Below are 57032 nucleotides of genomic sequence, written 5' to 3' on the forward strand. Positions count from 1 at the left end.
CCTGGCAGCCAAGTTGGCGCAGTTCGCCGACACCCTCAACAACGTCGCTGCCAAGGGCGTGCCGCACCTGCTCTGCAGCTATCTCTATGACCTGGCCGGCCTGTTCTCCAGCTTCTATGAGAACTGCCCGATCCTCGCCGCCGAGGACGAGGCCACCCAACAGAGTCGCCTGCGCCTCGCCGCGCTGACCGGCCGCACCCTCAAGCAAGGCCTTGAGCTCCTTGGCCTGCAAACTCTGGAACGCATGTAACGGACTATGGCGAAAAAGAAAGCAGCGCCCAAACGCGGCGCCAGCCGCTACCAGGCCCCCGCGCGAAAACCCGTGCCCGGCTGGGTATGGCTGGCCATGGGCCTGGTCATCGGCGCCTTTGTGGTGTTCCTGACCAAGCTCGAGCCCGGCCGCGACGAAATACGTAGACCGCAGCCCGACCAGGCGGCCGCAAGCAAGGCAACGGGCAAGCCAAGTGCCTCCCCTACTCCGGCGCAAGAACCGGCCAAGCCCAAATATGACTTCTACACCCTGCTGCCAGAGTCAGAAGTCATAGTGCCGCCCGAAGCCGTGCCGAAGGAAACTCCGCCGCCACCTGCACAAAAACCGGTTACACCCGAAGAGGCCGCCAAGATCGATGCCGCACGCGCCCAGGCGGCGCTGAATGGCCAAACGCCCCCGCCTCCTCCGGTGGTGGCCAAGGCTCCGGTCACCAACCAGTTCTTCCTCCAGGCCGGATCATTTCGCAAGCGGGAAGACGCCGACCGGGTGCGCGCGCAGATCATCCTGCTCGGGCAGAATGTCCAGGTCGAATCCGGCAAGGTCCGCGAAGAAACCTGGTACCGCGTGCTGGTCGGCCCGTTCGCCAATCGTGCGCAGCTGTCAGGGGCGCAGAAGCAATTGGCCGCCAGCGGCTTCAGCAATCTTCTTTTGCAGCAGCGCCAAAGCCGCTGAGCAGAGAATCACCTTGCCCGGTTGAAAAGCCGGGCAAGGCCCCCCATCTGAGTTTCCATTCGGGCAATTCGCCCCGCTGCGTGGAGACTCCCCCCTTGACCACCATCGTTTCAGTCCGCCGCAACGGCAAAGTCGTCATGGGCGGCGACGGCCAGGTTTCCCTCGGCAACACCGTGATGAAAGGCAACGCCAAGAAGGTGCGCCGCCTCTACCACGGCCAGGTGCTCGCTGGTTTCGCCGGCGCCACCGCCGACGCCTTCACCCTCTTCGAACGCTTCGAAGGACAGCTGGAAAAACACCAGGGCCACCTTGTCCGTGCCGCCGTCGAGCTGGCCAAGGACTGGCGCACCGATCGCTCCCTGAGCCGCCTCGAAGCCATGCTCGCCGTGGCCAACAAGGATGCCTCGCTGATCATCACTGGCAACGGCGATGTGGTCGAACCCGAGCAATGCCTGATCGCAATGGGCTCCGGCGGCGGTTTCGCCCAGGCCGCAGCCATGGCCCTGCTCAAGCACACCGAACTGTCCGCCCGCGACATCACCGAGACCGCGTTGAACATCGCCGGCTCCATTTGTGTCTTCACCAACCAGAACCTGACTATCGAGGAACTGGACAGCGCCGAGTAAGGCCGCCGTCCGGTACTGGAGCACCCTTTTATGTCCATGACGCCCCGCGAAATCGTCCACGAACTCAATCGCCACATCGTTGGCCAGGACGACGCCAAGCGCGCCGTCGCTATCGCCCTGCGTAACCGCTGGCGGCGCATGCAGCTGCCGGCCGAGCTGCGCGCGGAAGTGACGCCGAAGAACATTCTGATGATCGGCCCGACTGGCGTCGGCAAGACCGAAATCGCCCGTCGCCTGGCCAAGCTGGCCAACGCACCGTTCCTCAAGGTCGAAGCCACCAAGTTCACTGAAGTGGGCTATGTCGGCCGTGACGTCGAGTCGATCATCCGCGACCTCGCCGATGCGGCGATCAAGATGATGCGCGAGCAGGAGATGCACAAGGTGCGCTACCGCGCAGAGGACGCCGCCGAAGATCGTATCCTCGATGCGCTGCTGCCGCCGGCCCGCCAGGGCTTCGGCGAAGAGCCGGTGCGCGAGGACTCCAACACCCGCCAGCTGTTCCGCAAGCGCCTGCGCGAAGGCCAGCTGGACGATAAAGAGATCGACATTGAAGTCGCCGAGTCCCCAGCTGGCGTGGAGATCATGGCCCCGCCCGGCATGGAGGAGATGACCAACCAGTTGCAGAACCTGTTCTCCAACCTGGGCAAAGGCAAGCGCAAGAGCCGCAAGCTGAAGGTCAAGGAAGCCCTGAAGCTGGTCCGCGACGAAGAAGCCGCGCGCCTGGTCAACGAGGAGGAACTCAAGGCAGCCGCCCTGGAAGCGGTGGAGCAGAACGGCATCGTCTTCATCGACGAGATCGACAAGGTCGCCAAGCGCGGCAACGTCGGCGGTGCCGACGTCTCTCGCGAAGGCGTACAGCGCGATCTGCTGCCGCTGATCGAGGGCTGCACCGTCAACACCAAGCTGGGCATGGTCAAGACCGACCACATCCTGTTCATCGCCTCCGGCGCCTTCCACCTGTCCAAGCCCAGCGACCTGGTGCCGGAACTGCAAGGCCGCCTACCGATTCGCGTGGAACTCAAGGCCCTGAGCCCCGAGGACTTCGAGCGCATTCTCACCGAACCTCACGCCTCGCTCACCGAGCAGTACACAGCGCTGCTGAAAGTCGAGGGCCTGAACATCGAGTTCGCCCCGGACGGCATCAAGCGCCTCGCGGAAATCGCCTGGCAGGTCAACGAGAAGACCGAGAACATCGGTGCCCGTCGCCTGCACACCCTGCTTGAACGCCTCTTGGAAGAAGTGTCCTTCAGTGCCGGCGACCTCGCCGCCCAGCATGACGAAACGCCGATCCGCATCGACGCTGCCTACGTCAATGGCCACCTCGGCGAACTGGCGCAGGATGAGGACCTGTCGCGCTACATTCTCTGATGAGCGCGACCCACTTCGGGCGGCATCCGGCCGCCCGGAGCATGGGTCCATGACGGAGTTTCACCCCATGAAGATCCCCAGCGGCATCGAACTGCACAAGGCGTCGAAGACTCTGACCCTCAAGTACGGGCCCGACGAAAGCTACACCCTGACCGCCGAATTCCTGCGCGTGCATTCCCCGTCCGCCGAAGTCCAGGGACACGGGAAACCCGTGCTGCAACACGGCAAGATAAACGTCGGCCTCACCAAGCTGGAGCCAGCTGGCAACTACGCCCTCAAATTGACCTTCGATGACGGACATGACAGTGGCCTGTTCACTTGGGACTATCTCTACGAACTGTCCACTCGCCAGGAGTCGCTCTGGAGCGAATACCTGCAAGCCCTGGCCGCCGCTGGCCGCTCCCGCGACCCAGACGAGTCCATCGTCAAGCTCATGCTCTGAGCTGGTGCACCGCACGCACCACTTCCGATCTCTTCGCCCAAGGTTAGGGCGCTTTTTCTAATGCCGCTCGCCATACTCATCGGGCAGCGGCCTTTCTGCGATCCGCTTGCGCAAACTGAAAAACTCGGGTAACCAAACTCTGGCAGGTTCCATGCATTTGGCTACGCCAGATGATGAGAAATACGCGAAGTTCGCTTCGCCACCCGGTAACCCGAGCGATGTAACCCTACCCAGCGACAGGGCAATCGACTCAGGACAATGGAGCGTCGTAGATGAGCAACAAGAACAATGAAGACCTGCAGCGTCAAGCCTCGGAACACACCCTGAACCTCAACCCGGTGATAGGAATTCGTGGCAAGGATCTGCTGACTTCAGCCCGGATGGTGCTGTTGCAAGCCATCAAACAACCCATTCACAGCGCCAAGCATGTCGCCCACTTCGGTCTCGAACTGAAGAACGTCCTGCTCGGCCAGTCCGAGTTGCAACCCGAATCCGACGACCGCCGCTTCAACGACCCCGCTTGGAGCCAGAACCCACTTTATCGCCGCTACCTGCAGACTTACCTGGCCTGGCGCAAGGAGCTGCACGAGTGGATCGAGGACAGCAACCTCTCGGGCCAGGACACCAGCCGTGGCCACTTCGTCATCAACCTGATGACCGAAGCCATGGCTCCGACCAACACCATGGCCAACCCCGCGGCGGTCAAGCGCTTTTTCGAGACCGGCGGCAAGAGCCTGCTCGATGGCCTCTCGCACCTGGCCAAGGACCTGGTCAACAATGGCGGCATGCCGAGCCAGGTGAACATGGATGCCTTTGAGGTCGGCAAAAACCTCGCCACCACCGAAGGCGCTGTAGTGTTCCGCAACGACGTGCTGGAGCTCATCCAGTACAAGCCCATCACCGAATCGGTCCACGAGCGCCCACTGCTGGTGGTGCCACCACAGATCAACAAGTTCTACGTGTTCGACCTGTCGCCGGAAAAGAGCCTGGCACGCTTCTGCCTGCGCAGCAGCTTCCAGACCTTTATCGTCAGCTGGCGCAACCCGACCAAGGCGCAGCGCGAATGGGGCCTCTCGACGTACATCGGAGCGCTCAAGGAAGCCATCGATGTGATCCTGAAGATCACCGGCAGCAAGGACCTCAACGTGCTGGGCGCCTGCTCCGGCGGCATCACCACCGTTGCCCTGCTCGGCCACTACCAGGCTATCGGCGAGAACAAGATCAACGCCTTCACCCAGATGGTCAGCGTCCTCGACTTCAACCTGAATAACCAGGTCGCCCTGTTCGCTGACGAGATGACCCTGGAGGCCGCCAAGCGCCGCTCCTATCAGGCTGGCGTTCTCGAAGGCAAGGACATGGCCAAGGTCTTCGCCTGGATGCGCCCCAACGACCTGATCTGGAACTACTGGGTCAACAATTACCTGATGGGCAACGAGCCCCCGGCATTCGACATCCTCTACTGGAACAACGACACCACCCGTCTGCCCGCGGCCTTCCACGGCGAACTGGTCGAAATGTTCAAGACCAACGCCCTGACCCGGCCGAATGCCCTGGAAGTGTGCGGCACGCCGATCGATCTCAAGCAGGTCACCTGCGACTTCTTCTGCCTCGCCGGCACCACCGACCACATCACGCCCTGGGAAGCCTGCTACCGCTCGGCGCTTCTGCTGGGCGGCAAGTGCGAGTTCGTACTGTCCAACAGCGGGCACATCCAGAGCATCCTCAACCCGCCCGGCAACCCCAAGGCGCGCTTCTCCACCGGCACCGAGCTGCCGGCCGACCCCAAGGCCTGGCTGGAGAAAGCCACCAAGCACGCCGACTCCTGGTGGCTGTACTGGCAGAGCTGGATGGCCGAACGCTCCGGCAAGACAAAGAAGGCCAACTTCACCCTGGGCAACAAGGCCTACCCGGCAGGGGAGGCATCCCCCGGCACCTATGTACACGAGCGTTGATGGTTTGCGCCCTGCGCAACACTGCCCTAGGCACCGGGATGTGTCCAACGCGCCGCCCCGCGAGTCCGGCGGCGCAACCAGGCACCGCCTGGCGGTTGCAGGGGAGGTCCGAGCGGACCTCCCACTGCGTTTTTGACTAAAGGGCCCTGCGCATGCCGCTACCTTTCGTGTTCCGCACCATCGAGCTTGATGGCCAGACCGTCCGCACCGCTGTCCGCCCCGGGCAGTCGCACATGACGCCCTTGCTGATCTTCAACGGCATCGGGGCCAACCTCGAGTTGGTCTTTCCCTTCGTCCAGGCACTGGACCCGGACCTGGAAGTGATTGCGTTCGATGTACCCGGTGTCGGCGGTTCATCTACGCCCAGCACGCCATACCGATTCGCCGGGCTCGCCAAGCTGGCAGCACGCATGCTGGATTACCTGGACTATGGCCAGGTCAGTGCGATCGGAGTGTCCTGGGGCGGAGCTCTGGCCCAGCAGTTCGCCCACGACTACCCGGAGCGCTGCAAGAAGCTCATCCTCGCTGCCACCTCGGCGGGCGCGATCATGGTGCCGGGCAAGCCCAAGGTGCTCTGGCGCATGGCCAGCCCAAGGCGGTACATCCAGCCGTCCTATGGCGTCCACATCGCACCCGATATCTACGGCGGCGCCTTCCGCCGCGACCCGGGGCTGGCCATGGCGCATGCGAGCAAGGTGCGCTCGTCCGGCAAGATGGGCTACTACTGGCAGCTGTTCGCCGGCCTCGGCTGGACCAGCATCCACTGGCTGCATCGCATCCGTCAGCCCACCCTGGTGCTGGCAGGGGACGACGACCCGATCATCCCGCTGGTGAACATGCGCCTGCTGGCCTGGCGCATTCCCAATGCGGAACTCCATGTGATCGATGACGGCCACCTATTCCTGGTGACCCGCGCCGAAACCGTAGCGCCGATCATCATGAAGTTCCTCGCCGAAGAGCGGCAGCGCGCGGTGATTCATCCCCAGGCCGTCCCGCTGCGCGGACATTGACGAACGCCCTGCGCGGGGGCGCGCCCATAACCTCTCGCCCCAGCCTGGTGCATGCTGTAACCAACTTGAATTCTGCCCACGATAGTCTGCAATGCACATCTGTCGCCGAATGGTACAAGCCTTGCTGTAAACCTCCCGAACCACGGACCGAATACGGAGCGTTGCCCATGCGAGAAAAACAAGTACAGGGCACCTTACCGGTGCCAGCAGCCTTCATGAACGCACAGAACGCCATTGTCGGGCTGCGCGGCAAGGACCTGTTTTCCACCGTCCGCAACCTTGCCTTGCAAGGGCTCCGCCACCCCGTGCACAGCGCCCGGCACATGCTGGCCTTCGGCGGCCAGGTCAGCCGTGTCCTGCTCGGCGACACGCTGCACCAACCCAACCCGCAGGACAGTCGGTTCGCCGATCCCTCCTGGACATTCAACCCGTTCTATCGGCGGGGTTTGCAGGTCTACCTCGCCTGGCAAAAACAGCTCGCCGCATGGATCGAGGAAAGCGACCTCAGTGATGATGACCGTGCCCGTGCACGCTTCGTCCTGGCCCAGCTCAGCGATGCCCTGGCACCCACCAACAGCCTGCTCAACCCCGTGGCGATCAAGGAGCTGTTCAACACCGGCGGCCTCAGCCTGGTCAACGGACTGCGCCACATGGTGGACGACCTGCTGCACAACGACGGCATGCCCAGCCAGGTCAGCAAGCAGGCCTTCGAAGTGGGCCGCAACCTTGCCACCACGCCAGGTGCAGTGATCTTTCGCAATGAGATGCTAGAACTCATCCAGTACAAGCCGATGAGCGAGAAGCAGTACCTGCGCCCTTTGCTGATCGTGCCGCCGCAGATCAACAAGTACTACATCTTCGACCTCAGCCCCGACAAAAGCTTCGTCCAGTACGCTCTCAAGAATGGTCTGCAAGTCTTCGTGGTGAGCTGGCGCAACCCCGATGCGCGCCATCGCGAGTGGGGGTTGTCCACCTACGTTCAGGCGCTGGAGGAGGCACTGGATGTCTGTCGCGCCATCACCGGCAGCAAGGAGGTCAACCTGATGGGTGCCTGTGCTGGCGGTCTGACCATCGCGGCCCTGCAAGGGCATTTGCAGGCCCGCCGGCAGCTGCGCAAGGTCGGCAGCGCGAGCTACCTGGTGAGCCTGCTGGACAGCCAGGTCGACAGTCCCGCCATGCTCTTCGCCGACGAGCAGACGCTGGAAGCCGCCAAGCGCCGCTCGTACCAGCAAGGCGTGCTGGACGGCAAGGACATGGCCAAGGTGTTCGCCTGGATGCGTCCCAACGATCTGGTGTGGAACTACTTCGTCAACAATTACCTGCTGGGTCGCCAACCGCCGGCCTTCGACATCCTTTACTGGAACAATGACAACACTCGCCTGCCAGCCGCCCTGCACGGCGACCTGCTCGACTTCTTCAAGCACAACCCGCTTACCCGCAGCGGTGGCCTGGAGATCTGCGGTACCCCGATCGACCTGCAGAAGGTCAACGTCGACAGCTTTAGTGTCGCCGGGATCAATGACCACATCACCCCCTGGGACGCTGTCTACCGTTCCGCCTTGCTGCTGGGTGGCGACAGTCGTTTCGTGCTGTCCAACAGCGGGCATATCCAGAGCATCCTCAACCCACCTGGCAACCCCAAGGCCAACTACTTCGAAAACGGCAAGCTCAGCTCCGACCCACGGGCCTGGTACTACGATGCCAAGCACATCGAGGGCAGCTGGTGGGCACAGTGGCTCGGCTGGATCCAGGAGCGCTCGGGAGAGCAACGGGAAACCCTGACCGCCCTCGGAAATCAGGACTACCCCGCCATGGAGGCTGCGCCCGGCACGTATGTGCATGTGCGCTGACCTTGAAACCGGCCGGCAGCGCCGCCAAAGGCGTACCGGCCACTACGTTCGTCAGCCCAACAAGAAGACTGGATGAAGACCCGCGACCGCATCCTCGAATGTGCCCTCGACCTGTTCAACCGCAACGGCGAACCCAACGTCACCACCTTGGAAATCGCTACCGAGCTGGGCATCAGCCCGGGCAACCTCTACTACCACTTCCACGGCAAGGAGCCGTTAGTGATGGCACTGTTCGAGCGTTTCCAGGAAGCACTGGCACCGCTCCTCGACCCACCGGCAGACGCGCAGCTGGATGCAGAAGACTACTGGTTGTTCCTTCACCTGATCGTCGAGCGGCTGGCGCAGTACCGCTTCCTGTTCCAGGACCTGTCCAACCTCGCCGGACGCCTGCCCAAGCTGGCCAAAGGCATGCGCAGCTGGCTGAACCACCTCAAGCGCACGCTCGCCACCCTGCTCGCCCGCCTCAAGGCGGAGCAACAACTGGTCAGCGACACCGACGCGCTCGGCCAGCTGGTGGAACAGATCACCCTGACTCTGTTGTTCTCTCTGGATTACCAGCGCGTGCTCGGTAGCGGTGGCGAGATCCGCCTGGTCGTGTACCAGGTGATGATGCTGGTGGCCCCGCACCTGCGGCCTGGATCCCGCCATGCCGCAGAAAGCCTCGCCAGGCGTTATCTGGAGGCCTGAAGTCCCAGGCAACATGCGAAAGGTCGCAACACGCAATGATACGTAGCTGAAAGCAAAACGCCCGGCGAAGCCGGGCGTTTGCGTTACTGCGATGAAACTCAGGACTGGCTGGTAGCCGGTGCTGCCGAGGGTGTCGGAACGGCAGCCGGTGCAGCAGTCGGGGTTGGCGCAGGTGCTGGAGCAGCAGCAGTCGAAGCAGCAGCTGGGACAGGGGCTGGTGCTGGAGCGGCAGGCTTGGCAGCCTTCGGCGCTGCGGGTTTCTTCACTACTGGCTTCTTCGCAGCAGCAGGCTTGGCAACCGCCGCAGGTTTTGCCGCGGCCTTGGCTGCAGGCTTGGCCACCGGTTTTGCAGCGGCAGGCTTGGCAGCGGCAGCAGGCTTCGCGGCCGCCTTGGCCGCAGCGGGCTTGGTCGCCGCCTTAGCCGCGGGTTTGGCGGCTGCCACTTTTGCGGCAGGCTTGGCAGCAGGTTTCGCTGCGGCCTTGGCTGCCGGCTTCACAGCTGCCTTGGCAGCGGGCTTGACCGACTTCGCCGAAACACCGGTGATTTTCTCCAGCTGCTTGGTCAGGCTATCGACCTTGCTCTGCAGATCCTTCACCTCACCGCGGCTGGGCACGCCCAGGCGGGAGATCGCGCTGTTCAAACGCTTGTCGAACGCCTCTTCCAGCTCGCTCCACTTACCGAACGCCTTGTCCTTGACCTCTTCGACCTTGGACTTGGCGGAGCCGACGCGCGAGCCGACCTTCGACTTCACGGCGTCAACCTGCTTGTCCACTTCTGTCTTGGCCAGTTTTTCGGCCTTCTCGCCATCCTTGACCAGCGTATCGAACAGCTTGGTGCCGTCGTTGCTGATTTTCGAGTAGGCCCCCAGGCCCGCCAGCCAGATCTGGCGCGAGTACTTCTCGACCTCGCCGATCCAGGAGTTGGTGTCTTTATCGGTTTTCTTCTTGCCAGCCATCCTGCTCTCCTTATTTGGTTCGCGCGACGTGTTCGAGCAACGCGCTCAGCTCATCAAGCTTAGCAGAGAGTACTTCGACGTCCTTGCGGGAGGGAATGCCAATACGATTGAGCGCGCTGGCCACTCGGTCGTCGAACGCTTTCTCGATCTTGTCGAACTGCACTTCGACCTTGCCCTTGACCTCGGTGACGCTGCTCTTCACGGAGTCGAACTGGCTGTTGGCGGCTTCGACCTGCTCGTCGACCAACTTCTTGCCTTGCTCCTCGACGCCTTCGCCAGCCTTGACCAGCTCCTTGAAATAATCGACGCCTTCCTGACCAGCCTTGGCATAAGCGCCCAGGCCTGCCAACCAGATCTTGCGGGCGTAGAGCTTAACGTCAGCCAGAACGGTGGTCTTGCTTTCTACTTTCTCGACTTTCTTTTTGGCGGCTACTCTGGCCATGGTGCACCTCACGCGGAATGGACGATGACTCGCCCTTTCTCAGGGCTTGAGCGCAAGGTAGCGAGGAAAATTAGAAACCGCATACTAGCCGCGCAATGGGCTTGGTGGTGGGGGGCAAAATCATTCGCGAAGCGGCACCGTAGGTTGGTGCGGGCCGCGCAGGTCTGAGCTTGGCGAAGTGGAACACCGCCCGGCCCAACGATCCGGGGCACAACATGCAGCACCTGCTGGGCTTCGCTCCGCTCTGCCCAAACTACGTGGGTGTTTCAGCAGTCGAAAACGCCGGGCGAGCCCCTCAGACCAGATAATCGTCCAGCGCCTTCTCGATCTCGCGCTTGATGCTGCCGCTCATAGCCGAAAGCAATAGGCCCAGCTTGACCTCCACGCGCACCTTGTCGTTGCTCACTTCGATCTGCCCATCGGCGCCGCTACGCTTGAACTCCAGCGTGTCGCCACGCCACTGGTAGCGAACGTCGTACTCGCGCGCCAGGCGCTCAGCCAGCTTCTCGGCCTTCTCGCGCACCGCCTCGTGACCGAGGTTATGCGAACGTTCGACATGGATACGGGCCATGGACTTCTCCTCACTGCGACCTATGGTCGCGCGACTATAACAGGCCCCGCGGGCCCTGGCCGTGTGGAGCACGTTCCGTCGCCAAGACAAAGCGGGGCGCGGGCATTAGAATGGCCGCCATTCAAATCCGGTGGCAGCGACATGAACGACCCGCGCAAAGGCAGCGATGCCGAACCCACGACCCACTTCGGCTACCAGCAGGTTCCGGAAAGCCAGAAAGCAGCCAAGGTCGCCGAAGTCTTCCACTCGGTGGCAGCCAAATACGACTTGATGAACGACCTGATGTCCGGTGGCGTCCACCGTCTCTGGAAGCGCTTCACCATCGAACTGTCGGGTGTGCGTCCGGGCAACCGTGTGCTGGATATCGCAGGCGGTACGGGCGACCTCACCCGCCAGTTCTCGCGCCTGGTCGGCTTGACCGGAGAGGTGGTACTCGCCGACATCAACGCCTCCATGCTCAAGGTCGGCCGCGACAAGCTGCTCGACAGCGGCGTGGCCGGCAACGTGAGCTTCGTCCAGGCCGATGCCGAGAAACTGCCCTTCCCCGATAACCACTTCGATGTCGTTACCATCGCCTTCGGCCTGCGCAACGTCACCCACAAGGACGAAGCCCTGCGCTCGATGCTGCGCGTGCTCAAGCCGGGTGGCCGCCTGCTGGTTCTGGAGTTTTCCAAACCTTCCAGCGCCCTGCTGTCCAAGGCCTACGACACCTATTCCTTCAGCCTTCTACCGCTGATGGGCAAGCTGATCACCAACGACGCCGAGAGCTATCGCTACCTGGCTGAGTCGATCCGCATGCACCCGGACCAGGAAACGCTGAAGGCGATGATGGGTGAAGCCGGTTTCGAGCGCGTCACCTACCACAACATGACCGGCGGCATCGTCGCCCTGCACCGCGGCATCAAGCCCTGATGCTGACCCAGGCGCTGCTCGCAGGCGTTGAGCTCAGCCTCAACCGGGTGCTGACCCTGGACAGCACCGCGTTGCCGCGCATGGCCGCTCTGGAAGGCTCGGTCATCGAGGTCGACTGCCAGAGCCCCGCGTTGCGGCTGTTCCTGCTACCTGGAAGCGACGGCCTCAAGCTGGCCACCCACTGGGCCGCCCCTGCCGACTGCCGCTTGCGCGCCCCCGCTTCCAGCCTGCTGCGACTGGCCACCACGCGAGAAAAGTCAACCATCCTGCACAGCCCGGAAGTCAGCCTGGACGGCGATAGCGCCGCATTGCTGGAACTGGCCGAGATCCTCCAGGACCTGGAGCTGGACTGGGAGTACGAACTATCGCGCTGGCTCGGCCCGGTAGGCACCCAACTGCTCGCCGGCCACCTGCGCAGCCGCGCTGGCTGGGCCGGACAAAGCCTGGACAGCCTGCGGCAGAACCTCGCCGACTACCTGGCAGAGGAATCCCGCACCCTGGTCGGCCGGCGTGAAGCCGACGCCCGCTTTACCGAACTGGACCGTCTCAAGCTCGCCCTCGACCGTCTCGATGCCCGCGTCGAACGCCTGACCCCGAGAAACAAGCCCTCCGCATGAAGCTGCTCGCCATCCGCCGTCTGCTGCGCATCCAACAGGTCATTATCCGCTACCGGCTCGATGACCTGCTGCTCGACCTGCCGTTGCCCTGGTGGCTGCGTACGCTGAGCTATGCCCTGCCTTGGCGCTGGCTGCCCCGCAAGGAACTGTCGCTGAGCCGCGGCGAACGCCTGCGACGCGCCCTGGAGGACCTGGGGCCGATCTTCATCAAGTTCGGCCAACTGCTGTCCACCCGCCGCGACCTGATGCCGCCGGACATTGCCGACGAACTGGCGCGCCTGCAGGACCAGGTGCCGCCCTTCGCACCTGAAAAGGCCGTCGCCCGTATCGAGGAGCAACTCGGTGCCAAGGTCAGCCAGATATTCGCCCGTTTCGACGTCGAGCCGCTGGCTTCCGCCTCGGTGGCCCAGGTGCATGCTGCCCAGCTGAAGAGCGGCGAAGAAGTGGTGGTGAAGGTCATTCGTCCCAACTTGCGACCGATCATCCGCCAGGACCTGGCCTGGCTGTTCCTGATCGCCCGCCTGGCCGAACGCGTCTCCAGCGATGCGCGGCGCCTGCGCCCGGTGGAAGTGGTCGACGACTACGAAAAGACCATCTACGACGAACTCGACCTGCTCCGCGAAGCGGCCAACGCCAGCCAGCTCCGCCGCAACTTCGAAGGCTCGCCCCTCCTCTATGTGCCCCAGGTCTACTGGGATTGGTGCCGACCCAAAGTCCTGGTGATGGAGCGCATCTACGGCGTCCCAGTGACGGACCTCGCCACCCTCGCCGACCAGCGTACCGACATGAAGCTGCTGGCTGAGCGGGGCGTGGAGATCTTCTTCACCCAGGTGTTCCGCGACAGCTTCTTCCACGCCGACATGCACCCGGGGAACATCTTCGTCAGCACGCGACAGCCCTGGAATCCGCAGTACATTGCCATCGACTGCGGCATCATCGGCAGCCTCACCCCCGAGGACCAGGACTACCTGGCGCGCAACCTCATTGCCTTCTTCAAGCGCGACTACCGCCGCGTCGCCCAGCTGCACATCGACTCCGGCTGGGTACCGGCCGAAACCAAGGTCAATGACTTCGAAGCAGCCATCCGCACCGTCTGCGAGCCCATCTTCGAGAAGCCGCTGAAAGACATTTCCTTCGGCCAATTGCTGCTGCGCCTGTTCCAGACCGCTCGCCGCTTCAACATGGAAGTGCAGCCGCAGCTGGTGCTGCTACAGAAGACTCTATTGAACATCGAAGGCCTCGGTCGACAGCTCTACCCCGACCTGGACCTGTGGACCACCGCGCAACCCTTCCTCGAACGCTGGATGCGTGAGCGCATCAGCCCCCTGCACCTGCTGCGCAACCTGCAGCAGCAGGCCGAGCAGGTGCCGCACTTGTCGCAGATGGCTCGCGAGACACTGGAACGTTTGTCTCTGCCCGCCGCCGCCACGCAGAAAAACGAAGCACCGCGCGAGCCGCAATGGGCTGCGCGCCTGCTCGGCGCCCTACTGATCGCAGGTGCAGCCACCCAAGGGCTCGCAGCCATTGTCGAGGCTTGGCCGAGCTGGCTGATGCTGGCCGGCGGTCTATATCTGGTGCTGCGCCGATAGCCAGCCCCGTGCTGCACTGGCACACTTATTCGATTCAAGCGCCGCGCCCAGGCTGGGGCGGCCCAGGTTGTGGAAGACCAAATGAACGACTGGCTGGAAGAGATTCACTGGAGTGCAGAAGGCCTGGTGCCGGCGATCGCCCAGGACCACAAGACAGGCCGCGTGCTGATGATGGCCTGGATGAACCGCGAGTCCCTCGCCCTCACCGTCGCCGAGCAGCGCGCCATCTACTGGTCCCGCTCGCGTGGCAAACTGTGGCGCAAGGGCGAGGAGTCCGGGCATGTGCAAAAGCTCCATGAGCTGCGCCTGGACTGCGACGCCGACGTGATCATCCTGCAGGTCGAACAACTCGGCGGCATCGCCTGCCATACTGGCCGGGAAAGCTGCTTCTACCGCGTATTCGAGAACGGCGGCTGGAAGACCGTCGACCCCGTACTCAAGGACCCGCATGCCATCTACACCGCAGGACATAGCCATGAGTGACACCTTCAGCCGCCTGGCCGAGGTTCTGGAAGCGCGCAAAAATGCCGCGCCCGACAGTTCCTACGTTGCCAGCCTGTACCACAAGGGCCTGAACAAGATCCTGGAGAAGGTCGGCGAGGAAGCGGTGGAAACCATCCTGGCCGCCAAGGATGCCGCCACCAGTGGCGACAGCAGCGACCTGATCTACGAAACCGCCGACCTCTGGTTCCATAGCCTGATCATGCTCGCCGCCCTCGGCCAGCATCCCCAGGCCGTACTGGACGAACTGGACCGTCGCTTCGGCCTGTCCGGGCACGCCGAGAAGGCAGCCCGTCAGCCCTCCGCCTGACAACAATCAAGAGGAACGCACCATGGGTATCTTCGACTGGAAACACTGGCTGGTCATTCTCATCGTCGTCGTGCTGGTCTTCGGCACCAAGCGCCTGAAGAACCTTGGCTCCGACGTCGGCGAGGCCATCAAGGGCTTTCGCAAAGCCATGAACACCGAGGAGGGCGGCGACAAGGCTCCCGAGCAGCCTGCCGCCCAACAGCCCGGCGCCAACCTGAACCAGCCGCACACCATCGACGGCCAGGCGCAGAAAGTGCAGGACCCGGTCACCCGCAAGGACTGATGACACATGTTCGGTATCAGCTTCGGTGAACTGCTACTGATCGGCCTGATCGCACTGCTGGTGCTCGGCCCCGAGCGGCTGCCCGGCGCTGCGCGCACGGCCGGCCTGTGGATCGGCCGCCTCAAGCGCAGCTTCAACACGATCAAGCAGGAGGTCGAGCGCGAGATCGGCGCCGACGAGATCCGCCGTCAGCTGCATAACGAACACATCATGTCGCTGGAGCGGCAGATCAAGGAAAGCATTGTGCCCCCCGCGGCCGATGCTGCTACGCCTGACAGCGCCCTGGCGCCCCAGGCCAGCGCCACGACTGCCCCGCCCGCCGCCAGCGCTGCCCAGCCTGCGCCGGAGCCGGTTCCGGCAGCCGCCGTGCAAGCCACCGACACGCCCACGACACCCCAGCCGCCCCCCGAACCGCAGCAGCCGTCCCGCATCCCATGAGCGACCAGAAGCCGGAACAAGACCAGGAAATGCCCCTGGTCTCGCACCTCACCGAACTGCGCACGCGCCTGCTGCGCTGCGTGGCGGCCATCTTCCTGATCTTTGCCGGCCTGTTCTACTTCGCCCAGAAGATCTACACCCTGGTCTCGGCGCCCCTGCGCCAGTACCTGCCGGAAGGCGCGACGATGATCGCCACCGACGTGGCGTCGCCCTTCCTCACGCCCTTCAAGCTGACCATGGTCGTGGCCCTGTTCCTCGCCATGCCGGTGATCTTGCACCAGGTCTGGGGCTTCATCGCGCCGGGCCTGTACAAGCATGAGAAACGCATCGCCCTGCCACTGCTGGTGTCGAGCATCGTGCTGTTCTATGGCGGCATGGCCTTCGCCTACTTCCTGGTGTTCCCGCTGATCTTCCACTTCTTTGCCAGCGTGACCCCGGAAGGCGTGTCGATGATGACCGACATCAGCAGCTACCTCGACTTCGTCATGACGCTGTTCTTCGCCTTCGGCGTGGCCTTCGAGATTCCAGTGGCGGTGGTGTTGCTGATCTGGATCGGCGTTGTGAACGTCGAATACCTCAAGCGCATCCGCCCGTACGTGATCATCGGCTGCTTCGTCGTCGGCATGGTGCTGACGCCGCCGGACATCTTCTCCCAGACCCTGCTGGCCGTGCCCATGTGGCTGCTTTACGAGGTCGGCTTGTTCTGCGGCAGTCTGATCCGCAAGCGCGGCGACCACCCCGAAGATGGTGCCGAAGATTCCGGCGACCAGCCCCCCGCGACTCGTCCGTGAACCTGCTACTTCTGGAGGACGCCGACTTCATTTCGGCGGATCGCGCGCGGCTTGAGGGTCGTCGGCTCAAACACCTGCATGAGGTGCACCGGGCCGAAGAAGGCGACAGCCTGCGGGTCGGCCAAGTCGGTGGCCAGATGGGCCAGGGGCGCCTGTTGCGCCTGGAGGCGGACTGCGCCGAACTCGAAGTCAGCTTCGACCAGCCTCCGCCGGGCAAGCTGCCCATCACCCTGCTGCTAGCCCTGCCGCGCCCGAAGATGCTCCGTCGCGTGCTGCAGACCGTCGCCGCCATGGGCGTGCCGCGCCTGGTGCTGCTGAACAGCTACCGGGTGGAAAAGAGTTTCTGGCAGACGCCCTTCCTCGAAGCGGCGAGTATCCGCGAGCAACTGATCCTCGGCCTGGAACAGGCCCGCGATACCATGCTGCCCGAGGTGATCATCGAAAAGCGCTTCAAGCCCTTCGTCGAGGACCGCCTGCCGCAGCTGGCTCAGGACACCCTCGGCCTGGTCGGCCACCCCGGCAACTACCCGGCCTGCCCACGCGCGGTGGAACGCCCCATCACCCTGGCCATTGGCCCGGAAGGCGGCTGGATTCCCTACGAAGTGGAAAAGATGCAGGAAGCAGGCCTGCAACCCGTCCAGCTTGGCGAGCGCATCCTGCGCGTAGAGACGGCCGTCACGGCCTTGCTTGCACGGTTGTTCTGAGACGCGGCGCTGGCGTAGGCTGAAGCCATCCCCTCGCCCTTGAGAAGCCTATGCGCCCGCTGACCATCGACCTCGACGAACTGGCCTTCGCCCTCAATACCGAAGGCCTCGACCATTACCTTGACCTGCTGAGCGGCAAAGTCCTGCTCATCCCCGAGGAGGATGCCGACCCGGAATTGGAAACCCTGCTGCGCGAAGAGCCGGAGCGATTCCTGCTGGTGGAGCCGCTGGGGCAGGGCGAAGAACTGCGGCTGATGCAGGAATTCCTTCTCGAGGTGGTCCATCCCCATGCCTACGCCGCCCTGGAGCAGGCCTTGGCAGGCCGCAAGCCAGCGCGCACCTTCCGCCACGTGCTGATGGAGTATCCCGTGCTGCTGGAGGCCTGGCACGCCTTCGAAGCCAACAGGTTGCGCGAACTGGCGCAGGACTGGCTGGAAGAGAACCAATTGCAGCCCGCGACTCCGCTGCACTGATACTGAAGTGCACGCCTGTAGGGGCGAACCCATTTTCCGAGCAGGCCGAAACCCTGCACTTGGAGGCCGCACTAACCTCGGCGTCCCTCGCCCCAGCCCTCTCCCAGTGGGAGAGGGGGCCAACCGTGCACGCCTGTGGGTGCGAGTACATTCGCGAAGGGCCGCACAGCGGCCCCTCACCCGCCCTCAGAGCACCTGCCGCAGGAAACTCTGCGCGCGCGGGTCTTGGGGCTGGGCGAAGAATTGCGCGGGCGGCGCGTCTTCCAGCAGCTTGCCGTGGTCGAAGAACAGCACGCGGTCGGCCACTTCACGGGCGAAGCCCATTTCGTGGGTGACGCAGACCATGGTCATGCCCTCTACGGCCAGCGCCTTCATGACGTCGAGCACCTCGCCGACCATTTCCGGGTCCAACGCCGAAGTGGGCTCGTCGAACAGCATCACTTTCGGTTCCATGCACAGGGCTCGGGCGATGGCCACGCGCTGCTGCTGGCCGCCAGAGAGGCGCGAGGGGTACTCGTTGGCCTTCTGCGCGATGCCGACCTTGGCCAGCAGCGCGCGGGCCTTGTCCTCACGCTCGGCCTTGCCGCGCTTGCGCACCACCTTCTGGGCCAGGCAGAGGTTTTCCAGCACGGTCATGTGCGGGAACAGGTTGAAGTGCTGGAACACCATGCCCACCTCACGGCGGTAGGCGTTCACGTCGGTCTTCGGGTCGGCCAGGTCGACGCCGTCGATGCTCACCGAGCCGGAGTCCAGTTCCTCCAGGCCGTTCAGGCAGCGCAGGAAGGTGGACTTGCCGGAGCCGGACGGCCCGATCACCACCACCACTTCACCGCGCTTGACGGTGGTGCTGACGTTATCCACAGCGCGTACTTCATGACCACGGGCATCGAAAACTTTCACCAGGTTGCGGACTTCAATCACTTTTACCGAGCCTCCGCTCCAGACGGCTGGCGATTTGCGACAGCGGCAGGTTGATGACGAGGTAGAGCGCGGCGACGCAGAACCAGATCTCGAAGGTCGAGAAGGATGTGGTGATCGCCTCGCGACCGCTTTTGGTCAGTTCGGTAATGGCGATCACCGAGACCAGCGAGGTGTCCTTGACCAGGCTGATGAACTGTCCGGCCAGCGGCGGCAGCACGCGCTTGAACGCCTGCGGCAGGATCACATGGCGCATCGACTGCCCGGCGGTGAGGCCCAGGGAACGTGCGGCCTCGTTCTGCCCACGGGCAATGGACTGCACGCCGGCGCGGACGATCTCACCGACATAGGCACCGGTGAACAGCGCCAGCGCCGCCACCCCGGCGAACTCGCGGGACAGGTTCAGCACCGTGCCGATGAAGAAGTAGAAAATGAAGATCTGCACCAGCAGCGGCGTGCCGCGCACCAATTCGACATAGACGGTGGACAGGTCACGCAGGGTGGGATTATTGGAGAGCCGGCAGAGGCCGGTGAACAGGCCGATGGCCAGGCCGAAGCCCCCCGACACCACCGATATCCACAGGGTGGTCCAGAGGCCCCAGAGCAGCGGGCCGGCTGTCCAATGGCGGGTCACACCCACCACATCGCCCTCGGAAATGTCGTCACCTCGGGTCACCTGCACGCTGTCGCGAGCGACTCTCAGCACCTGCTCCTCGCCGCCCTCGGCGGTGAGCGTCACTTGCGCTGTGTCGCCGTCCTCGGCGACCTCCGTTACCGTGCCGTATTCAGCGGCGCGCTGCGCCACTTCGGCCTGGTAAGCGAAATATTGAGGGACGCGGTTCCAGCGCCACTCGTAGGAAATCAACGAAGTGGAGTACCAGAGGCTGTAGGCCATGACCACCAGGATCACTCCGGTCAGGACATGCCAAGGCCAGTTACGACGATGTTTTCTAGTCACGGTGAATCTCGCTCATGGCGATGCCATAAAAGACAAAGGCAGGTCCGACCTCGTGAGCCGGGACCTGCCAGTTGCAGCTTGCAGCCTGGAAACTGCCGCTACGTTTATTCCATTTCCTTCAACCAGTCGGTCTTCTTGAACCATTTGGCATGGATGCGATCGTAGGTGCCGTCCTGCTTGATCTGGTGCAGGTAGTTGTTGATCCAGTTGAGGCTGTCGTAGTCACCCTTCTTCAGGCCGAAGGCCAGGGGCTCGTAGGTGAAGGGCTCTTCGAGGAACACCAGCTTGCCGGCGCCGGCCTTGTTCACTGCGACCACGTTGTAGGGCGCGTCGTAGATGAAGGCATCGGCCTTGCCGTTGACCACGTCCATCACCGCTTCCTGCTCGTTGTCGAAGCCGTGGTACTGGGCCTTGGCGATCAGTTTCTTGGCGACCATTTCGCCGGTGGTGCCGATCTTCGAGGTGATGCGGTACTGGGTGTCGTTGAGGTCCTTGTAGGACTTGATCTTGCCTTGCAGCTCCTTGCGGATCAGCAGAGTCTGGCCGACCACGATGAAGGGCTCGGAGAAGTTGATGCGCAGGTTGCGCTCCTGGGTCAGGGTCATGCCGGAGCCGATCATGTCGAACTTGTCGGTCAGCAGCGCCGGAATGATGCCGTCGTAGCTGGTGGACACCAGCTCCAGCTTCACGCCCATCGATTTGGCCATGGCCTTCAGCAGGTCGACTTCGAAGCCGATGATCTCACCGCGCTTGTTGGTCATCTCGAAGGGCATGTAGGTGGGGTCCATGCCGACCCGCAGGGTGCCGCGCTTGACCGCATCGTCGACGACGCCGGCGTGGGCCAGGCCGGTCAGGGCACAAGCGGAAAACAGCAGGGAAGCGAGAAACTTTTTCATTCTTTCTCCTAATTTGGCAGCTCGTTGTTCTTGTGGCGGCCCACGGCTGGCGGGGCATGGCGCGCATGCTAACCGCCCCGTGAGTGGATGGCGAGTCGAGAACGTGCAGTTGCTGCGCCAGGTCAAACTTGCAGGAGGAAGGTCACTGGCCCGTCGTTGACCAAGTGCACCTGCATGTTGGCGCCGAAGCGCCCGGAGGCCACCTGTGGGTGTTTGAGCCGTGCCTGTTGCAACAGATAGTCGAACAGCACCTCGCCCTGCTCCGGCGGCGCGGCGCTGGAGAAGCTCGGTCGCAGGCCGCTGCTGGTATCCGCGGCCAGAGTGAACTGGGAAACAAGCAGCAGGCCTCCGCCTACAGCGCCGACGGACAGGTTCATCTTGCCCTCGGCATCACTGAACACCCGGTAGTTGAGCAGCTTGTGCAGCAGCTTGTCGGCGCTGGCCTGGGTGTCCTGCGGTTCGACGCCGACCAGCACCAACAAGCCCTGATCGATGGAGCCGACGATCTCGCCTTCCACCTCGACTCGCGCACCACTGACCCGTTGCAGCAGCGCCTTCATCAGGCGTCCTCCTCCGGCGGCAGCTTCAGGAGGCGGCAAGCGATCTGGTTCGCCGCACGCACCAGGGCATCGGTGATGCCCGCTTCGGAAGCGGCGTGGCCGGCATCGCGGACGATCTGCAGCTCGCTGTTCGGCCACACTTTGTGCAGAGCCCAGGCGTTGTCCAGCGGGCAAATGGAGTCATAGCGGCCGTGCACGATCACGCCCGGCAAGTGAGCGATCTTGTGCATGTCGCGCAATAACTGGTTGGGCTCGAGGAAGGCGTTGTTGACGAAGTAGTGGCACTCGATGCGTGCAATGGACAGGGCGCGCATTGGTTCGCTGAAACGGTCCACCACCTGGGCGCTGGGGCGCAAGGTGGCGGTGCGGCCTTCCCAGGTGGACCAGGCCTTGGCGGCATGCATCTGGGCGATCTGGTCCGGGCCGGTCAAGCGCTTGTGGAATGCGTGCATCAGGTCGCCGTGCTCCTCCTCCGGGATCGGTGCCAGGTAGTCCTCCCAGTAGTCGGGGAACAACCGGCTGCAGCCTTCCTGGTAGAACCAGCGGAAGTCCTCCGGGCGACACAGGAAGATGCCCCGCAGGATCAGCGCCAGCACCCGATCCGGATGAGTCTGCGCGTAGGCCAGCGACAAGGTGGATCCCCAGGAGCCGCCGAACAGCACCCACTTGTCGATCCCCAGGTGCTGGCGAATGCGCTCGAGGTCCGCCACCAGGTCCCAGGTCGTGTTCTTCTCCAGGCTGGCATGGGGTATCGAGCGCCCACAACCACGCTGGTCGAAGGTGACGATGCGGTAACGATTGGGATCGAAGAAGCGACGACTCAGGGCATCGCAGCCGGCGCCCGGACCGCCGTGGATGAACACCACTGGCAATCCATCCGGCGAGCCGCTTTCATCCACATAGAGTACGTGCGGTTCGTCTACTGCCAGTTCGTGGCGGGCGTAGGGTTTGATCTCCGGATACAGCGTCTGCATGGTGGGCTCCCGAAATGTGCATGCACGGCCGCCTCAGGCGTATGCTCGCGCTCCTGTCGGGAATCATAACGGGGAAATTTGAGCATGTCGGCAAGGATGTTCGCATCACGGCAGGGCAGGCAATGATCGCCCCGCTGCAGCACCGTATCCGCGCTGCCGGCCTGCTGGTCGAGCAGGGACGCATCCTGCTGGTCAAGCACGTAGTCGGTGATGACACCTACTGGATTCCGCCAGGTGGCGGCTTCGAGTCGCAAAGCGACGAGTCGACCCGCGACACGGTCCGTCGCGAGTTCCGTGAGGAAACCGGGCTCGAAGTGGACGTCGGCCCGTTGGTCTACGTTCGCGAATTCGCCGAGCCGGCGATGGGCCGCTTCCACATGGAATTGTTCTACCGCATCGATGCCTGGCGCGGTGAACTCAGCCTGACCAACCTCACGGGCTTGGGCGGTGATGAGTTCGAGATACGTGAGCTGGCCTGGGTCAGCCAGGCGGAACTGGCATCCCTGCCCTTCTACCCCGCCGAATTGCTGGAGGATGTCTGGGAGCGGCTGGCGCAGCCTGAGGTCGTCATCCGTCATCTCGGCTTACAACGCTGAGCGTTGAACCCGGACTGTAGTCCGGGCTACAGGGGGCGGGCAGTTCGTAGCCCGGACTTCAGTCCGGGACTCCCCCACTCAACGCCCATATCGCTCCCGACCCCAGTCGAGCATCGCCAATAGCATCTGGCGCAGCACGGCCTGGGTCGGCACGGCGAGATCCTCGCGATAATCGAACGGCACTTGCTCGTCCATGTAAGTGCACTGCGCCAACTCCAACTGGACGGCGTGGATGTCCTGCGCCGGCTGGCCGTAGTGGCGGGTGATGTAGCCGCCCTTGAAGCGGCCGTTGAGCACGTGGCTGTAATCCTGCGCTGCGACACAAACAGTCATCAGTTTCTCGCCAAGACTCAGGTCGCAGCTCCGGCCTTCGTTCGTACCCAGGTTGAAATCTGGCAGGCGTCCGTCGAACAGGCGCGGGATGAAGGAGCGAATCGAGTGGGCGTCGAACAGCAGCGCGTAGCCGAACTCAGCCTTCATTCGCGCCAGCTCGTCGGCAAGCGCCTGGTGATAGGGAGTCCAGATTTCTGCCAGGTAGCGCGCACGCTCGGCAGCGCTCGGCTCCTCCCCTTCACGAAACAGCGCCGAACCGTCGAACAGCGTCGCCGGATACAGGCCCGTGGAGGCCGTGGCATAGAGTGGTGAATCATCCGGCGGGCGATTGAGGTCAATGACGTAACGCGAATACTGCGCCGCCAGGGTGCTGGCCCCAAGGTCGAGAGCGAAGTCGTAGAGGCGCGGAATATGCCAGTCGGTGTCCGCCAAGTCCCAGCCCGCCTCCACCAGGCCCGCCTCGACGGCCGGTGTGAGGACAGTTCCGGGATGCGGCATGCTAATCAGCAGCGGCACGTGCCCACGATTGAAGCTCAGTACGTTATCCACAGTCGCTCTCCTGTCCGAGTCGAGTCATCCGCAACAGCCGTTGGGCCCGGGTTGTTCCATCTCATGCCTCCCGACCAGTCGTTGCTGGAGCCGTGTTCTGAAGTGTGGCCCGACGGCGCCGAACGAAACGTTCGACATACTCGTCGGCTGGCTGTTCGAGAATCTCGTCGGGCCGACCGACCTGGACCAGCCGGCCATCGCAAAGGATGGCGATGCGCTGCCCGATCAGCAGCGCTTCGTCGAGGTCGTGGGTGATGAAGACGATGGTCTTGCGTAGTCCCTGGTGCAGGGCCAGCAGTTGTTCCTGCATGTCCGCGCGGATCAGCGGATCCAGGGCGCTAAAGGCCTCATCCATTAGCAGGATGTCGGTATCGGTCGCCAGCGCGCGGGCCAGGCCGACGCGTTGGCGCATGCCGCCGGAAAGCTGCTGCGGACGGGCTTGGTCATAACCCTCCAGGCCGACCCGGCCGAGCCAGTCCCGGGCACACTCCAGGCGCCGTGTGCGCGGCTCACCCCGCACTTCCAAGCCATAGGCGATGTTGTCCAGCACGCTCCGATGGGGCAGCAGGCCAAAGCTCTGGAATACCATGCTTACCTGGTGCTGGCGATAATGCCGCAAGGTCTCCCGGTCGTAGCCGAGAATGTCCTCACCATCGACGAATATGCTGCCGCTGCTGGGTTCGATCAGGCGATTGAGATGACGGACCAGCGTTGATTTACCGGAGCCTGAAAGTCCCATGACGACGAAGCGCTCACCGGCGCCAATCGACAGCGACAAGTCCTGGACCCCAACCACGCATCCCGTGGCCTCCAGCACCTCCGTCTTGCTGTGCCCCTGGTCCAGCAGCGCCAATGCTGCTTCTGGGCGCTCGCCGAAGACCTTGCTCACACCTTGCAGGACGATCTTGTCGGGGGGCTGGTCTGTCATGGATCGACTACCCGTTCCGGCCGACCATAGGCCTGGGTGATGCGATCGATCGCCACAGCGAGGATGACGATGGCCAGGCCGGCCTCCAGCCCCTTGCCGACATTGAGTGTCTGGATGCCCACGAGCACTTCTTCACCCAGGCCACGGGCGCCGATCATCGAGGCGACCACCACCATCGACAGGGCCATCATGATCGTCTGGTTGAGCCCAGCCATGATGCTCGGCAGGGCCAGCGGCAGCTGCACACCGAACAGTTGCTGCCAGCGGCTGGCACCGAAGGCATTGGCCGCCTCCATCACCTCGCGGTCGACCTGGCGGATCCCCAGGTCGGTGAGCCGGATCAGCGGCGGCACCGCGTAGATCACGGTGGCAAAGATCGCAGGCACCTTGCCAAGACCAAACAGCATCAGCACCGGAATCAGATAGACGAAGCTCGGCAGGGTCTGCATCACATCCAGCAGCGGCAACAGCATGGCCCGCAAGCGATCGCTACGCCCCGCCAGCACGCCCAGGGGAATGCCGATCACCACGGCGATCGCCGTCGCCACCAGCATCAGCGCCAAGGTCTGCATCAGCTTGTCCCACAGCCCCATGACACCCACCAGGAACAGCAGACCAACGATCAGCAATGCTGGCAGGACACGACGTGTGGCGTGCCAGGCCAAGGCGGCGACCACCAGCAGCACCAGCCACCAAGGCGTGGCCCGGAGCAGCCCCTCGAGCTGGACGACGGCCCAGAGCAGGCTATCGGAAAAACGCCGAAAGGCCATGCCATGCTGGGTCACCAGGGCATCCACCCAGGCATTGACCCAATGGGCGATGGAGAAGGTGAGGCGTTCGGGGAACATGCGCAGTGGCTCCGCTGGTTAGGTGCACCTCCTGCCACCCGGCCAGCAGATGGCGTCATGCCACCCCCAGCAGAACGGAGGTGGCAATGTTTCAAAGGATAGGCCCTGGCGACGACACCGGGCCTAGGGGAATAGACCACTCAGCGCAGCGAGGCATCGATGCGCTGGGCAACCGGCTCCGGCACCCAGCGTGACCAGATGTCCCGATGCTCGCGGTAGAAGGTCTTGCTCACGATCCGGGCCTCGCTGCGCTGCTCGGCCATGTCCGCGAGGATGCGGTTGAACAGCGGCAAGGGAATCTCCATCTTGCCGAAGGCTTCGACCAACTGCGGCGCACGCTCACGCAGGTCGCGTGAAACGCCGATGGAAATCTTCGCCGGCAGCGATCGGCTGCCTATCGGCTTCGGGTTGTTCGGGTCAATCAGCGTCTCCCAGGCCTTCTGGTCGAAGGGCGGTTCCTCCAACTGAACCAGGGGATAGCGCCCCATCAGCGGCGTGGGTGACCAGTAGTAGAAGAGGATCGGCTGGCGTTGGCGGATCGCTGAGGTGATGGCCGCGTCCAGGGCCGGGCCCGTACCGGTGCGGAAGTTCACGTAGCTGTCTTCGAGGCCGTAGGCCTTGAGTTTCTGGCTGTTGACGCCTTCGCAGGTCCAGCCGGTGGGACAGTTGTAGAAACGCCCCTTGTCGCCTTCCTCCGGGTCACGTAACAGCGTCTTGAAGCGTGGCAGGTCGCTGACCGAACGCAGCCCCGCCGCTGGCGCACCCTCGCCTTTCACCAGATATTCCGGCACCCACCAACCTTCGGTCGCCCCCTTGACCGGCTCGCCAACGGCAAAAACCTCCCCTGCCGCCTCGGCCTTGCGCCACAACTCGCTACGCCCGGCCCACTGTTCGGCAATCACCTGCACATCGTTCTGCCGCAAGGCATTCTCCATGGCCAGGGTGTTGCCGGGTAGCACGTCGGTCTTGCAGCCATAACCCCGCTCCAGCAGGTAACGCAGAACCTCGGTGGTGAACATGCCGCTTTCCCAGTTGAGCCCCGCCAGGATCACGGGCTTTGGATAGGGACATTCGTCCGCTTGTGCGGCAAGTGGGAGGACAAGGCTGACAAGCAGAGCGGCAAGAACGCTTCGACAGGGCATGCGTGGCTCCGAAGGGCGTGGCGGGCGATAAATGAGTTGTAGACCGCCCACCGCGATCCTGCCTGGCTTGCCGTTGGCCAGGCTCTTGTGGGTGCGAATTCATTCGCAAAGGGACGCGAAGCGCCCCCTGGGCATTCCGGCAGGCCTGCGGTCTGTTTGGTGAATGAATTGGCTCTGTCGGGGTTAGCTGTTGCTAGCCATCAACGGTCGGGCTGAGAGCCCTGTAGGAGCGAGGGGGACGCCGAGTTCTTGCTCGCGAAATGAGCCCGTTCGCCAGCAAGCTGGCTCCTACAAGGGAGCCAGCCAGTGACAACACTTAACTGGGACAGAGCCAATTCATTCGCCCCACAGAAAGCAGGCAGCCCCTGCTAGCGCGGTGTCAGCTCGATCAGGCAACAGGACGCGGAATTTGCACGCAGTCGCAATTCGGCGAGATGGCCGGAGGCCTCGATATGCAGGCAATCATGCCGGCCCAGTTCGCCGCAGTTGGCACCATCCAGCTCAGCTGCAAGCCCACCCTCGGCACAGAACACCAGCGTGGTGCTGGCACTGCTGAACAGCCCAACCTCGCCCTTCACGGTCAGCCACTGCAACCGCGCGTGGTAGCGCTCCGGGGCGTAGATCAGATTGAAGTCGCGAATCGGGCCATCGATCAACTCGCACTGCACTGCGCTGGCCCCGTCGAAGGCAAAGGCATCCAGCGCGGTCAAGTCACGGGACTGCTGCCCGTCAACCGTCAGCCGCATGCCCTTGCCTTCCAGTACGGTGATCACTCGCTGGTAGCCGTCGAATGCCGAGAACCCGCCCGACTCGCCAACATCGGCGATGGACAAGCGCCAACCAAAGCCGTCCAGGCCGGCACCGGTGTCTCGGGTTATTTCCTGAGTCGAGCCAGCACCGTTCTTCCACGGCATGGAGGGGTAGTCGGCGGCGTGCAGCAAGCGAGTAGCGGTCATGAACCAAAACGTCCTTCTAGGCGATAACGGGTACCGGGGTAGAGCAGGCGTGCGCTGGTCACCGTGTTGCGGCCGGACCAGGTGCGCCGACGAATCAATAGGCAGGGCTGGCCGCGCTCGATATGCAGTAGCTTGCACTCCTCGGCATCGGCCAGAATAGCCTCCACCACGTGCTCGCCCTCGGTAATCGGCGCCACCTGCGACAGGTAGACGTACGGGGTCTGCTGGGTGAAGTCCTGTTTCAGATAGTCCGGGGCCACGGCGGCATTAACGAAGCGATCTTCGATCTGCACCGGCACCTCGTTCTCGAAATGCACGATGCGCGAATGGAACACCCGCTGCCCTTCGCGCACGCCTAATGCCAGCGCATGCTCCGGGCCCGCCTTCTCCTCGGTCAGGCTGACCACCTCACAGCTATGGCGGTGACCGCGTTGGGCAATTTCCTCGGCGATGTTGTGTACTTCGAACAGCGCTGCCTGGCCTTTGGGCTCGGCGACGAAGGTTCCAACACCCTGCATGCGCACCAGCAGGCCCTCGGCGGTCAGCTCACGCAGGGCGCGGTTGATGGTCATGCGGCTGAAGCCCAGCTCATTGACCAGTTCGCTCTCCGAGGGCACACGGTAGTGGGGCGGCCAGGTGCCGCTCTGGATTTGCTGGCTGATCATCTGCTTGACGCGGGCATAGAGCGGCGCGGGGGTTTCCCCCATGCGGGCGGCCAGCGAAGTGGGCGCATTCGGCGAACTGGGCACGGATATCTCCTGGTCGGAAGGGGCAAGGCTCGGAAATCAGGCGCTGCTCGGAACATCGAGCCCGCCCCCGGCATGTACCGGATTCGACAACTCCAGACAAGTGTGCGACTAACGTGAGTTTACGCCAGCCACAAACGTCTGTATATGTATATACAAATAACAACCCCGCCAGGGTCACCCTCCATGTCTGCATTCTTCGCTGAACGCGCCCTGCTGCCTCAAGGCTGGGCCCGCAACGTCCGCTTCGCGGTTTCCCCTGCCGGCCTGCTCGAAAAGATCGAGACAGACGCCTCCGCCGAGGCTGCCGAGCGCCTCCAAGGCCCGGTGCTTGCCGGCATGCCCAACCTCCACTCCCATGCCTTCCAGCGCGCCATGGCGGGCCTGGCCGAAGTGGCTGGAAACCCCAATGACAGCTTCTGGACCTGGCGCGACCTGATGTATCGGTTGGTCGGTCGCTTGTCGCCCGAACAGGTCGAGGTCATCGCCCGGCAGCTCTACATAGAGATGCTCAAGGCCGGCTACACCAGCGTCGCCGAGTTCCACTACGTGCACCATGATGTCGACGGTCGCCATTACACCGATCCAGCCGAATTGTCGCTGCGTGTCAGCCAGGCCGCGACCGACGCAGGCATCGGACTGACCTTGCTGCCGGTGCTCTACAGCCATGCAGGCTTCGGCGGCCAGGCACCGAACGACGGACAACGCCGCTTTATCCACAGCACCGACAGCTACCTGGCGCTGCAGGAACGCCTGCGCGGTGAACTGCAGCGACGAGCGAACCAGCGACTCGGCCTGTGCTTCCATTCCCTGCGCGCGGTGACCCCGGAGCAGATCGCCAGCGTACTGGCCGCCGACAAGGGCGATTGCCCGATCCACATCCACATCGCCGAGCAACAGAAGGAAGTCGATGACTGCCTGGCCTGGAGCGGCCTGCGCCCCCTGCAGTGGCTGTACGAGCATGCCCCGGTGGACGAGCGCTGGTGCCTGGTGCATGCAACCCATGCGCAGGCAAGCGAAGTCTCCGCCATGGCCGGCAGCGGCGCAATCGCAGGCCTGTGCCTGACCACGGAAGCCAATCTGGGCGATGGCATCTTCCCGGCGGTGGACTTCCTCGCTCAGGGCGGCCGCCTCGGCATCGGCTCCGACAGCCATGTCTCCGTGAGCGTGGTCGAGGAATTGCGCTGGCTGGAGTACGGCCAGCGCCTGCGCGACCAGCGTCGCAACCGTCTCTACCGGACCGACCAGCCACAGGTCGGCCGCACCCTTTTCGATGCAGCCCTCGCCGGTGGCGCCCAGGCCCTGGGGCAACCGGTTGGTGCACTTGAGGTCGGCAAGCGTGCGGACTGGCTGGTGCTGGACGGCAATGACCCTTATCTCGCCACTGCCGAAGGTGACGCACTGCTCAACCGTTGGCTGTTCGCCGGCGGGGACCGTCAGGTCCGCGATGTGATGGTGGCCGGTCAATGGGTGGTGCGCGATGGCCGCCATCCGGTAGAAGAGCAAACAGCGGGGGCCTTTGCGGAGGTATTGCGAGCGGTATTGGGCTAGAGCTCCGGGGTCTGGGTCAACATCCCCAACGCCCCTCTCCCTGAAGCGGAGAGGGGTGAGACGCGACTGACGTGCTCCAGCCCGCCGGCCGGCTCAGCGCGAAGCTGAGTGGAGCAAAACTCCTCGCACCGACCAACTCCCCTCTTCAGGGAGAGGGGACGGGCGAGAAGGCGCTGTCCGGGGTACGCCAGATCAACAGGTCAGTGTCGTAGCCCTGCCCCTGGGCTACCTCCAACAGCTGCTCACGGGTCCTCTCGGACACCACCGGAGTGCGCGAAAGCAGCCAGAGGTATTCCCGATTCGGATGGCCAACAAGGGCCGTGCGATAGCCGTCATCCAGGTAGAGCACCCAGTAGTTGCCCTTGGCGATGCCCGGGAAGAGTCGTGTGAACCAGTTGTCGAAGCGCACCCACAGCTTGTCAGTGCGCCCCTCGACCTGAGGCACGGCACGGCCATTGACTTGGATCCAGTCCCCCCCGGCGGTACGACAACGGTTGAGAACCCCCACACTGCCATCATCCTGCAGACTGTAATGTGCCTCGGACTGCGCGCACTTGCGCTGGAAGTGCATCGGCAGGCGCGCCAGTTCGTACCAGGTACCCTGATAGCGCTGCAGGTCCACCATCCCCACGGTGCGGGGAGGCACCGGCCCTTCTCCGCTGCTGGCACAGCCCGCCAGCAGCAAGGCTGCGAGCAAGGTGGCCAAGCGTCTCATTTGAGTCCTTTGCCGGAGAAAATCAGCACCTTGTCGCCGGCATACTGCACGCTGATGAAGGTGTTCTGGTCACCCCAGGTACAGCTGCTGAAGCCCACGGCTCCGGCGCACTCTGTGGGGCTGCCGAGCAGCATCTCGACCTCGGCCTTGGTCATCCCGGTCTTGAGCTTGGAGTAATTCTCCTGGTTGAGCTTGTTGCAGGCCGCCAGCACCAGGCAGCAAGTGAGCAGGGCAACGGTTCGCAGCGACATGTAGGGCTCCTGGGCGAGTAGACGCGACAAGCTTGGCACAGCCGTCGCACGGTTGCCCATTTGAGCTCAGAAGCGTGAGCCGGGTTCCTGCAGGAACGCGATTTCTTCTGCGGTTGAAGGACGCCCAAGAATGGCATTGCGGTGGGGGTAGCGGCCAAAGCGAGCGATCACTTGCCGGTGCCGCTCGGCAAAGTCGACGAAGCCTTCGAACAGCCTGCGCTCGGACTCATCGGCCCGCGCGAGCAAGTGGTCGAAGCGATACATGGCGCGCTCCTGGCTGGCCAGGTCTTCGGCGTGCTCCAGCACCAGGAGGATGAATACTTGCTGGATCGGTGCCAGCTGCTGCTCACGACCACGCGCCAGGCCATCGGCCACCAACAGCTGGGCACGGGCATCACCGGCGAAGGCTCGCGGGGTGTCACGGAAGATCATGCGCGGCAGCTGGTCTAACAGCAGCAGCACCGCCAGCCAGCCCTCCGGCTCTTCGAGCCAGCCACCTAGCCCACCTTCCAGTGCCGCTTCGACCAGGCTGCCGAAGCGCTGGCGGGCTTCATTATCCTGGCTGTCCTGCTTACCGAACCACAAGCCCTGGCGGGCCGCTGCCGTCGCATTGGCGCTGGCCGGAGGGCCAAACCACCAGTCGATCAACGGCTGCCAGGGCTGCATGGTTTACTCCTGGTGGTAACCGGTAACGCGCTCGACTTCTTCCTTGGAGCCAAGGAACACCGGCACGCGCTGGTGCAGCGAGCTTGGTTGGATGTCGAGAATGCGCTGACGACCATCGGTGGATGCGCCGCCAGCCTGCTCGATGATGAAGGACATCGGGTTGGCTTCGTACATCAGGCGCAGCTTGCCGGGCTTCTCCGGCTCGCGAGCGTCCCACGGGTACATGAACAGGCCACCACGGGTCAGGATGCGGTGTACATCGGCCACCATGGAGGCGATCCAGCGCATGTTGTAGTTCTTGCCCAACGGGCCTTCCTTGCCAGCCAGCAGCTCGCTCACATAGCGCTGTACCGGGGCTTCCCAGTGGCGCTGGTTGGACATGTTGATGGCGAACTCTGCGGTGTTTTCCGGCACGCGGATGTTGTCGTGGGTGAGCACGAAGCTGCCCAGTTCACGGTCCAGGGTAAAGCCCTTCACGCCGTCGCCCAGGGTCAGCATCAGCATGGTCTGCGGGCCGTAGATCGCATAGCCAGCCGCAACCTGCTTGGTGCCCGGCTGCAGGAACGCCTGCTCATTGAGGCTGTCGTTCTGGCTCAGGTATTGGTCGGGGCAGCGCAGCACCGAGAAGATGGTACCCACCGATACGTTGACGTCGATGTTGGAGGAGCCATCCAGCGGGTCGAACACCAGCAGGTAGGCACCTTTCGGGTACTTGCCGGGAATCTGGTAGGCGTCGTCCATTTCCTCGGAGGCCATACCGGCCAGGTGGCCGCCCCACTCGTTCGCTTCCAGCAGGATTTCGTTGGACATCACGTCCAGCTTCTTCTGCACCTCACCCTGCACGTTCTCGGTGCCCATGCTGCCAAGCACGCCACCCAGGGCGCCCTTTGACACCGCGTGGCTGATTTCCTTGCACGCACGCGCGACAACCTCGATGAGGAAGCGCAGATCGGCAGGGGTGTTGTGGCTTCGGGTCTGCTCGATCAGGTAGCGACTGAGGGTAACGCGGGACATGGAAAACTCCGGAGGGTTAAAAATGCGCGCATTTTAGCGCGACTCGGGTTGCAATGCCTCACACCGAGATGGAAGGCGCGAAGTTCGGTTGAATCATGGGCGATCGCCGTTGGACGCCCGCCTTTATCTGACGCTTGCGGGCGCGCTGGGTTCAGCGCACCGCAGAGACAGGCTTGGCCACCCCGCGTACCTGGTTGCGACCGTTGCGCTTGGCCTCGTAAAGCGCCGCATCAGCGACCTGCATCAATTCTTCCAGCGCCTGCCCCTGGGTCGGCCATACCGCCACACCGGCGGACAGGGTGACCGAAACGGGACCATCGCGCGTCGACAGCGGTGAGGCAGCCAGACTGCCGCAAAGTCCGTCGAGCCGCGCATAGGCTTCATCACCCGTCGCTCCCGGCAGAATCAGCAGAAACTCCTCGCCGCCGATGCGAAACACCGCATCGCTGCCGCGCAGGTTGTGCGACAGGTGACCGGCAACGGCCTTGAGCACATCGTCGCCCACCAGGTGTCCGTAGCGGTCGTTGAGCTGCTTGAAATGGTCGAGGTCGATCAGCGCCAAGGCAATAGGCGTGTGCTCGCGCTGGCTACGAGCCAACTCACGACCGAAGAAGTCGTTGAGGTACCGGCGGTTGTAGAGCCCGGTGAGCGGATCGCACAGGGCTTGCTCCTGCATCTGTTCGTGCAGCCGGGTAATCGTGCGCAGACGCTCCTCGCTGGTGGCCAGGGCCTCCGCGAGTTTCAGTTCGCTGCAATGCCGCTCACTGACATCTCGCAGGTAGAGAATCTGCCCGAGGACGAATGGACCATTGCGGGTGGCGCGCTCGATGTCCCGGCAACGGACCTCGAAGTAACGTGACGAGCTGGCCAGGGCGAGCAACAGTTCCTTGCCGCTCTCCGGCGTCCTCAGCATCAGCGCAAGGTCATCGCCATAGACCGGCCAGTCCGCCAGTGGCCGGCCTTGCCACTCCGAGCACAAGCCCGCCAGTTCGAGGGCGGCCGGGTTGGCGTCGATCACCCGTTGCCGGGGGTCGATTACCAGCACGGGGTCCGGCAGTTCCTCCAGCAACAGATGACGGGCCACCGGCAGCAGGTCGAAGAGCCGGACGCCCAGGATCAGGAAAGCAAAGGCTACCAGCGTGAACGCGAAGCTGAAGGGCGTCGGGTCAAAGCCGAACAGCGTCCAGCCATAGCCGACATAGGCAAAGTTGGCGACCCAGGGCACGCAGGTGACCAGCACGAAGGCCAGGTAATGCCGGCGGTGCAAACCCTGGCTAGCCAGCGCGGCGCGCGTCACCACGGCCAGGCAGAAGAGCATGAAGACATAGACATAGACCGCCACGATGTTGAACAGCAGGCCATGGTCGTAACGAATCGGCGATCCGGGCGCGCCATCCACCGGCACGGTACCGGGCCCATAGAAGAGCTGGTGCCAGGGATTGCTCAAGGCCAGGCACGAAGCCAGCAGCGGGGCGATGGTCAGCGCCAGGTAACCGCGCAGACTCAGCGGCTCGCGGATGCTGTTGACGTACTGCCAAAGGAAGACAGCCCAGAACGTGGGTACGCCGACGATTCCCGGCCAGGCCATGCTGGCCCAGAATACCTTGCAGTCCGGAGCCTGTGCGGCCAGCTCCAGCCCCGCGGCGGTCAGCCACCAGAGGATGCCAAGGTGCAGGACGATGAAGATTTCGCGGCCGGGGAAATAACGCTGGCGGCTGACCCAGAGGGCCATGAGCATCACCCCGAGCCCAACCAGGGCGGTGAAAACAACCGGTCCCCCCATGAACCAGTCACTGGCCAGGCAGGCGTTCATAATCGCCCCCATGAGGTGGACTGAACCGCGCCGGTCCTGCTGCGGATGGCAGGGCCGGTGGTCGGGAGGTGTGATACCGCTCGTTATGGATTAGCACCGGCCATTCTGACCTGGAGGCAAGAGTCACGTACTGCGACCCGAAAATGACTGGCTAAAGATACATCAAAACGCTACTCCCACCGCCATCGGCCTGTGGTCTTTTTCAGGCCTTGCTCGTAGGACGACGCAACAGGCTGTAAGCCATCGCGGCCAGGAGACCCACACCCAGCAGCAACACTGCCCAAAGCCCGATGCGCTTCCAGACGAGTCCGCCAGCAGGCGCGCCGCCCGGCACAGCGTGGTCTCCCAAGGCCGGCTCGCCCACCAGTTCCGCACGCGCCATCGTCGCCAGGCGACGCTCCTCAAACCCCGGTACCAGCGTCGCCAGCGGCAATTCGACGCGGGCCGCTGACGGATTGCCCAAAGCCAGGATGAAGGGCGGCGTACCTCGGGCGAGGAACACTACGTGCGTGGCCTGCATACCGACCTCCAGGCGTGGAATCTGCTGACCGAAGCCACCGGCGCGCGGGTCTACGCTCAGACGCAGCTGCTTGACCGGCATCCAGCCCGGCAGCTCCAGCTCGTCCCGCACCACCTCCTTGCCACCTTCAGGCAGGCGGTAGAGCAGCCCGGAAGCAAGCGGTTGCCAATTCGGCGAACCGTCCCGGCGCGCCTGTAGCCGGACCGGCAACAAGCTGCCTGGCCGGTCGATGGGAATGCGCAGACGCTCGATGGACAGCCCCAAGGGCAGCTCCCAGAGGTATTCGTTGTCCTTGGCGCTGAGCGGCTCCAGCGCCGCCGACCAGGCCATCGCCGCAGGAAGATGCTCGCGGCTGGCGCTGGTCACGCGGACCTCGGACAGCTCCGGAGCCTGCGTCGGGCTGACCCAGAGCAGACGCAGGTAGCGTGCCGGGCGACCAGGAAGGGTCACCTCCTGCTGGTCGATGCGCTCGTCGGCGTAGCTCAACCGGGCCACCTGCCCCTCCCCCCAGGAGGTCCAGTGCTGCAGGTCATCGCTGGCCTCGATCGAGAAGCGCTGAAAGCCCTCCGCACCGCCGTTCCAGTCCAGGCTCAGCTTCTCCAGCGGTAACTGAATGCCGCTGGTGTCCAGCAACCAGCCACGCAGCAAGTCGCCCTTCGGCAGCGCAGCGTCTGGCACTACCTGCACCAGGGTCCCCGTGGTGCTGCGCTCAATCCGCACGCTTGGCACGGTCATCCCGTCGTCGGCCAGGCCACGCAGCGGAAAGGCGCGCAGCCGGTGCTCCTGACGGGAGCGCCGCTCGTAGGCGCTGCTGCGGGTGAGGGCATAGGCCAGAGCCTCGCCCTCAGCGTTGAACACCCGCAGATCGCGAAGATCGGCATGTGCCGCGGTGAAATGCAGCGCCATGGGCAATTCCAGGCGGTACCACGGCCCTTCGCCGGCCACCTTCAGCTCAACGCGACTGGCGAAATCCTCCAGCCGGTCGGCCGCGAGCGTCGGTTGGCCCAACACCCCCAGGCCGGCTAGCAGGACAAGGGCATTACGCAGGCAGGAAAGAGCGATCATGCGTGGACCTGCTCCTGTTCAGAATCAGCGCGCCTGGGTGGCAGGGGCGCGAAATAGCCGACGACCAGCAACAGGACGCCGACGCCAATGAAAGACACGATGCGCTCCAGGCCGCCCCGGTTGCCCAGTTCGACGAAGAACAACTTGGCCACCACCACCGCGATCAGCCCTGCGCCCACCAGCCAGAGCTCACGCCGGACACGCAGGTGACCACCGACCATCAGGCCGAGGGCGATACAGGTCCAGACAATCGACAGCCCGGCCTGCACCAGCATGGAGTCGAGTTGCACCTGCAGGTCATAGGGCACGCCGCCCCAATGATGGGCGCTGCGGAATACTGCCGCCGTCGCCAGAACGAACAACGAAGCGCCCGCGACGACCGGAACCAGCCACCCAGGCAGAGCAACCGTGTCGAACTGCGGCAGCACCTCACGCAACCACAGGCACACGCTGAGCAAGGCGAACAGCAAACCCAGTTCAAGAGGGTTGAGCAGCGGCAGATACGGCAGCGGATCGGTGGCGCCGTCGCTCCAGGCATTGGCAGTCCAGAACCAGACCAGCATCAGCAGGGCCAGCGGCAGTGAAGCCCATAGGCGATATTCGCGCGGGAAGGCGGCCACTGGCCATGGCAGCTTCAGCCGCAGGGTCATCAACAATAGCCAGGCACTGGGCAACAGCGCCCAACCCAGCCAGCGCCAGGCATTGTATTGCTCGGCGAGCAGCATCAGCAGGTAACGCAGTTCCAGCGCCAGCCCCCCCAGGACCAACCAGCAGCCGAGCACATGGGCGGCACTGCGCGCCCCTTCGGGCAGCAGCGGGTCAAGCCTGCGCAATGCCAGCAGGTGCGCGGCAAACAAGGCGCCCCACCCCGCCCACCCCAGATCAGCGGCCGGGTGATACTGCGGGTGCCAGGCCAACCACAGGCCCAGAAAACCGGCCGGCGCCAGCAACAGGCAAAGCAATGCCAAGGCCCGCCACTGCTCACGCCGCGCCAGCCAGGTAGCGAAGGCAACACTGACGGCGGCCAACAGCAGCGCCAGCGGCACCTGTTGCGCAGGCTCGGCAAAGCGACCGATCTCGGTCAGCAAGGTTACCGCCCACCAACCGCTGCCCCAGACCAACAGGAGCTGGGCCAGGTGTTCCAGGCTCAGGTTACCCATGGCTGCATCGTCACGCGCTGCACGTTGCAGACGCCACGCGCCGACCAAGGCCGCAATGGCCAGCACTGCCGGCGTCCAGAACCCGGCATGGGCCAGCGGCCGCAAGCCCTCCGCGCTCAGCCCGCCGAAAAGCAGCGGGCTCACGGCCAGGAAGCTGATGCCGGCCAGCACCTGCAAGAACAGACCGAAGACGAAACTGGCCCGCTGTTGCAGATGCAGGCTGAGCCAGAGAATCAACAGGCCGCTGCCACCCCATACCGCAGCCGCGGTACGCCACGGCAGGACGAACAGTACCGCCAGATTGACAAAAGCCAGGCCCGCCAACAGCACGAGGGACAACGCACGCAGCAGCCGGGTGTCAGTACGGACCTGCTCGTCCCGCGCTGCCAGCAGCATCCCACCGATCAGCCCCAGTCCGATCAGCGAAGCCACCACCAGTCCCCGCCAGCCAGGCGTGGCGCCGCTGCCCAGGCTGGCGCCGTCCAAATCGAGGAGGAACAGCACACCTCCCAGCAACTGCACGGCGAAGGCACTGAACAGGAAGCTCCGCGCCTGCAGGCGCAGACCCACCCAGAGCGTGGCCAGGCCGGCCAGGGCCCAGGCGATGGCCGTGCCCTCCTCGGCGAAGATCAACGGTGCGATCAGGTAGACGAAGGCCAGCCCCGCACAGGCCAGCACTGGCAAACCGCTGCGCTCCCAATCGCGGGAGGCATCTTCAGGGGCCTGGCGCAGCTGCCAGAAGCTGAATAGCAGTGCGATGCCCAACATCAGGGCACCCAGCGGAGAACCGTCGAGCACGGTGAGGTCGCCATCCCGCAAACCGCCGAGGAACGCCAAGGCTGCGCCAAATTGCAGCAACAAGGCAAAGACACGCGCCAAGGGCCGGCTCTGGCGCAGCCCCAACCAGTAGATGCCCGCCCCCTCCACCGCCCAGGCTGCGGACGTCCAGCGCGAATCCAGCCCCAGCGGGATCGCCAGGCTGCCAAACACCACGCCGAGCGCCAGGCAGGCTTCCACCAGCAGCACCGCCCGCCCCGCTGTGCGCCCGGCCAGGGCCCGCGCCAGCAACAGGTAGAACAATCCCAGCGCCAAGGCACTGAAGGCTGCCCCGAACTCCAGATGACGAACCAACGCCACCTGTAGGCCAAATCCGATGATCGGCGGGCCGAGCAGCGCCGTACCATCGACCATGTCGCCCTGACGTGCGGACCAGCGCAAGAGCTCGTCGCGCGCCTCAGGCGCCCCTTGCGCCTCAAGCAGCTTGCGCCGAGCGAAGAGCAGGCCGATGGCCACGTACATCAGGAAGAACAGCACCAGGAATGGTTCCGTGCTGCTGAACAGCTCCGATCGATAGCTGCGCAGTCCCCAGGCGAAGCCGATAGCGAAGGTGCCGACGAAGCCGATCAGGTTGAGCAGACGCCAGGCCTTGAACCAGGCGATCGCGAAAATGCCGGCGTTGAGCAGGGCGAAGTAACTGAACAGCGCTACATGGTTGCCACTGCCGCTGGAGGTCAGGATGGGGGCGGCGAATCCGCCCAATGCCGCCGCGGCGGCCAGCCCCAAGGCGTTCTGCGTCACGGCAAGAATCGCCGAGAACAGCGTCACCGCCACCAGAAGCCCGAACGCAGCCGCCGGGTCCAGTAGCGGGTGCAGGCGCATCGCCGCGAATACCGTCAGGTAGAGCACCGCGATGCCAGCGCCCTGGAGCATCAGGCCATAGCTGGGATTGCGCAGGCGCAGCCACCAGCCGAGGCCTAGCAGGACGACAGCGCTGCCCGCCACGCCGGCGTAGCGCAACTCGATTGGCACCACCATCCCCTCAGTGGCATAGCGCAGCAGGAAAGCCAGGCCGAGGAACAGCAACACCACGCCGACACGCAGAACCGTATTGCCGCCGAACAGCCAGTCGCGGACGGTGGCAAAACCACGTTCGATGAGCGAGGGTTCGCGGGGTTTCGGCGGGCTGAGTGGAGCTTGGCGCGCTGGCTTGGGCGTAGCCTCGCGGCCCCAGGCATCCGTCGGACTGGCTGCCGCCATCGCGGGTGCGGGTGCTGGTTCAGGCGCAGGGGGCAGCGGCGCGGGCTCGTCCAGCAGGTCGGTCGGTAACTCCCAGACCAGTTCCTCGCCCTCTTCCATCCTCTCGGTAGCTGGGGCGGAAGCTTGCGCAGTCGCTTCTGGCGGACACTCTGGGGTAGTCGGGGCAATGCCCTGCTCGACCCTGAGCAAACGCTCGTGGATGGCCTTCGTGCCCTTGTCAAAGCGAGAGGAGAACTCCTGCAGCGTCTTGCGCAGCTCGGCATTTTCCTTGCCCAGGCCATGCAGGCGGATCGCCTGCCCTATTCCCAGCCCCAGCAGCCCGCCCAGCAGGACGGCACTGAAGCCCTCATCGATCCCGGCCCCCAGGGCCAGGCCAACCAGCATGAATATCCATTGCATGCACTGATTTCCCGGATGATTGAGCGCGGCGGCTGCATCCCTTCACAGCCGCTACCGGCTAGCGCAAGTCCCCGCTGTGAGGACGCACTTTGCTCGCCTTATACAGACGAACACAGCCTCGATTGCAGACACAGAAACTTCTTACAGCTCAGCACCAGAACCCGAGACCCGCCTCTCACTCTCAGGAAATTTCACATGACCCGACGGGAAACTGTTCACTTTTTCACCGACATCGCTATGATGCCCGCCCCCCATTTCTCCTCAGCTCACCGCCCATGAAAACCATGATGATCGTCGGCGCCGACCTCGACCGGACGGACACCTGGATCAGATACGAAAAGACCATGTGCCATGCGTGCGTCTCCAGCTGCTGCCAGATGCCGGTCGAAGTGCGCCTGAGCGACCTGATCCGCCTGGAGCTGGTGGCCGAGTTCGAGCGCGGTGAGCCGCCGAAGAACATCGCCAAACGCTTGATGAAAGACGGCGTGGTGGAGCGCTTCAACCAGAAGTCCGGCATCTTCACCCTCACCCGGATGTCGAACAACGACTGCTACTTCCTGGATCGCAAGACTCGTCTCTGCACCGTTTACGACAAGCGCCCGGAAACCTGCCGCAACCACCCGAAAATCGGTCCGCGTCCAGGCTACTGCGCCTTCAAGCCAAAGGACTGAGCCGCCTTCTGCTCTCGTAGGCTGGTGCAGAGCGGAGCGAAGCCCAACACCATCGCTCGGCTCGGCAACGCCACGTTGAGCGTCGCGCCCCAGCGGAACGCCGCCCGACCCAACCTAGCTCTACGAGCACACCCGAATGTGCGAGCGAATTCACTCGCGAGGGGCCGCTCAGCGAGCCCGTGCAGCCTCAGCCCCTGACGGCTGATACCACTTTCTTCACCAGGCTCACGCCCAGCAGCACCAAGGCGCCAGCGAGGATGCCCACCAACCCGTCGATCAGCACCTGCACCACCCCGGCCACCGGGCCGGCCGCCGCCAGAACAGGTTCGAGCAGGTGATGAGCAGCCGGAATGCCATGCAGGATGATGCTGCCGCCCACCAGGAACATCGCCGCAGTGCCCAGTACCGACAAGCCCTTCATCATCCAGGGAGCCGCAGCGAGGATGCCATGACCGATGGCCTGCGCTGCTGCACTGGTCTTGCCACTGAGGTAGAAGCCCAGGTCATCCAGCTTGACGATGCCCGCCACCAGCCCGTAGACGCCGACCGTCATGATCGCGGCAATGCCCGCCAGTACCGCCACCTGCGTACCGAACGGCGCATCGGCAACGGTACCCAGGGTAATCACGATGATTTCGGCCGAGAGGATGAAGTCGGTGCGGATCGCGCCCTTCACCTTGTCCTTCTCCATGGCCACCATATCCACCTGCGGATCGGCCAGGGCCTCGGTCAGCGCGGCGTGGGCGCTTTCGTCCTCCTCCGCACTGTGCAGCCACTTGTGCGCCAGCTTCTCGAAGCCCTCGAAGCAGAGAAAGGCTCCGCCAATCATCAGTAGCGGAATCACCGCCCAGGGCGCAAAAGCACTGATCAACAGAGCCGCCGGCACCAGGATCGCCTTGTTGACCAGCGAGCCCTTGGCCACTGCCCAGACCACTGGCAGCTCGCGGTCGGCACGCACCCCGCTGACCTGCTGGGCGTTCAGAGCCAAGTCATCGCCCAGCACGCCGGCCGTTTTCTTAGCGGCGACTTTGGTCATTACCGAGACATCGTCGAGGATCGTGGCGATGTCATCGATCAGGGTCAGCAGGCTGGCTCCGGCCATTTTGAGTCCTTGCAAGGGGAGTTGAGAGGGGGCGCTTCGCTGCGGCGCAGGCGAACTACAGACAAAAACGCCCTCGCGGTCAACCCGGCGGAGCCTTCCTGCCAACCGATTCGTGATCGCCGCTGACCACTTCCATGTCGCCCTCGGCAGATTTCGGCTTGATCAGGCTGAAGTCAATCATTGCCTTCGGCTGGTGCGGGTTGCCGATCAGCAACGGACGCGCCTTGAACTCTGCGTTGACGATGCTGCGAGTGGCATCGAAGCCCTCGAAGCTCAGGCCGGAAAGGTCAGCCCAGGTATGGATGAAGCTGGAGCTGCTATAAGGGCGGCCCAGGCTGGTCGCGAGAGGCTGCGGGTGACTGGCCTTCCATTGCTCGGAACTCCAGAGAATGAAGGGGATGGTGTACATGGGGGCCGTCGGCGCCGCCTCATTGCGCCCCAATACCTCAGGCTGCTGCGGATCGAACACTGCCTCACCATGGTCGGACAGGTACATCAGGAAGCCATTGGCTCGGCTGCCAGAAAACCGCTCGATCAGGCTGGACACCACGTGGTCGTTGTACAGCACCGCATTGTCGTAGCTGTTGTAGGTGGGCAACTGGTCGTCAGAGACATTGGCCGGAGCGCCCTGGCGGTCGGTGAAGTGCTCGAACTCCGGCGGATAGCGGTACTGGTAGCTCATGTGCGTGCCCAGCAGGTGCACCACGATGAACTTGCGTGGCGCCGAATCGGCCAGCACTTTCTCGAACGGCGCCAGCACATCACCGTCGTACTGACGGGCGTTCTGGTTGCGGTTGTTGTTCAGGTAGAACTGCTCATCCGCCTGCTTGGAGAAGGTCGTGAGCATGGTATTGCGCTTGGTCAGGGTCTGCTGGTTGGTGATCCAGTAAGTCTTGTAACCGGCCTGCTTCATCATGTTCAGCAGCGACGGTTTGGTCAGGTAGAGGTCCGGATTCTGCTCGTCGGCAAAGGTCAGCACCTGCTGCAGCGCCTCGATGGTGTAGGGGCGCGGCGTAATGACGTTGTCGAACACCTGCAGCTGATCACGGATGCGGTCCAGGTTCGGTGTGGTCTTGCGCGGATAGCCATACAGACTCATGCGCTGGCGGTTGGTCGATTCACCGATCACCAGCACCAGCGTTGCCGGCAGGCCGGCATTCTCATCCTTGAAGTTGGCCAGGGGCGCGATCTGTGCGTTGCCCTCCAGCAGTTCATGCATGTTCGCCAACTGCTGACTGTACTGCCGATAGCCCACCAGCAATTGCCACGGCACGGCCGGTTCCATGCGCTTCTCGAAGCTGTCGCGGGCGGCCTCGAAGGTTTCATTGCCGAGGCCCTGCTTGACCAGCGGGTACCCAACCAGCGCAGCCGCCAGCGCGATGCTGACAGTCACAGCCCTGCCCCGTGGCAGATAGACAGGACGCACGCGCGCCCAGAGGAACGCCGCGCCCAGCGCATAGGCCAGGAACGCCGGCACCATCCACCAAGCGAAGTATTGGGAAAGATATTCCGCCCCCTCGGCCACGTTCGACTCGAACAGGATGAAGATCACGCTTTGCGAGAATTCCTGCCCGTACACCAGGAAGTAACCAAAGGCCGGCAGAGAAGCCAGCCATAGCATCGCGCCGAGCCCGGCGGCGATACCCCGCGTGCGGCGGGGGAACAGCAGCACCGGAATCAGCCACAGACCGCTGAGCAGAAATGCCTGGCGAAAACCCGTGAATCCGCTGGTCCCCGTCACCTGGATCAGCAGTTGGGTCACGCCTGAGAAATACCAGAAAAATAGAAACAGCCAACCTAGCCCCGCCCAGTCGAATCGGCTTTCCCTGGTGGTTATCGCATCACACTTCATATGAACCTGCATCAGTAGCCAAACGGCCCACTGCTGATTGAAAGACAGGGAATATGACTTCATTAGCGTGAAAAGTTCGTCACGCTGCTGCTAACGAACTCAAAACGCCCCATCTCGTAGCTGCCAGGCTTCCAGTCACTGACAGGCCGGAGCCAACGCAGGCGGATCAGCGTCGGGTTGGTTTCGACTACGCAATCAGCGCCCGGGGCTGGCCTGGAGCGAACGTCACCGAAAAATTAGAGTAGGAAAAATAAATCTGTCCCCTTTTCCGTCGGAAGTCCACTTCTCCAAGATGTTTACCCGTTCGTGAGTCGACCACAGCAAAACGCCCATGCTGCGTATCTAGAGTATATGTCTTTCCATCTTCCCCTCTATAGACCTTTCGCCAATTTATTTTTGAAAGCCTACTGTCTTTAGCCAATCCTTTTGCAGCGGCAACAGCACTATCAGCTTGCTTTACTTGCGCGACTCGCTCACCAACAGGAAGAGTAGATAAACTTTTCTCGAATTGGGCAGCAGTCTGGCCCCCAGGGAGCTGTATGGATTGGGCACTAGGCTTTCCTTTGCCTCCATCTAAAAATCTTAAGCCTCGCTATTTACCAAAAGGCATACTCCTCCAGATTTTTTTACAAGACTAATAGGCTTTCGTGTTGCCCCACCATCAATTGAAATTTCGACAAGCAAGTCTTGATTTTCAAAAGTCTGAAGCTCTTTGATCAGCTGCTTAATACTCTTACCTCTTATAACCCAACTCGGATTTTTATCACCTGCACTCATCTTAATCTCCAATACGATTTAAATTTTCGTCAAAGGTTCCAGAGCGTGTTTCTCTATTACCAAGCGCATTAACAGACTCTGCCATTTTCCAAGCGCCTCCGTTATGCCCATCAAGGTCTCTTGTAATAAACTCTTTTCCCCTCTTGAAGACTGCCTGACCATTGTGAACGGTTTCGTTTATCTTTTTAAATCCTAATTTTTCTGCCGCCTGCTTAGCCTCCTTAGTGGTTTTATAAACAGGTTCCGCCACGGGTCTGGCATCTTTTCCTTTTTTACCCCCCAAGAGCCCGCCCGCTGCCGCCAGTATGCTGCTGAGCAGGCTCGCATTTCCTGGTGAAACCCCTTTGCTTTCGAAGGAAAGTTGCGTCCCAACCTGGGTGAGTGTGCCTATCGCACTGGTGTTCTGCAGTTGATAGCGATGCAGGTCCTCCTTGAACACCGACGGGATGCTGTCGTCGAAGTACATGCCGGCAAGTCGCTCTTGCAGGCTATTTCGGTCATGGAGCAGGTCGCCGTAGAACTGGGTGCAAAGCGATGGGTTGCTTACGCACATATCAGCGAGGGCGTCGTCATTGGCGACGCTCAGATCACGGAATTTCTGCTTGACCTGCTCGCAGTTGCCCAGCGACTGACACTCGCGAGCCTCTTTCTCTAGGTGATCCAGCTCCTGATGTCTCAGAAAGTTGTACTGCGTCGCGTTCTGCGCCACCCAGCTGCCCTTTTCGATGTCGCCATCCACGGCTGCCGCCGCGACCAGCCCCACCAGTTGCGAAGACATGGTCAGGAGATTCGGGTCGTTCTTCACCAGCGCATCGAGCTGGGTGACCAGGGCCTCGTTGGCCCCCGCCGCGATGGCGCCGGTCTTGAAGTCACCGCCGGTGGCTTTGCTGAGTAGAACAATAGGGGACAGACCCCGATTAATTATTGTTGCCCCGTTGAATCAAGTGCAGAGTGGCGCCTGGAAGCTGCAGTCTGGCGCGACGTGGCATGGCTGAATCTCCTTTTCATTGCATGCTCCATAAGTAGGCGCACCACTAAATCGTGGTCTGTCCCCTATTACTTCTCTAAATCGTGGTCTGTCCCCTATTACCCGACATTCCCACTCCAATAAACCGTCCTAGGAACCCCATCAACAACGGAAAAGGGGACAGATTTATTTTCCGCACTATAATATCGTCCCTCTAGTCAGGTTTAGAGTAGGAAAAATTAATCTGCTTCTTTTCCCCTGCTTAACAAACTTGATCAGTGAGAAAATTAGTGCAGGGAAAATAAATCTGCTCCTCTTCCCTAGAAAACATAGCAAGATCGTCTATCAGAGGTTTCCCTCCGCCAAGACTTAATCAAACCACTGGGAGAAACCAGTATTGAATAACTACAAATTGGCATCCCTTCACCAGACTGCAAATAAATTATGTAGTATCTAGTATCCCCACCCTCCTTCATAGCCCGGTCAAATCCTCGCTTATCACTTCCAATCCCCCTCATATAAAGCGCTCTTTCCGGCCATGCATATACAGACACTGCAGGATTGAATGTCTTTCCTACAAGATCATCTCTACTGAGCTCCCATGCTCTATAGGACAGACATCCCGAAACGATCATTGCCAGCCCAAAGACTCCTAGGAACTCCGCCGCTCTACTTTTACTTTCTTTTTTTGGCATTAGCATCAAGCACAACCTCTATAACAGGTCGATACTTTTCATAAATTGAACCGTAGTTCACAAAAATAGCTGGAGGCATGCTTCCTATATTTTCAAACACTGTCATATCCGCTCCCTTTGTCCTTTCAAGAGAAATCATCCACTGATCATGAAGAGTTGCAAATGCATTAAACCCAGGAATCTCATTCAGCACATTACTGACAGCGGAACCATGACATATTGAATAGATCCCCGAGCAAGCCGAATCAGTCAAAGGCAAGTTAAGACCTATATTTTTTCCTTCGTGTAAATAGCCACCAACATTTACCTGAGGAACAACCCCAGAAGAATCATCGAAATTTGAACCATCAGGTCTGTCGACACCGGGCCTAACATCTGGCCCTCGCCCTACTGAGTACTGATACAACTCCATCAACGCCCCAGTCGCCGCTATGCTCAACCAAGCCTCTTTGTTCTCACCGCTTAACATTCCTTTCAATGCCGTATTTGCCATATAAGCTTTGAGTCGCTCCCCATAGTCGACCAACTTATAATTACCCTCTGCCGTCAACTCTCGCCCCCAACCGTCCGTTACACCGGCACCAAACCCTGCGATTAGGGCGGCAGTTGCATATGCTTTCAGGCTGTCCTTGCTTGTCGCATCTTTGAGCGTTTTCCCCACGTCGCCGCGATTGCTGACCAAGCTGGCCGCCCCCGTTCCCGCAGCGGAGGAAAGCGCTGTCGCAGCCATCGCGTTGGCCCAACCTGCAGCTACGGTCGAAGTAGTGGCGACACCTGCAACAGTTGTCGTGGTTACGGTACCCGCTGCCATCGCTGTACCTGACCCGGCGGTGGCTCCCGCCACACTTCCCGCCATCCCACTCGCAGCTCCATAGGTTGCAGCCGCGACGAGAATAGCGATGGCTATTGCAGCTCCGGCCCCCAACCCCGAATGGCTGTACTTGAAGCTGTCGTGGACTTCCTTCACCCGCTGCCAATCGACATCGCCGCGCTGCTCCAGCGCCTTGATCCAGGCCAGGTTCGGGTCGGCCTGGACCATGGCGTCGATGGTCTGGCTGACGGTCTGCTGGTCGATGTGCTTGAGGTCGACCTTGAGGCCATCCACCGCCTTGATGGCGATTTCGCCCTGGGCGATGAGCTCGCTCTGGCGCAGTGTCTCGTCGGTAGTGCCCTTGCCCTTGGCGCTGGTCCAGGCGAGGTCGCCCTTGCTCTTCTCGTGGCTTTCCTGGTGCAGGTCCTTCACCGCTTCGAAGGCGATTGCGCCGCCGCTGTTCAGGGTCAAGTCGGCGCCGGATTCCAGCTTGGCCTTCTGGTAGCGCTGGTCGCCTTTGCTGACCAGGGTGAGGTTGCCGCCGGTGGTGATGCTGCTGCCGATGTTGCGTACATCGGTGACTTCATCGCGCTTGAAGCTGTTGCTGCCAAACGAGCCCTTTTTCTTCTTCTCGTACAGCGAGTAGTCGCTGTCTTCGGCCGCCAGCAGGCTGAGGTCGTTGCCGGCGTAGAGGAAGGCTTCGTCGCCGGCTTCGATCCGGCTGGCCACCAGGGCGAGGTCCTTGCCGGCCTGCAGATCCACGTCCCCCCCCTGCCACCAATGAGGTTTCCTGCTGGTGCACGTGGTCTTCCTGGCGGGTGACCTTCTTGCTCTTTGAGTAGAAGTGGTCTTCGTTGGCCGCCGAGGCCAAGAGGATGTCGCCGTCCGCATCCAGCAGGATGTCGCGCTTGGCCTCCAAGCGGCTGGCGATGACGCTGACATCGCGGCCTGCCTCGATGCTCAGGTCACGGCCGCCGCTCAAGGTGGAACCATGCTGCGTGGTCTGCTCGTTCCGGTACCCGGAACCAATGGCTTGACCGACGCGCTCCTGCTGTGAGGCAATTTTCACATCGCGGCCAGCGCTCAACGCGAGGTCACCTCCGGCCTGCAGCACGCTGCCGATATTGGCGATATCCCGCCCGGCACTGAGGCTCAGGTTGTTGGCGGCTTCGATGCGGGCCGCGCTGTCCAGATAGTCCCGCTGCCCGGTGCTACCCGCGCCATCATGGCGAGCACTGGTCACTGAGCGCTCATTGAGGATGTCGCCGGTGAGGGCAATGGCGCTGACATCGCGCCCGGCGATGATGCCGCCTTGGGCGTTGCGGATGCTGTCGGTGGCCAGCAGGTCGAGGCGATTGCCCGCTTCGATCAGACCGCTGTTGACGATGTTGCCGGCGGTGGCGCTGAGGTTGTTGCTGGCGCGCAGAGTGCCCTGGTTGCTCAGCTCTCCGCCGGAAATCAGCGCGACGTCCTTGCCCTGGATCAACGCGCCATTCGGCGCCAGGCGGCCATCGGCCTGGGCCAGGTAGAGCACCGGCACGAGGACCTTTTCGCCGTTCACCACGTGCTCTTCCATCCAGACGATGTCGTGGGTCAGCGCCGCCACCTGGGCCGCGGACAGGCCCACGCCGACGCTGAGGCCGAGCTGCTGCTTGCTGGCGATGGCGTTGTCCATCAGGTAGCGGAACATCGCCTCGTCGCTGGTCAGGCCTTCGAGGAAGCGCTGGCCGGTGCGGGCGGCGATGGCCTCGCGCACCAGGCGCTGCTCATAGAGGCCATCGCCCAGGCGTTTCTGTGCCTGATCCGGGTTGTAGCCGAGGTTGCCGAGCAGATAGTCCGAGCTGAGGAACTGCTTGAGGTTGGTCAGTTCCGGGTTGGTTTCGACCAGATACTTGTGGGGTTTGGTGGGTGCCTGGTTGCCCGGCAGACCCTGGACGCGGGCGATGCTCTGTCCCTGCGGCTGGCTGCCGCCGCTGGGACGCTGATCCACGATGCCGCCGCCCTGGCTGGTACCGCCGGCAGCGCTGGAACGATTGGGTACCGTGATCTCGGGAGGTGCTTCACCCGCCTCGACCAGGATGATGTCGATACCGGCGCCCTCGGCTTGGAGGCGATCACCCAGTTCCAACTGGCGGCCGCCGATGATCGTCTGTCCGGCGTCATTGACCTGCACCTGGCGCGCCTGGGTATCGGTCAGCACCTGCTCGCGTTCGGCCAGGCCGATAGCCCCGGCATACATGCCGCCCAGAGCGGAGCTGTCGATGGCCAGCGCGGGTTTGGCACTGCCGTCATCGGCACGCGGGGTGGCGGCCAGGCTGCTGGCGTCGACGTCGTTGCGTCCGGTCACGACGGTCAGCTTGCGGGCGTGCAACTCGGCATTGAGTCGGGCGCTGCGGGTGATCAGATCGAACTGGTCAACGTTGCTGGCATTGAGGCCGGCGCCTTCCAGGGCGATGTCGCCGCCGTCCACCTGGAAGCGTGCAAGGCGCCCGTCTTCCAGCACCGGTTTGCCGGTGGTCAGGGTCGCACGCGGAGTGTTGATGAAGCCGCAGCCGTTGCAGGTGATGCCGTGGGGGTTGGCGACGATGACCCGTGCGGACTGCCCGGCCACTTCGGTGTAGCCGCCGAGCAGGCTGCGGTTGCCGCCGGTGACTTCATTGAGGATGGTGCCGGCGGCGCGGCCCTGGAGGTTGGGGTTGCCAATGATCAGGCCGCCCAGCTGGGTGGCCTGGGTCCGCTCGGTGGCGTTGTTGAGGATCAGGCCCTCGGCACCGACGTTGTACTCGCGGAAGCGGTTGTGGGACAGGCCGCTGGCGTCGGGGGTGGCGATGTTGACCACCGGTACGCCGTTGCCGGCCTGGTTCAGCCGGGCATTGCCCGCGACGGCCTGGTCCACCGCCAGTTGCGCGGCGGCGACGACGATCGGGTCAAGAAAGAGGATGCCAGCCAGTGCCAGTGCGATGCATTGGTTGAGGGGGCTGCGGGTATCCATGCTGCAAGGCTCCTGTCCTGGCCGACTCAGTAGAAGAGGTCGAAGCGGAAGAAAACGGGGCGTTCGCGCCGCTCGATGGCGTCCGGACGCTCCAGCGAATGGGCGAAGGTGAGCGCGGCGGCGAGGTGCTGGCCGCGGGTGCTGAGTTCCAGCGCGTGGCTGCTCAGGCGGCCGCTCTGGCCAGGGTTATGGGCATTGCCGTGGATCACGCCGAGGTCGTAGGCCAGCGCCGCGCCGTACTCTTGCAGCCAGGGCCGCAGCGGCTCCCAGGTGACCGCACGGCGCCAGCGCAGTTGGCTGCGCCAGTAACCGCCGCTGTCGCCAGCCAGGGACTGATCCTTGAACCCCCTCACCGAGCTGAGGCCACCCAGGCTGATGCGCTGCGGGCTGAACAGTGGATCCTCGCTGTACTGGCCGTAGGCGAGGCTGTCGAAGCTTAGGCTCTCGCCCCAGAGCTGGAATGGCTGCAGGTAACTGAGGGTGAGGTTGTACTTGCTGTAGCGCGCCACCGGCTCGCTGCCGTACGGGTGCCCGGTCCCCTGGGCGTCCAGGGTGCCGATGCCGCGCTGCCAGCCGAGGTCCAGGTTGGCGAAGGCAGAGCCGATGCGGCGCCCGTGGTTGAAGCCGAACTGGGCTTCGCTGAGGCGCTGGCTGAAGGCCTTGATCAGGCTGTCCTCAACGTAGTTGCGGGTGCGCAGGTGGGCCAGGCCGAAGCTGGCGGCGGTCTTGCCGACGCTGTCGCGGTACAGCACGCGCTCGGCGCGCAGCTGGTGGTTCTTGCTCTCGCCATCGAGGGCAAAGTCGAAACCGGTGCTGTCGTTGCGGGTGCGGTAGTAGCTCTGGCTGTAGCTGTAGGAGAAGCCCCACCAGCCGTAGGGGAGGCTGTAAGAGAAGCCCTGGTTGGCCGAATGGCGCCAGCGATCGCTGACCGCATCGCCGCCGCCGCGCAGGTTGAGCTGGTCGGCGAGGCCCAAGGGGCTATCCCAGCCGAGGCTGATTCCCCATTGCTGTTCGCCGGTGCTGCGCTGGCCGTCGTTGTCGCGGCTGAGGCCGACTCGCCAGGGCTTGGCGGCTTCGCCCTGGAGTCGCACGCGGCTGCCGCCGACCTGTTCGCCGGGCTCCAGTTCCAACTGGGCCGGACGCGAGGGCAGGCGATTCAGCTGGTCGACCAGTTGTTCCAGTTCGCGAAGGTCGAGCACATCGCCGACACGGCCGGGGAAGGTCATGGCCAGTTCACGGTCGCTGGCTACGGACGAGCTGTCCAACCCTTCGACGCGCCCCTCGATCACGATCACCTTGAGCTCGCCTTCCGCGAGGTCCTGCTGCGGCAGATAGGCACGCGAAGTAACGTACCCCTTGTCGATATAGAACCCGGTGATGGCCTTGAGCAGTTCGTTGAGGCGGGTGCTGCCCAGGCAGTGCCCCTCGAAGGGCGCCAGCAGTTCATGCTGGCGCGGAGCGGGAATGTGGTCGGCACCTTGCAGGTGGATGCTGCGGATGTGGAAACACTGCGTTTCGTCGGCGGGCGCCGGTGGCTCGGTCGACTCCGTCTTTCCGGGCAATTGCTGCAGCTCATCGAAACGCCGGCGTTGCTCGTCGAGGATGCGTTCCTGGCGTTCGCGGATCAGCTCGCGGTCACCCGGCGAGACCTCGGCGCCAGCCCAATGCACGATGCCAAAGGTAAGCATGAGCACTGGGAGGAGATGGCGTTTCAATGAACGCGCGCTGGGCAATTCCATTGCTTTGGGCCTGGTGCGAAAGCGGGCGCCAATGAAAGCAACCGAGCGCAAAGGGGTATGTCAGCGCGCTCCGAACAGTCAGATGGAAATTTCCTGATTAGGTGTCTGAAGAGCTTCTGGTGGGTTGAAGCCCACCCGACACAGCAGATCCAATGCCCACGCCTGACGCCGGGTGATCCGCAAGCAAGGCCTGGTGCGCACAGCGCACCTAACGGGCGGCGGACCTGTGTGGTCCGGTGTTGGTCGGAAGCCCCTCGCCCCCGCCGCGCGGAGGTGCGGACCAAAGAAAAAGCCCCCGCCGGATCGCTCCGACGGGGGCTCTTCAGTTACTGCGCGAGGATCAGACCTTGCTGCGCTCGTAGCGCTTGCGGTCGTTCTCGTTCAGCATTTTCTTGCGCAGACGGATGGACTTCGGAGTCACTTCCACCAGCTCGTCGTCGGCGATGAATTCCAGTGCCTGTTCCAGGGTGAAGCGGATCGGCGGAACCAGGGCGATGACTTCATCCTTGCCGGAGGCGCGCATGTTGTCGAGCTTCTTGCCCTTGGTGGGGTTGATCACCAGGTCGTTGTCACGGCTGTTGATGCCACACAGCTGGCCTTCGTAGATTTCGTCGCCTGGGCCGAGGAACAGCTTGCCACGGCTCTGCAGGGTTTCCAGCGAGTAGGTCAGTGCGGTGCCAGTGGCCATGGAGACCAGTACGCCGTTCTGACGGTTGGTGACTTCGCCAGCCTTGATCGGGCCATAGTGGCTGAAGGTCGAGGTCAGGATGCCGGTACCCGAGGTCAGGGTCAGGAAGTTGTTACGGAAGCCGATCAGACCACGCGCCGGGATGGTGTACTCCAGACGGACGCGGCCCTTGCCGTCGGGGATCATGTTGGTCAGATCGCCCTTGCGCAGACCCATCTGTTCCATCACCGAGCCCTGGTGCTGCTCTTCGATATCGATGGTGACGTTCTCGTAGGGCTCTTGCTTCTCGCCATCCTTCTCGATGATCACCACTTCCGGACGGCCAACGGCCATTTCGAAGCCTTCACGGCGCATGGTTTCGATCAGTACGGAGAGGTGCAGCTCACCACGGCCGGAGACTTTGAACTTCTCGGCGGATTCGCCCGCTTCGACGCGCAGGGCGACGTTGTGCAGCAGTTCCTTCTCCAGACGGTCCTTGATGTTGCGGCTGGTGACGAACTTGCCTTCCTTGCCGGCAAACGGCGAGTCGTTGACCTGGAAGGTCATGCTCACGGTCGGCTGGTCGACGGTCAGCGGCGGCAGGGCTTCGACGGCAGTCGGGTCGCACAGGGTGTCGGAGATGTACAGCTCGTCCATGCCGCTGACGCAAACGATGTCGCCGGCTTCGGCTTCAGGCACTTCGACGCGCTGCAGGCCGGAGTGGCCCATGATCTTCAGGATGCGGCCGTTGCGCTTGTTGCCTTCAGCGTCGATGGACACCACCGGGGTGTTGGACTTGATCTTGCCGCGGGCGATGCGGCCAATGCCGATCACGCCTAGGAAGCTGTTGTAGTCCAGCTGGGAGATTTGCATCTGGAACGGGCCGTCGACGTCCACCACCGGAGCGGGGACGTGGTCGATGATCGCCTGGAACAGGGCGTCCATGTTGTCGTCCATCTTCTCGTGGTCCATACCGGCAATGCCGTTCAGGGCACTGGCGTAGACGATCGGGAAGTCCAGTTGCTCGTCGGTGGCGCCGAGGTTGTCGAACAGGTCGAAGATCTGGTCGATGACCCAGTCAGGACGCGCGCCCGGACGGTCGATCTTGTTCACCACGACGATCGGACGCAGGCCGGCCTTGAACGCCTTCTGGGTCACGAAGCGGGTCTGCGGCATGGGGCCGTCCTGGGCGTCCACCACCAGCAGTACGGAGTCGACCATCGACATTACGCGCTCAACCTCGCCACCGAAGTCGGCGTGGCCGGGGGTGTCGACGATGTTGATGTTGTAGCCGTTCCACTTGATGGCGGTGTTCTTCGCCAGGATGGTGATGCCGCGCTCTTTTTCCTGGTCGTTGGAGTCCATCACGCGCTCGCTTTCCGCTTCTTTGCGGTCGAGGGTGCCGGACAGCTTCAGGAGCTTGTCTACGAGAGTGGTCTTGCCATGGTCGACGTGGGCGATGATGGCGATGTTACGAAGATTTTCGATCACGTTTGTATCTCGATCAGAGGATTCGTTGTGCCGCAATGTCTAGGCGGCCGATATGAATGAAACAGGTCAGCCGGCCAGCCCGTCGGGAGGGCGATGGCGGATGCTGCCGCCGAACAGGCCGGGCTGCTTAAGCCGGGCGATAAACGCGCACATTCGCATGCCCCTCGCTGAGCAGGTGATGAGCATGCAGGCGGCTCATGACGCCTTTGTCGCAATAAAGTAGGTACTGGCGGTTGGCGTCCAGTTCCTTGAAGCGATTGTTCACCGCGTAGAACGGCAGCGCCTGGACCTCGATCCCGGGCAGCTCCAGGGGAGCGTCTTCCTGGGCATCGGGATGGCGGATGTCGAGGACGATCTGCCCCGGCAGGGCCTCGGCCACTTCTTCCACCTTCAGGTCCTGGCCGAGCTCGTCGATCACGCGGTCGATCGGTACCAGGCGGGCGCGCTCCAGGGCGCGCTCGAGGATGGCCATGTCGAACTGTTCTTCCTCGTGTTCGATGCGGCCCGGCTTCGCCTTGGTGGTCGGATTCACCGAAATCACGCCACAGTACTCGGGCATGTGTTTGGCGAACTCGGCGGTACCGATCTGGGTGGCGATGTCGATGATGTCCTGCTTGTGGCTGGCGATCAGCGGGCGCAGCACCAGCATGTCGGTGGCCGAGTCGATCACCGACAGGTTGGGCAGGGTCTGGCTGGAGACCTGGGAAATGGCCTCGCCGGTGACCAGCGCATCGATGTGCAGTTGCTTGGCCATGTGCGTGGAGGCGCGCAGCATCATACGCTTGAGCACCACGCCCATCTGGCTGTTGTCGACCTTGCTGAGGATCTCGCCCACCACTTCCTCGAAGGGCACACTGATGAACAGCACACGCTGGGAGCGGCCGAACTTCTCCCACAGATAGTGGGCAACTTCCATCACGCCCAATTCGTGTGCACGGCCGCCCAGGTTGAAGAAGCAGAAGTGGGTCATCAGGCCGCGACGCATCATCTGGTAGGCAGCAACGGTGGAGTCGAAACCGCCGGACATCAGCACCAGGGTCTGCTCCAGCGAGCCCAGCGGGTAGCCGCCGATGCCATTGTGCTGGTGGTGGATGACGAACAGGCGCTGGTCGCGCACCTCCATCCGCACTTCCACCTCCGGCTGCTTCAGCGAAATGCCGGCGGCGTTGCACTCCTGGCGCAGGCGGCTGCCGACGTGGCGCTCCAGCTCCATGGAGGTAAAGGTGTGCTTGCCCGCACGCTTGCAGCGCACCGCGAAGATCTTGCCGGGCAGCTGGTCGGCGTAGTGCAGCTTGCACTTTTCCAGCACATCGTCGAAGTCGCCCAGCGGGTACTCATGCACTTCGAGGAAGTGGGTGATGCCCGGGGTGCAGGTCAGGCGCTCGATCATCTCGCGCAGCAGCTTCGGCTCGGTCTGCCGGGTCTCGACTTCGAGGTTGTCCCAAACGCCGGTCACCACCAGCTCAGGGTCCAGGTCTTTCAGGACAGAGCGGATGTTCTTCGAGAGCTGGCGGATGAAATGCTTGCGCACCGGCCGGCTCTTGATGGTGATTTCCGGGAAGACTTTGACGATGAGTTTCATGAAAACAGCGCTTGCTGCGGCAGCCGAAAAAGAGGGGCGCGGATTATAGCGGAAATTGTTCAAGCTTTGACCAAAATCATTCAACAGGATTCTCCGCGCACCACAATGGAGCGCACGCACCATGATGAGCACGAAAACAGTGCGCAAAAAGCCGCCAGAAATCACCAGAGCCCCCGCCGGGCTTGAGTTTTGGGGCTTCAGCCCATTCCGGGGCACTGGCACGCAATTTGCTCCCTTGTGAGGCAGGTCGCCCTGGCGGACTATCCCGCTCCGGCTTCACCCCAAATTTTCTATGGGGGCTAAGGTTCCAGCCCCCGTCCACCTGGAGGACAACATGTCGAAGTCGCTTCAACTGATTAAAGAACACGACGTGAAGTGGATTGATCTGCGCTTCACCGATACCAAAGGCAAGCAGCAGCACGTGACCATGCCGGCCCGTGACGCGGATGACGATTTCTTCGAACACGGCAAGATGTTCGACGGCTCCTCCATCGAAGGTTGGAAAGGCATCGAAGCCTCCGACATGATCCTGCTGCCGGACGACGCCACCGCCGTGCTCGATCCGTTCACCGAAGAGCCGACCCTGATCCTGGTCTGCGACATCATCGAGCCGAGCACCATGCAAGGCTACGACCGCGACCCGCGCGCCATTGCCCGCCGCGCCGAGGAATACCTGAAGACCACCGGTATCGGTGACACCGTATTCGTAGGCCCGGAGCCCGAGTTCTTCATCTTCGACGAAGTGAAGTTCAAGTCGGACATCTCCGGCTCCATGTTCAAGATCTACTCCGAGCAGGCGTCCTGGAACACCGACGCTGACATCGAAGGCGGCAACAAAGGCCACCGTCCAGGCGTCAAGGGCGGCTACTTCCCGGTACCGCCGGTCGACCACGACCACGAAATCCGTACCGCCATGTGCAACGCACTGGAAGAAATGGGCCTGGTCGTCGAAGTTCACCACCACGAAGTGGCGACTGCCGGCCAGAACGAAATCGGCGTGAAGTTCAACACCCTGGTCGCCAAGGCTGACGAAGTTCAGACCCTGAAGTACTGCGTGCACAACGTCGCCGACGCCTACGGCAAGACCGTGACCTTCATGCCGAAGCCGCTGTACGGCGACAACGGCTCGGGCATGCACGTTCACATGTCCATCTCCAAAGATGGCAAGAACACCTTCGCTGGCGAAGGCTATGCCGGCCTGTCCGATACCGCCCTGTACTTCATCGGCGGCATCATCAAGCACGGTAAGGCCCTGAACGGCTTCACCAACCCGGCTACCAACTCCTACAAGCGTCTGGTGCCTGGCTTCGAAGCTCCGGTAATGCTGGCCTACTCCGCCCGCAACCGTTCCGCCTCGATCCGTATCCCGTACGTGAACAGCCCGAAAGCCCGTCGTATTGAAGCGCGTTTCCCGGACCCGGCTGCCAACCCGTACCTGTGCTTCGCCGCGCTGCTGATGGCTGGTCTGGATGGTATCCAGAACAAGATCCATCCTGGCGATGCCGCCGACAAGAACCTGTACGACCTGCCGCCGGAAGAGGCGAAGGAAATCCCGCAGGTTTGCGGCAGCCTGAAAGAGGCGCTGGAAGAACTGGACAAGGGCCGTGCGTTCCTGACCAAGGGCGGCGTGTTCAGCGACGACTTCATCGATGCCTACATCGAGCTGAAGAGCGAAGAAGAAATCAAGGTGCGCACCTTCGTGCACCCGCTGGAATACGACCTGTACTACAGCGTCTGATCCAGTTGTGACCGCGCAAGCGGCATGATTGAGAGGCCTCCTTCGGGAGGCCTTTTTCATTCTTATGGAACTCCCTTGTTGGGCTCTTTTCCTTGAGGGCGAATTCATTGGCTCTGCCCTCGTTTGGTGGTGCAACGGGATGCATCTCTTGTAGGAGCGAGCTTGCTCGCGAATCGGACCGTTTCGCGAGCAAGCTCGCTCCTACAAGGTTCATAGCGAATGAATTCGCCCACACCAAGTCCAAGGCCTTAGCCGTATTGTTGCTCGGCTGCACAACCACACCGCACCACGCTTGCCAGCCGGCCCCGCCAATGCAAGGCTTAGCAGCACTGCAAGAACGGAGATCGTGCGATGCGTCCCCTGCTCGCCAGCCTGCTGCTGGTCCTGGCCCTGCCAGCCGCGGCACAGATCTACAAATACACCGACGCCAACGGCAACACGGTGTTCACCAACCAGCCACCGGATGGCACCGCCAGCGAACGGGTGGAGCTGGCGCCGACCAATGCGATCCAGGCGCAGCCGCCCAGCGCGCCGGTCAGCCCCCCCAGCGACGCCGAAAGCAGGGTCGCCTATCAGGTGCTCGAACTGACCAACATCCCCGACGCGGAGGCCCTGCGCGCCAACAACGGCACCTTCAGCGTCGGCGTACGCCTGGAACCCAACTTGCAACCCGGCCATAGCCTGCGCCTGCGCCTGAATGGTCAACCCTATGGCCAGGCCACCAACGTCCCGCGCCTGCAACTGGTCAATATTGACCGCGGCGAGCATAGCCTTTCCGTGGACGTACTGAGCGGCACCATCGTGGTGCAGAGCAGCCCGACGGTCACGTTCACCGTTCAGCGGGTCAGCACCAGCAGCCCGGCGCTGCGCCCGCCGACCCCGACGCCC

General features: G+C 62.9%; 52 protein-coding genes and 1 pseudogene (2 of these 53 cut by a window edge). 24 read left to right on the forward strand and 29 right to left on the reverse strand.

All coding sequences use genetic code 11. The features are described from left to right. From argS to OXH74_RS06315, 9 genes are all read left to right on the forward strand, one after another. On the forward strand, positions 1-250 hold the final stretch of the coding sequence (gene argS / locus OXH74_RS06275) for an arginine--tRNA ligase (RefSeq protein ID WP_375740513.1). The gene continues 1490 nt to the left of window position 1, outside the view; only the last 250 of its 1740 coding nucleotides appear in the window; the start codon falls outside the window, past its left edge; its stop codon occupies positions 248-250. Positions 251-256: 6 nt separating this feature from the next. Beyond that, entirely contained in the window at positions 257-943 is a 687-nt protein-coding gene (locus OXH74_RS06280; protein WP_375740514.1) for an SPOR domain-containing protein, read from the forward strand. A 95-nt stretch (positions 944-1038) separates the two neighbouring features. Then, complete coding sequence (gene hslV / locus OXH74_RS06285) at positions 1039-1569, forward strand: ATP-dependent protease subunit HslV (protein WP_215371774.1); 531 nt, start codon at positions 1039-1041, stop codon at positions 1567-1569. Positions 1570-1599: 30 nt separating this feature from the next. Continuing rightward, on the forward strand, positions 1600-2937 hold the full coding sequence (hslU, locus tag OXH74_RS06290) for an HslU--HslV peptidase ATPase subunit (RefSeq protein WP_375740515.1): 1338 nt from the start codon (positions 1600-1602) through the stop codon (positions 2935-2937). A 67-nt stretch (positions 2938-3004) separates the two neighbouring features. After that, on the forward strand, positions 3005-3379 hold the full coding sequence (locus OXH74_RS06295; protein WP_375740516.1) for a gamma-butyrobetaine hydroxylase-like domain-containing protein: 375 nt from the start codon (positions 3005-3007) through the stop codon (positions 3377-3379). 272 nt (positions 3380-3651) lie between these two features. Further along, positions 3652-5331: a class II poly(R)-hydroxyalkanoic acid synthase gene (gene phaC, locus OXH74_RS06300; protein ID WP_375740517.1), complete on the forward strand. Its 1680-nt coding sequence runs from the start codon at positions 3652-3654 to the stop codon at positions 5329-5331. A gap of 152 nt (positions 5332-5483) precedes the next feature. Beyond that, positions 5484-6341 carry a poly(3-hydroxyalkanoate) depolymerase gene (phaZ, locus tag OXH74_RS06305; protein WP_375740518.1) on the forward strand — a complete coding sequence of 286 codons (858 nt, stop codon included), beginning with the start codon at positions 5484-5486 and terminating at the stop codon, positions 6339-6341. A 167-nt stretch (positions 6342-6508) separates the two neighbouring features. After that, positions 6509-8191 carry a class II poly(R)-hydroxyalkanoic acid synthase gene (gene phaC / locus OXH74_RS06310; RefSeq protein WP_375740519.1) on the forward strand — a complete coding sequence of 561 codons (1683 nt, stop codon included), beginning with the start codon at positions 6509-6511 and terminating at the stop codon, positions 8189-8191. Positions 8192-8263: 72 nt separating this feature from the next. Next, the gene (locus OXH74_RS06315; RefSeq protein WP_215371790.1) at positions 8264-8878 is read left to right on the forward strand and encodes a TetR/AcrR family transcriptional regulator; all 615 of its coding nucleotides are present in this window, start codon (positions 8264-8266) and stop codon (positions 8876-8878) included. Positions 8879-8976: 98 nt separating this feature from the next. Here the strand turns inward: OXH74_RS06315 and OXH74_RS06320 are convergent, their stop codons facing one another. From OXH74_RS06320 to OXH74_RS06330, 3 genes are all read right to left on the reverse strand, one after another. Beyond that, positions 8977-9834 (reverse strand): phasin family protein, encoded by an 858-nt coding sequence (locus OXH74_RS06320; protein WP_375740520.1) that lies wholly within the window; start codon positions 9832-9834, stop codon positions 8977-8979. Positions 9835-9844: 10 nt separating this feature from the next. After that, the gene (locus OXH74_RS06325) at positions 9845-10276 is read right to left on the reverse strand and encodes a phasin family protein (protein WP_375740521.1); all 432 of its coding nucleotides are present in this window, start codon (positions 10274-10276) and stop codon (positions 9845-9847) included. Between the two features lie 295 nt (positions 10277-10571). Next, complete coding sequence (locus tag OXH74_RS06330; protein WP_375740522.1) at positions 10572-10847, reverse strand: polyhydroxyalkanoic acid system family protein; 276 nt, start codon at positions 10845-10847, stop codon at positions 10572-10574. A gap of 141 nt (positions 10848-10988) precedes the next feature. Here OXH74_RS06330 and ubiE point away from each other — a divergent pair, with 141 nt between their 5' ends. From ubiE to OXH74_RS06380, 10 genes are all read left to right on the forward strand, one after another. Next, a complete protein-coding gene (gene ubiE / locus OXH74_RS06335) occupies positions 10989-11759 on the forward strand; it encodes a bifunctional demethylmenaquinone methyltransferase/2-methoxy-6-polyprenyl-1,4-benzoquinol methylase UbiE (RefSeq protein ID WP_215371798.1) in 771 nt (256 codons plus the stop codon). Beyond that, positions 11759-12376, forward strand: coding sequence for an SCP2 domain-containing protein (locus tag OXH74_RS06340; protein WP_375740523.1), 618 nt, complete (start codon positions 11759-11761; stop codon positions 12374-12376). Before ubiE ends, OXH74_RS06340 begins: the two co-directional genes overlap by 1 nt. Further along, on the forward strand, positions 12373-13965 hold the full coding sequence (gene ubiB, locus OXH74_RS06345) for a ubiquinone biosynthesis regulatory protein kinase UbiB (protein ID WP_375740524.1): 1593 nt from the start codon (positions 12373-12375) through the stop codon (positions 13963-13965). Before OXH74_RS06340 ends, ubiB begins: the two co-directional genes overlap by 4 nt. Positions 13966-14046: 81 nt before the next feature. After that, on the forward strand, positions 14047-14448 hold the full coding sequence (hisI, locus tag OXH74_RS06350) for a phosphoribosyl-AMP cyclohydrolase (protein WP_215371806.1): 402 nt from the start codon (positions 14047-14049) through the stop codon (positions 14446-14448). Next, positions 14441-14776, forward strand: a complete 336-nt coding sequence (locus tag OXH74_RS06355) for a phosphoribosyl-ATP diphosphatase (protein ID WP_375740525.1) — start codon at positions 14441-14443, stop codon at positions 14774-14776. Before hisI ends, OXH74_RS06355 begins: the two co-directional genes overlap by 8 nt. A gap of 22 nt (positions 14777-14798) precedes the next feature. Continuing rightward, on the forward strand, positions 14799-15059 hold the full coding sequence (locus OXH74_RS06360) for a twin-arginine translocase TatA/TatE family subunit (protein WP_375740526.1): 261 nt from the start codon (positions 14799-14801) through the stop codon (positions 15057-15059). A 6-nt stretch (positions 15060-15065) separates the two neighbouring features. Continuing rightward, the gene (gene tatB / locus OXH74_RS06365; RefSeq protein ID WP_375740527.1) at positions 15066-15497 is read left to right on the forward strand and encodes a Sec-independent protein translocase protein TatB; all 432 of its coding nucleotides are present in this window, start codon (positions 15066-15068) and stop codon (positions 15495-15497) included. Then, positions 15494-16288 (forward strand): twin-arginine translocase subunit TatC, encoded by a 795-nt coding sequence (tatC, locus tag OXH74_RS06370; RefSeq protein WP_215371816.1) that lies wholly within the window; start codon positions 15494-15496, stop codon positions 16286-16288. The genes tatB and tatC overlap by 4 nt, the downstream gene beginning before the upstream one ends. After that, positions 16285-16992 (forward strand): 16S rRNA (uracil(1498)-N(3))-methyltransferase, encoded by a 708-nt coding sequence (locus OXH74_RS06375; RefSeq protein WP_375740528.1) that lies wholly within the window; start codon positions 16285-16287, stop codon positions 16990-16992. Before tatC ends, OXH74_RS06375 begins: the two co-directional genes overlap by 4 nt. Before the next feature lie 50 nt (positions 16993-17042). Then, positions 17043-17465 carry a UPF0158 family protein gene (locus tag OXH74_RS06380; RefSeq protein WP_215371824.1) on the forward strand — a complete coding sequence of 141 codons (423 nt, stop codon included), beginning with the start codon at positions 17043-17045 and terminating at the stop codon, positions 17463-17465. A 186-nt stretch (positions 17466-17651) separates the two neighbouring features. Here OXH74_RS06380 and OXH74_RS06385 read toward each other — a convergent pair whose 3' ends face one another. The 5 genes from OXH74_RS06385 to pip form a co-directional block, all read right to left on the reverse strand. Next, positions 17652-18386, reverse strand: a complete 735-nt coding sequence (locus OXH74_RS06385; RefSeq protein ID WP_215371827.1) for an amino acid ABC transporter ATP-binding protein — start codon at positions 18384-18386, stop codon at positions 17652-17654. Then, the gene (locus tag OXH74_RS06390; RefSeq protein WP_375740529.1) at positions 18379-19341 is read right to left on the reverse strand and encodes an amino acid ABC transporter permease; all 963 of its coding nucleotides are present in this window, start codon (positions 19339-19341) and stop codon (positions 18379-18381) included. Before OXH74_RS06390 ends, OXH74_RS06385 begins: the two co-directional genes overlap by 8 nt. 104 nt (positions 19342-19445) lie before the next feature. After that, positions 19446-20237 carry a transporter substrate-binding domain-containing protein gene (locus OXH74_RS06395; protein ID WP_375740530.1) on the reverse strand — a complete coding sequence of 264 codons (792 nt, stop codon included), beginning with the start codon at positions 20235-20237 and terminating at the stop codon, positions 19446-19448. 122 nt (positions 20238-20359) lie between these two features. Beyond that, complete coding sequence (dtd, locus tag OXH74_RS06400; protein ID WP_375740531.1) at positions 20360-20797, reverse strand: D-aminoacyl-tRNA deacylase; 438 nt, start codon at positions 20795-20797, stop codon at positions 20360-20362. Beyond that, entirely contained in the window at positions 20797-21771 is a 975-nt protein-coding gene (pip, locus tag OXH74_RS06405; RefSeq protein WP_215371841.1) for a prolyl aminopeptidase, read from the reverse strand. The genes dtd and pip overlap by 1 nt, the downstream gene beginning before the upstream one ends. A 122-nt stretch (positions 21772-21893) precedes the next feature. Here pip and OXH74_RS06410 point away from each other — a divergent pair, with 122 nt between their 5' ends. Continuing rightward, positions 21894-22367: an NUDIX domain-containing protein gene (locus OXH74_RS06410; RefSeq protein ID WP_375740532.1), complete on the forward strand. Its 474-nt coding sequence runs from the start codon at positions 21894-21896 to the stop codon at positions 22365-22367. Positions 22368-22445: 78 nt separating this feature from the next. Here the strand turns inward: OXH74_RS06410 and hutG are convergent, their stop codons facing one another. The 6 genes from hutG to hutC form a co-directional block, all read right to left on the reverse strand. Next, positions 22446-23249, reverse strand: a complete 804-nt coding sequence (gene hutG, locus OXH74_RS06415) for an N-formylglutamate deformylase (protein WP_375740533.1) — start codon at positions 23247-23249, stop codon at positions 22446-22448. Between the two features lie 61 nt (positions 23250-23310). Then, positions 23311-24177, reverse strand: a complete 867-nt coding sequence (locus tag OXH74_RS06420) for a glycine betaine/L-proline ABC transporter ATP-binding protein (RefSeq protein WP_375740534.1) — start codon at positions 24175-24177, stop codon at positions 23311-23313. Beyond that, positions 24174-25025, reverse strand: a complete 852-nt coding sequence (locus OXH74_RS06425) for an ABC transporter permease (protein WP_375740535.1) — start codon at positions 25023-25025, stop codon at positions 24174-24176. The genes OXH74_RS06420 and OXH74_RS06425 overlap by 4 nt, the downstream gene beginning before the upstream one ends. Before the next feature lie 140 nt (positions 25026-25165). Further along, positions 25166-26167, reverse strand: a complete 1002-nt coding sequence (locus tag OXH74_RS06430; RefSeq protein ID WP_375740536.1) for an ABC transporter substrate-binding protein — start codon at positions 26165-26167, stop codon at positions 25166-25168. Positions 26168-26535: 368 nt separating this feature from the next. Continuing rightward, positions 26536-27123, reverse strand: a complete 588-nt coding sequence (locus OXH74_RS06435; RefSeq protein WP_375740537.1) for a HutD family protein — start codon at positions 27121-27123, stop codon at positions 26536-26538. After that, positions 27120-27830: a histidine utilization repressor gene (gene hutC, locus OXH74_RS06440; RefSeq protein WP_251701929.1), complete on the reverse strand. Its 711-nt coding sequence runs from the start codon at positions 27828-27830 to the stop codon at positions 27120-27122. Before hutC ends, OXH74_RS06435 begins: the two co-directional genes overlap by 4 nt. Before the next feature lie 225 nt (positions 27831-28055). On the opposite strand from hutC, the gene OXH74_RS06445 reads away from it, so the two are divergent. Beyond that, a complete protein-coding gene (locus OXH74_RS06445) occupies positions 28056-29420 on the forward strand; it encodes a formimidoylglutamate deiminase (RefSeq protein ID WP_375740538.1) in 1365 nt (454 codons plus the stop codon). A gap of 145 nt (positions 29421-29565) precedes the next feature. Here the strand turns inward: OXH74_RS06445 and OXH74_RS06450 are convergent, their stop codons facing one another. The 7 genes from OXH74_RS06450 to OXH74_RS06480 form a co-directional block, all read right to left on the reverse strand. Next, a complete protein-coding gene (locus OXH74_RS06450) occupies positions 29566-30135 on the reverse strand; it encodes a lipocalin family protein (RefSeq protein ID WP_375740539.1) in 570 nt (189 codons plus the stop codon). After that, positions 30132-30386: an outer membrane protein assembly factor BamE gene (gene bamE, locus OXH74_RS06455; protein ID WP_375740540.1), complete on the reverse strand. Its 255-nt coding sequence runs from the start codon at positions 30384-30386 to the stop codon at positions 30132-30134. Before bamE ends, OXH74_RS06450 begins: the two co-directional genes overlap by 4 nt. Positions 30387-30452: 66 nt before the next feature. After that, positions 30453-31052 carry a DUF924 family protein gene (locus OXH74_RS06460; protein WP_375740541.1) on the reverse strand — a complete coding sequence of 200 codons (600 nt, stop codon included), beginning with the start codon at positions 31050-31052 and terminating at the stop codon, positions 30453-30455. 3 nt (positions 31053-31055) lie between these two features. Continuing rightward, complete coding sequence (locus OXH74_RS06465) at positions 31056-32066, reverse strand: class 1 fructose-bisphosphatase (protein WP_215371869.1); 1011 nt, start codon at positions 32064-32066, stop codon at positions 31056-31058. A gap of 151 nt (positions 32067-32217) precedes the next feature. After that, positions 32218-33879, reverse strand: a complete 1662-nt coding sequence (locus tag OXH74_RS06470) for a histidine kinase N-terminal 7TM domain-containing protein (protein ID WP_375740542.1) — start codon at positions 33877-33879, stop codon at positions 32218-32220. A gap of 202 nt (positions 33880-34081) precedes the next feature. After that, positions 34082-35464 carry a DUF3999 domain-containing protein gene (locus OXH74_RS06475; RefSeq protein WP_375740543.1) on the reverse strand — a complete coding sequence of 461 codons (1383 nt, stop codon included), beginning with the start codon at positions 35462-35464 and terminating at the stop codon, positions 34082-34084. Beyond that, positions 35461-39060, reverse strand: a complete 3600-nt coding sequence (locus OXH74_RS06480; protein WP_375740544.1) for a DUF2339 domain-containing protein — start codon at positions 39058-39060, stop codon at positions 35461-35463. Before OXH74_RS06480 ends, OXH74_RS06475 begins: the two co-directional genes overlap by 4 nt. 275 nt (positions 39061-39335) lie before the next feature. Here OXH74_RS06480 and OXH74_RS06485 point away from each other — a divergent pair, with 275 nt between their 5' ends. Further along, positions 39336-39731, forward strand: coding sequence for a YkgJ family cysteine cluster protein (locus OXH74_RS06485; protein ID WP_215371879.1), 396 nt, complete (start codon positions 39336-39338; stop codon positions 39729-39731). A gap of 187 nt (positions 39732-39918) precedes the next feature. Here OXH74_RS06485 and OXH74_RS06490 read toward each other — a convergent pair whose 3' ends face one another. The 8 genes and pseudogenes from OXH74_RS06490 to thiI all read right to left on the reverse strand — a co-directional run bounded on the left by OXH74_RS06490 (position 39919) and on the right by thiI (position 54406). After that, complete coding sequence (locus OXH74_RS06490) at positions 39919-40833, reverse strand: DUF808 domain-containing protein (protein WP_375740545.1); 915 nt, start codon at positions 40831-40833, stop codon at positions 39919-39921. Between the two features lie 79 nt (positions 40834-40912). Next, positions 40913-42685 carry a phosphoethanolamine transferase CptA gene (gene cptA, locus OXH74_RS06495; protein WP_375740546.1) on the reverse strand — a complete coding sequence of 591 codons (1773 nt, stop codon included), beginning with the start codon at positions 42683-42685 and terminating at the stop codon, positions 40913-40915. A 582-nt stretch (positions 42686-43267) separates the two neighbouring features. Then, positions 43268-43462, reverse strand: coding sequence for a hypothetical protein (locus OXH74_RS06500; RefSeq protein ID WP_375740547.1), 195 nt, complete (start codon positions 43460-43462; stop codon positions 43268-43270). 1 nt (position 43463) lies between these two features. Then, the gene (locus tag OXH74_RS06505) at positions 43464-44267 is read right to left on the reverse strand and encodes a toxin C-terminal domain-containing protein (RefSeq protein ID WP_375740548.1); all 804 of its coding nucleotides are present in this window, start codon (positions 44265-44267) and stop codon (positions 43464-43466) included. Positions 44268-45104: 837 nt separating this feature from the next. Further along, positions 45105-48927 (reverse strand): annotated as a pseudogene (locus tag OXH74_RS06510) (hemagglutinin repeat-containing protein). Between the two features lie 26 nt (positions 48928-48953). Then, entirely contained in the window at positions 48954-50615 is a 1662-nt protein-coding gene (locus OXH74_RS06515; protein ID WP_375741574.1) for a ShlB/FhaC/HecB family hemolysin secretion/activation protein, read from the reverse strand. A 391-nt stretch (positions 50616-51006) separates the two neighbouring features. Continuing rightward, positions 51007-52824: a translational GTPase TypA gene (gene typA / locus OXH74_RS06520; RefSeq protein WP_215371892.1), complete on the reverse strand. Its 1818-nt coding sequence runs from the start codon at positions 52822-52824 to the stop codon at positions 51007-51009. A gap of 127 nt (positions 52825-52951) precedes the next feature. Continuing rightward, positions 52952-54406, reverse strand: coding sequence for a tRNA uracil 4-sulfurtransferase ThiI (gene thiI / locus OXH74_RS06525; protein WP_375740549.1), 1455 nt, complete (start codon positions 54404-54406; stop codon positions 52952-52954). Between the two features lie 334 nt (positions 54407-54740). Here thiI and glnA point away from each other — a divergent pair, with 334 nt between their 5' ends. Continuing rightward, positions 54741-56144, forward strand: coding sequence for a glutamate--ammonia ligase (glnA, locus tag OXH74_RS06530; protein WP_215371897.1), 1404 nt, complete (start codon positions 54741-54743; stop codon positions 56142-56144). A gap of 351 nt (positions 56145-56495) precedes the next feature. After that, positions 56496-57032 carry the 5' portion of a DUF4124 domain-containing protein gene (locus tag OXH74_RS06535; RefSeq protein WP_375740550.1) on the forward strand. 15 nt of this gene lie beyond the right edge of the window, so the window shows 537 of its 552 coding nt (coding positions 1-537); its start codon is at positions 56496-56498; the stop codon falls past the right edge of the window.

This window comes from Metapseudomonas boanensis (assembly GCF_042232855.1).
In the GTDB taxonomy this organism is placed as follows: domain Bacteria; phylum Pseudomonadota; class Gammaproteobacteria; order Pseudomonadales; family Pseudomonadaceae; genus Metapseudomonas; species Metapseudomonas boanensis.

Excerpts from the sequence above, each read along its gene's own strand:
- phaZ (WP_375740518.1), top strand. The coding sequence starts at position 5,484 with ATGCCGCTACCTTTCGTGTTCCGCACCATCGAGCTTGATGGCCAGACC.
- pip (WP_215371841.1), bottom strand. The coding sequence starts at position 21,771 with ATGCAGACGCTGTATCCGGAGATCAAACCCTACGCCCGCCACGAACTG.
- OXH74_RS06445 (WP_375740538.1), top strand. The coding sequence starts at position 28,056 with ATGTCTGCATTCTTCGCTGAACGCGCCCTGCTGCCTCAAGGCTGGGCC.
- OXH74_RS06490 (WP_375740545.1), bottom strand. The coding sequence starts at position 40,833 with ATGGCCGGAGCCAGCCTGCTGACCCTGATCGATGACATCGCCACGATC.
- OXH74_RS06420 (WP_375740534.1), bottom strand. The coding sequence starts at position 24,177 with ATGACAGACCAGCCCCCCGACAAGATCGTCCTGCAAGGTGTGAGCAAG.
- OXH74_RS06380 (WP_215371824.1), top strand. The coding sequence starts at position 17,043 with ATGCGCCCGCTGACCATCGACCTCGACGAACTGGCCTTCGCCCTCAAT.
- OXH74_RS06480 (WP_375740544.1), bottom strand. The coding sequence starts at position 39,060 with ATGCAATGGATATTCATGCTGGTTGGCCTGGCCCTGGGGGCCGGGATC.
- OXH74_RS06470 (WP_375740542.1), bottom strand. The coding sequence starts at position 33,879 with ATGAACGCCTGCCTGGCCAGTGACTGGTTCATGGGGGGACCGGTTGTT.
- OXH74_RS06355 (WP_375740525.1), top strand. The coding sequence starts at position 14,441 with ATGAGTGACACCTTCAGCCGCCTGGCCGAGGTTCTGGAAGCGCGCAAA.
- bamE (WP_375740540.1), bottom strand. The coding sequence starts at position 30,386 with ATGTCGCTGCGAACCGTTGCCCTGCTCACTTGCTGCCTGGTGCTGGCG.
- phaC (WP_375740517.1), top strand. The coding sequence starts at position 3,652 with ATGAGCAACAAGAACAATGAAGACCTGCAGCGTCAAGCCTCGGAACAC.
- OXH74_RS06330 (WP_375740522.1), bottom strand. The coding sequence starts at position 10,847 with ATGGCCCGTATCCATGTCGAACGTTCGCATAACCTCGGTCACGAGGCG.
- OXH74_RS06425 (WP_375740535.1), bottom strand. The coding sequence starts at position 25,025 with ATGTTCCCCGAACGCCTCACCTTCTCCATCGCCCATTGGGTCAATGCC.
- OXH74_RS06460 (WP_375740541.1), bottom strand. The coding sequence starts at position 31,052 with ATGCAGCCCTGGCAGCCGTTGATCGACTGGTGGTTTGGCCCTCCGGCC.
- OXH74_RS06465 (WP_215371869.1), bottom strand. The coding sequence starts at position 32,066 with ATGTCCCGCGTTACCCTCAGTCGCTACCTGATCGAGCAGACCCGAAGC.
- OXH74_RS06410 (WP_375740532.1), top strand. The coding sequence starts at position 21,894 with ATGATCGCCCCGCTGCAGCACCGTATCCGCGCTGCCGGCCTGCTGGTC.
- hutC (WP_251701929.1), bottom strand. The coding sequence starts at position 27,830 with ATGGGGGAAACCCCCGCGCCGCTCTATGCCCGCGTCAAGCAGATGATC.
- ubiB (WP_375740524.1), top strand. The coding sequence starts at position 12,373 with ATGAAGCTGCTCGCCATCCGCCGTCTGCTGCGCATCCAACAGGTCATT.
- OXH74_RS06395 (WP_375740530.1), bottom strand. The coding sequence starts at position 20,237 with ATGAAAAAGTTTCTCGCTTCCCTGCTGTTTTCCGCTTGTGCCCTGACC.
- OXH74_RS06485 (WP_215371879.1), top strand. The coding sequence starts at position 39,336 with ATGAAAACCATGATGATCGTCGGCGCCGACCTCGACCGGACGGACACC.
- tatB (WP_375740527.1), top strand. The coding sequence starts at position 15,066 with ATGTTCGGTATCAGCTTCGGTGAACTGCTACTGATCGGCCTGATCGCA.
- OXH74_RS06500 (WP_375740547.1), bottom strand. The coding sequence starts at position 43,462 with ATGAGTGCAGGTGATAAAAATCCGAGTTGGGTTATAAGAGGTAAGAGT.
- thiI (WP_375740549.1), bottom strand. The coding sequence starts at position 54,406 with ATGAAACTCATCGTCAAAGTCTTCCCGGAAATCACCATCAAGAGCCGG.
- phaC (WP_375740519.1), top strand. The coding sequence starts at position 6,509 with ATGCGAGAAAAACAAGTACAGGGCACCTTACCGGTGCCAGCAGCCTTC.
- OXH74_RS06320 (WP_375740520.1), bottom strand. The coding sequence starts at position 9,834 with ATGGCTGGCAAGAAGAAAACCGATAAAGACACCAACTCCTGGATCGGC.
- OXH74_RS06280 (WP_375740514.1), top strand. The coding sequence starts at position 257 with ATGGCGAAAAAGAAAGCAGCGCCCAAACGCGGCGCCAGCCGCTACCAG.
- ubiE (WP_215371798.1), top strand. The coding sequence starts at position 10,989 with ATGAACGACCCGCGCAAAGGCAGCGATGCCGAACCCACGACCCACTTC.
- glnA (WP_215371897.1), top strand. The coding sequence starts at position 54,741 with ATGTCGAAGTCGCTTCAACTGATTAAAGAACACGACGTGAAGTGGATT.
- hslU (WP_375740515.1), top strand. The coding sequence starts at position 1,600 with ATGTCCATGACGCCCCGCGAAATCGTCCACGAACTCAATCGCCACATC.
- OXH74_RS06360 (WP_375740526.1), top strand. The coding sequence starts at position 14,799 with ATGGGTATCTTCGACTGGAAACACTGGCTGGTCATTCTCATCGTCGTC.
- tatC (WP_215371816.1), top strand. The coding sequence starts at position 15,494 with ATGAGCGACCAGAAGCCGGAACAAGACCAGGAAATGCCCCTGGTCTCG.
- cptA (WP_375740546.1), bottom strand. The coding sequence starts at position 42,685 with ATGAAGTGTGATGCGATAACCACCAGGGAAAGCCGATTCGACTGGGCG.
- OXH74_RS06325 (WP_375740521.1), bottom strand. The coding sequence starts at position 10,276 with ATGGCCAGAGTAGCCGCCAAAAAGAAAGTCGAGAAAGTAGAAAGCAAG.
- OXH74_RS06315 (WP_215371790.1), top strand. The coding sequence starts at position 8,264 with ATGAAGACCCGCGACCGCATCCTCGAATGTGCCCTCGACCTGTTCAAC.
- OXH74_RS06515 (WP_375741574.1), bottom strand. The coding sequence starts at position 50,615 with ATGCTTACCTTTGGCATCGTGCATTGGGCTGGCGCCGAGGTCTCGCCG.
- OXH74_RS06435 (WP_375740537.1), bottom strand. The coding sequence starts at position 27,123 with ATGACCGCTACTCGCTTGCTGCACGCCGCCGACTACCCCTCCATGCCG.
- OXH74_RS06450 (WP_375740539.1), bottom strand. The coding sequence starts at position 30,135 with ATGAGACGCTTGGCCACCTTGCTCGCAGCCTTGCTGCTGGCGGGCTGT.
- OXH74_RS06295 (WP_375740516.1), top strand. The coding sequence starts at position 3,005 with ATGAAGATCCCCAGCGGCATCGAACTGCACAAGGCGTCGAAGACTCTG.
- dtd (WP_375740531.1), bottom strand. The coding sequence starts at position 20,797 with ATGAAGGCGCTGCTGCAACGGGTCAGTGGTGCGCGAGTCGAGGTGGAA.
- hisI (WP_215371806.1), top strand. The coding sequence starts at position 14,047 with ATGAACGACTGGCTGGAAGAGATTCACTGGAGTGCAGAAGGCCTGGTG.
- OXH74_RS06475 (WP_375740543.1), bottom strand. The coding sequence starts at position 35,464 with ATGATCGCTCTTTCCTGCCTGCGTAATGCCCTTGTCCTGCTAGCCGGC.
- OXH74_RS06340 (WP_375740523.1), top strand. The coding sequence starts at position 11,759 with ATGCTGACCCAGGCGCTGCTCGCAGGCGTTGAGCTCAGCCTCAACCGG.
- OXH74_RS06430 (WP_375740536.1), bottom strand. The coding sequence starts at position 26,167 with ATGCCCTGTCGAAGCGTTCTTGCCGCTCTGCTTGTCAGCCTTGTCCTC.